This is a genomic window from Streptomyces montanus (assembly GCF_005786655.1).
In the GTDB taxonomy this organism is placed as follows: Bacteria; Actinomycetota; Actinomycetes; order Streptomycetales; family Streptomycetaceae; genus Streptomyces; species Streptomyces sporangiiformans.
Window position 1 is genome coordinate 57,672 of record NZ_VBZC01000036.1, and the last position, 42,092, is coordinate 99,763.

Consider the following 42,092-nt stretch of genomic DNA (forward strand, 5'->3'; position numbering starts at 1 on the left):
CCCGCGAGTCCGTACTGGCCGCGCTCGACGTACTGGGCTACGAGCGGCCCGTGCGGCTGCGACAGCGCAGCGCGGGCCTGGTGGGACTGATCACCCCGGAGCTGGAGAACCCGATCTTCCCGGCCCTGGCCCAGGTCATCGGACAGGCACTGACCCGGCAGGGCTACACCCCGGTCCTCGCGACCCAGACTCCGGGCGGCTCCACCGAGGACGAGCTGACGGAGATGCTCGTCGACCGGGGCGTCGCCGGAATCATCTTCGTCTCGGGCCTGCACGCCGACACCTCCGCGGACATGCAGCGCTACGAGCGGCTGCGCGGCCAGGGCGTCCCGTACGTTCTGGTCGACGGCTTCTCGCCGAAGGTCCAGGCCCCCTTCATCTCACCCGACGACCGCGCGGCCATGACCCTCGCCGTCACGCACCTCGTCTCGCTCGGCCACACCCGGATCGGACTCGCCCTGGGCCCGAAGCGGTTCGTGCCGGTACAGCGGAAGATCGAGGGGTTCGTGCGCGCGATGCAGGACCAGTTGGACCTGCGTACGGATGACGTCGAGCAGCGCCTCGTACAGCATTCGCTCTACACACTGGAGGGCGGTCAGGCCGCTGCCACCGCCCTGATCGATCGCGACTGCACGGCCGTCGTGTGCGCGAGCGACATGATGGCGCTCGGCGCGATACGCGCGGCGCGGCAGCGTGGCCTGGAGGTGCCGCGGGACGTTTCGGTGGTCGGTTTCGACGACTCCCCGCTCATCGCCTTCACGGACCCGCCGCTCACGACGATCCGCAAGCCGGTGCCCGCCATGGGCCAGGCGGCGGTGCGGACGCTGCTGGAGGAGATCGGCGGAACTCCGGCTCCGCACAGCGAGTTCGTGTTCATGCCGGAGCTGGTGGTGCGCGGTTCGACGGCTTCGGCCCCTAAGGACCGTAATCGTCCGTAGGGCGGAGGCCACGGCCTCCTTCAGGTGTAGAACGTGCGTCCAGGAACCGACCGAGGGATGATCGGTGGTGGACGGATTGTCTGGCAGACTCTGACCCTATGGGTGAGACGACCGCGACGCCTCTCGAAGGCCGTCAGCAGGCCGCTCCATCGCCCGTCGCGTCCGTCTCGGACGAGGTCGACGAGCGCGTGGAGCAGGGATTCCTGCGCCGGTTGCGTACGCCGCGTCGTCCCCGGCTCTGGTTCGAGATCCTGCTGGTCGCGGTCAGTTACTGGACGTACTCGCTCGTCCGCAACGCGGTTCCGGAGCAGAAGGCTCAGGCGCTGCGCAACGCCGACTGGATCTGGAAGGTCGAGCACAGCGTCGGACTCGCCGTCGAGGAATCCGTCAACCACGCCGTGAACTCGGTGACGTGGCTGATCGTCGGCATGAACTACTACTACGCGACCCTGCACTTCATCATCACGCTGGGTGTTCTGGTGTGGCTCTTCCGTAGCCACCCCGGCCGTTACGCGGCGACGCGCATGGTGCTGTTCGCGACCACCGGCGTGGCCCTCGTCGGTTACTACCTGTATCCGCTCGCCCCGCCGCGGCTGATGAACGGCGGCGACTTCATCGACACGGTCGTGGTCCACCAGACGTGGGGCTCCATGGCCTCCGGTGACCTGAAGAACATGTCGAACCAGTACGCCGCGATGCCGTCCATGCACATCGGCTGGTCCGTCTGGTGCGGCCTGACGATCTTCGCTCTCGCGTCGGTGCCCTGGGTCCGTGTCCTCGGCCTGCTGTATCCCGCGGCGACCCTGGTGGTCATCGTCGCCACCGCCAACCACTTCTGGCTGGACGCGGTGGGCGGTCTGGTGTGCCTGGCGTTCGGCTTCGCGGTGGCGTGGGTCTGGTACGGGGCACTGCCGTACGCCCTGCCGCGGCCGGTTCTGCCCGCGAGAGCCTGACGCTGCCGCTGGGCTGTGGGGGGGGGTTTTCGCCCCCGCCGCCCCTACCCGTCCCATCCTGTTCTTGGGGGCTCCGCCCCCAGACCCCCGTATCGGCCTGAACGGCCTCGTCCTCAAACGCCGGACGGGCTGATTGATGCCGGCCCGGGCTCGAAGAATCCAGCCCTACCCCCCGTAGAACAACTCGTCCACCAAACCCCGAGCCCGGCGCGTCGTGCGCCGGTACGCGTCGAGCATGTCGCCCACATGCCCCGGCCCATACCCCAGGTACCGCCCCACGGCCGCCAGCTCACGCCCGTCCGACGGGAACGTGTCGCCGGCCCGCCCCCGCACGAGCATCACCGCATTGCGCACCCGAGTCGCCAGCACCCACGCCTCGTCGAGCGTCGCGGCGTCCTCACCGGAGACCAGCCCGGCGGCACACGCGGCGGCCAGAGCCTCGCGCGTGCGCGTCGTGCGCAGCCCCGGCTCCGCCCAGCCATGCCGAAGCTGCAGCAGTTGCACCGTCCACTCCACGTCGGACAGCCCGCCACGCCCCAGCTTGGTGTGCAGTGTCGGGTCCGTCGCACGCGGCAACCGCTCCGCCTCCATCCGCGCCTTGAGCCGCCGGATCTCCCGTACGGCGTCGTCACCGAGCCCCTCGGCGGGATACCGCAACGGGTCGATCAGCTCGATGAACCGCCGCCCCAGGTCCTCGTCTCCCGCGACGGGCTCCGCCCGCAGCAAGGCGTGCGACTCCCAGACCAGCGACCACCGCCGGTAATACGCCCCGTACGAGTTCAGCGTCCGCACCAGCGGCCCGGACTTCCCCTCGGGCCGCAGATCGGCGTCGATCAGCAGCGGCGGGTCTGAGCTGGGGATCTGCAGCAGCCGCCGCATCTCCGCGACCACGGTGTTGGCGGCTCGGGCGGCCTCCTGATCGTCGACGCCCTCACGGGGTTCGTGCACGAACAGCACGTCCGCGTCCGAGCCGTAACCCAGCTCGTGTCCGCCGAAGCGCCCCATCCCGATGACCGCGAAACGGGTCGGCAGCATGTCGCCCCATCCGTCGCGGACCACGGCCCGCAACGTCCCGGCGATGGTCGCGGCCGTCAGGTCCGAGACCGCCCCGCCGACCATATCGACCAGCGCTCCCTGGTCGGCCGTGGCGGGCGACTCCTCCGTGCCGTAGGAGCCGACGATGTCGGCGGCGGCCGTGCGGAACAGCTCGCGCCGTCGTACGCCGCGCGCGGCGGTGACCGCGGCCTCGCCTCCGTCGGCTCGCCCCACCGCGGCGAGGATCTCCTGTTCCAGGTGCGCGCGGTCGCGGGGTTCGAGTCCGCCGCCGTCACCGTCGCCGAGCAGCGCCACCGCCTCCGGGGCCCGCATCAGCAGGTCGGGCGCGAGACGCCCGGCGGACAGCACACGGGCCAGGTTCTCGGCGGCGGCGCCCTCGTCCCTCAGCAGCCGCAGGTACCAAGGGGTCCTGCCCAGCGCGTCCGACACCTTGCGGAAGTTGAGCAAGCCGGCATCCGGGTCGGCGGAGTCCGCGAACCAGCCCAACAGCACCGGCAGCAGTGTCCGCTGAATCGCGGCCTTGCGCGTGACCCCGGAGGCGAGCGCCTCCAGGTGGCGCAGCGCGGCCGCCGGATCCGCGTAGCCGAGCGCGACGAGCCGCTCCCGGGCCGCGTCCGCGCTCAACCGGGCCTCGCCGGGGGCGAGTTGGGCGACGGCGTCGAGCAGCGGCCGGTAGAAGAGCTTCTCGTGCAGCCGCCGTACGACGGACGAGTGCCGTCGCCACTCACGGTTCAGCTCGGTGACCGGGTCGGTGCGCAGGCCCAGCGAGCGGCCGATGCGCCGCAGGTCGGCGTCGTCCTCGGGCACGAGGTGGGTGCGCCGCAGTCGGTAGAGCTGAATGCGGTGCTCCATGGAGCGCAGGAACCGGTACGCGTCGTCCAGCTGCGCGGCGTCGACGCGTCCCACGTAGCCACCCGCGGCCAGCGCCTTCAGGGCGTCCAGCGTGGTGGGGCTGCGCAGCGAGGTGTCGGCCCGCCCGTGCACCAGCTGCAGCAGCTGCACGGCGAACTCGACGTCCCGCAGTCCGCCGGGCCCGAGCTTCAGCTGGCGCTCGATCTCGGCGGCGGGGATGTTCTCGACGACGCGCCGCCGCATCTTCTGCACGTCGGGGACGAAGTTCTCGCGCTCGGCGGCCTGCCAGACGAGAGGGGCGAGCGAGTCGACGTACTCCTCGCCGAGCTCGATGTCGCCGGCGACCGGCCGCGCCTTGAGGAGGGCCTGGAACTCCCAGGTCTTGGCCCAGCGCTGGTAGTAGGCGACATGGCTGGACAGCGTCCGTACGAGCGGACCGTTCCGGCCCTCGGGCCGCAGGTTGGCGTCGACCGGCCAGATCGAGCCCTCGACGGTGGTCTCGGAGCAGATCCGCATCAGATGGGAGGCGAGCTGGGTCGCCGCCCGCAGGGCCTTCTGCTCGTCGGCCCCGTCGGAGGGCTCCGCGACGAAGATGACGTCTACGTCGGAGACGTAGTTCAGCTCGTGACCTCCGCACTTGCCCATCGCGATGACCGCGAGCCGGCACAGGGCGGCGTCCTCGGGGGCCGCGGCCCGTGCGATGGCGAGTGCGGCGCGCAGCGTGGCGGTCGCCAGGTCCGCGAGTTCGGCGGCGGTCTCGGCGAGGTCGGTGGTCCCGCACACGTCACGGGCGGCGATGGACAGCAGACAGCGCCGGTAGGCGACCCGCAACGACACCGGGTCGGAGGCCTCGGCGAGTCCGCGCTCGAACTCCGCCGTTCCCGGGTGCAGGTCCTGCGGCTCGTACATGACGAGTGCCTGCCAGTCGAGCGGATGCCGCACGAGATGGTCGGCGAGCGCGGCGGAGGCCCCGAGCACCCCGAGCAGCCGGTCGCGCAGCGGCTTGGCCGCGATCAGCGTGTCCAGCAGCTCGCGCCGCCCGGCGTGGTCCGTCTGCGCCTCGACGAGCCGTACGAGCCCGAGCAGCGCCAGATCCGGATCGGCGGTCGCCCCGAGCGCGTCGAGCAGCACCGGGTCGGTCCTCACCGGCGCGAGCTGCCCGCTCTGCAGGAGCCGCTCGGCGGCCGACGGATCGATGAAACCGTGCCGCAGCAGCCGTGTGAAGGTACTGCTCCTGCGCCCCGGCGCCGCCGTCATCCTCGGCCTCCTGTCGGACTGTCGAACTGTCGGATCAAGGTCGTTCGGCCTTGAGCCTAACCGGAGTGCCTGCGGGAAGCGCCAGAGCGGCCGCGTCCGACTGGCCGCGATGAGTTCCGGCGGGTCGCGGAGTCTGTTCAGGTGGGGAGCAGAAACGGAGAAACCGGGAACAGGAACGGTATGGACCCACAGGCTGAACTCGATCCCCGCTACAGCAGCGAAGGCGCCGCCGCACCTGGCTGGCCGGATGTCCAGGCGCTGCTCTCCGAAGCCGAGCTCTTCTGGATCTCGACGGTACGCCCCGACGGACGGCCGCATGTCACCCCGCTGCCCGCCGTGTGGGCCGACGACGCGCTGCACTTCTGCACGGGGCCCGAGGAGCGCAAGGCGCGGAATCTGGAGCGGAACGCGAACGTCGTGCTGACCACCGGCACCAACATCTGGGACAAGGGCTACGACCTGGTGGTGGAGGGTGAGGCGGTCCGGGTGAGTGACGACGACAGGCTGCGCGCTCTCGCCGACGCGTGGGAGCGCAAGTACGGCAGCTTCTGGCACTTCGAGGTGCGTGACGGCTGCTTCCACCACGGCCCGGGAAATGCTCTTGTCTTCGAGGTGGCGCCCCGGACGGTTTTCGGCTTCGGTAAGGGGGAGCCGTTCAGCCAGACGCGCTGGAGGTTCGGCTGACCCCCGTGGGGACGACCTGGAGGACCAGTGATGGAGTACACGCTCGAAGTGATCCCGCTGCCTGTCAGTGACATCGACCGGGCCCGGGACTTCTACCGGGACAAGGTCGGCTTCCATGTCGACATCGACCAGGAGGTCATGCCGGGCATGCGCATCGTCCAGCTGACTCCCCCCGGCTCCGGCTGCTCGATCGCCCTGGGCGACACCATCTGGGAGACGATGGACGGGCCGACGCCGGCGCCCGGCTCGTACCAGGGCCTCCAGCTGTGCGTCACCGACATCAAGGCGGCCCACAGCGAACTGGTCGATCGCGGCCTCCAGGTCTCCGAGCCGGTGCAGTACGCGGCCGACGACGGCGCCACGTTCATGTACTTCAAGGACCCGGACGGCAACGGCTGGGCCATCCAGGAATACCGCCAGCGCGCCACCAAGCCGCTGAACGAACTCCTGACCGAGCTGAAGCAGCGGGGGTAGTCCGCGCGGTCTTCAATGCCCCAGGCCGGCAGCGCAGGTCTCGCGATCATCGATCAGGCTCTTTTCAATTTCTGAGCAGTAAAGGACCGATGAGGCACATGGGATCAAAAAACGCCCATTGAAGCCTGTCTTCCGGGCTCCCCCATGCAGGATGCTGGGCACTCGACATCCCACGGGGGGAAATATGAACGATCAACTGGCAATGGTGGCATGGTGTGACCCGGATGGGCGCCGCTTCCGGTTGTCCTGGTCCGGAATAACCGTCGGCGCCCTCATCGTGACCAGGCAGCGGCTCACCTATGTGATGGGAGCGGAAGAGGTATTCACTCTGCCGCTCCCTGGCGCGAACCTGGACTGGCGCAAGTCAACCCGAATGTTCGCCTCGCGATTCGACATCCATCTGCCCGACGGAAAATTCCGCTTCTATCTCAGCCCGCCGGGGAATGATGCCCCGCGTCCCGATCCGGTAGTTCTCCAGACGATCTCCGACGCTCTGGAAGAGCGGAGCGGGATCGCACTGGCCCACGGTCCATCCGGGATGGTCAGCGACAACTTGGTCACCAATGTGCTGGATCTCAGGGACGCACTCGCTCAACTACGCGCCGGAAACCGCAATGAGGAGATACTGCGGGCATTCATCAGCGAGTGCTGACGGCCGGACGAGAATCTGGTTCAGCCGAAGCGCAGGTCCCGGATGGCTCGACCCGGATCACCGCCTCCTGCCCGCCCCACGCGCCGCATACCGGCACACGAGGAGAACCGCGACCGAAAGCGCGAAGCGGTCCGGCGGTGTCCGACTGCTCCCTGCAGTGCCGAACGTACACTTCAACGCCCTCACGTATCCCGGGGGCCGCCACTGAGCCGGCGAAGCGCGGCGGCACGGATACCAAAATGGGGAGTGACGCCGCTGTGCGGGTAACCCCGCGCACGGGCGAACTCCCCAGTGTGCGTGTCAGCCTATGGTCCCAGGCTGTTCTGGGCCGATCTCTGTCAGTTGTGCCCCGGCGGGAGCTTGCCCTGCGGGTTCACGCTCTCGTCGTCCAGCCCATTGCCGGTGCACGTGGGTTGCTGACCACCGGGCTGCTGGCCGCCGCCGTTGGTGCACTGCGGGGTGATCTTGGCGTCGGCGACACCTGCGCTGCCGATGCCCAAGGCGAACGCCGCGGCAACCGCGGCAACCGCGGCCCCGACCCGCTTCCTCGTGAGTGAGTTCGTCATATCCGCCAAGCCTCCAGACCTTCTCGGCTGTGCGGCAGAGCGTTCCGGACTGCCGTGTGTTCTCAACTCACGCTTCTCGCCTGGATCGCACATGTCAACAAAACCAGGGCAATTGGCAATAAAATCCGCATATCACTCGCCACATGCCTTGCGCGGCGCACAACGTCAGCCGCAGTGACCTGCATTGATGCGAGGCAGGATGTGCAGGCACGCGGATCTCAGATCATGACCCCGTGTCTCAGCATGCAGACGGCCCGGTCCGGCGGCTCACTGCCGCCGGACCGGGCCGTCGCGGGAACCCGGGAACCCGCTGCCCTGCCGCTCAGAGCACCGGTCAGAGCACCGGCAGGTTCTTCCGCAGCTCGAAGGCCGTGACCTCGGAGCGGTACTCCTCCCACTCCTGGCGCTTGTTGCGGAGGAAGAAGTCGAAGACGTGCTCGCCCAGGGTCTCGGCGACCAGGTCACTGCGCTCCATCAGGGTGAGGCTCTCGCCGAGGTTCTGCGGGAGGGGCTCGATGCCCATCGCGCGGCGCTCGGAGTCCGAGAGGGCCCAGACGTCGTCCTCGGCGCCCGGCGGGAGCTCGTAGCCCTCCTCGATGCCCTTGAGGCCGGCGGCCAGGAGGACCGCGTACGCCAGGTACGGGTTGGCTCCCGAGTCGAGCGAACGGATCTCCACCCGGGCCGAGCCCGTCTTGCCCGGCTTGTACATCGGGACGCGGACGAGGGCCGAGCGGTTGTTGTGGCCCCAGCAGATGTACGAGGGGGCCTCGCCGCCGGCGCCGGCCGTGCGCTCGGAGCCGCCCCAGATGCGCTTGTAGGAGTTGACCCACTGGTTGGTGACGGCCGAGATCTCGGCGGCGTGCTTGAGCAGGCCGGCGATGAAGGAGCGGCCGACCTTGGAGAGCTGGTACTCCGAGCCGGACTCGTAGAACGCGTTGCGGTCGCCCTCGAAGAGAGACAGATGCGTGTGCATACCGCTGCCCGGGTGCTCCGAGAACGGCTTCGGCATGAAGGTCGCCTGGACGCCCTGCTCCAGCGCCACCTGCTTCATGACCAGGCGGAACGTCATGATGTTGTCCGCCGTGGACAGCGCGTCCGCGTAGCGCAGGTCGATCTCCTGCTGGCCGGGCGCGCCCTCGTGGTGCGAGAACTCGACCGAGATGCCCATCGACTCCAGCATGGTGATCGCCTGGCGGCGGAAGTCCATGCCGACGTTCTGCGGGGTGTGGTCGAAGTAGCCGGAGTTGTCGGCCGGGGTCGGGCGGGTGCCGTCGACCGGCTTGTTCTTCAGGAGGAAGAACTCGATCTCCGGGTGGGTGTAGAAGGTGAAGCCCAGGTCGGAGGTCTTGGCGAGGGCACGCTTCAGTACGTAGCGCGGGTCCGCGAAGGACGGCGAGCCGTCCGGCATGAGGATGTCGCAGAACATGCGCGCCGTACCGGGGGCCTCCGCGCGCCACGGCAGGACCTGGAAGGTCGACGGGTCGGGCTTGGCGATCATGTCGGACTCGTACACCCGGGCGAAGCCCTCGATCGCGGAGCCGTCGAAGCCGATGCCCTCGTCGAAGGCCTGCTCCAGCTCGGCCGGGGCCACGGCCACGGACTTCAGGAAGCCCAGCACGTCCGTGAACCACAGCCGTACGAAACGGATGTCGCGCTCCTCCAGGGTCCGGAGCACAAACTCCTGCTGCTTGTCCATCTTCCGCTTCCACCCATCCTTGCTGGTCAGACCACTGCTCCCGCGCCACGGGAGGCGGTCGGGCACGTGAGCATCCCACCACAACACCATTTCGTACGCGTTGCGGACCTTGATCGGCGGGCCGACCTCGGTCTGAACGCCTCCCATACGTCAGGTGTACATACGGCAGGTGTACTGCTCTGCTGCCCATACTGCCTGCTCACCCGTGTCCCTGTAATGCCCGGCCCGCACACTTTCTCCCGGGCGCGCCTCCTCCGCGGCGGGACTGGCCCTGGACGGGAAATGTGCGGCTGAGGACAGGGGACCTATATACCCCGTCCCCGTCCCCACTACGATCAACTGACCCGACCGTCCCCCTCCACCCCCATAAGGACTCACCCATGGGTTCGAAGAACACCGGCTCCGCTTCGCGCAAGGCGCGCATAGAGGAGATGCGCCGCGCCGAGAAGTCCCGCGAGCGCCGCAACCGGATCCTCACGATCACCGCGAGCGTGGTGATCGTCGGCGGTCTCGTCGCCGGCGGCGCCGTCCTCATCCGCTCGCAGTCCGACGACAGCGACTCGGCGAGCAGCGACTCGAAGAGCAGCTCGGGGAAGTTCGTCGCGGGCAAGGACGGCGTGAAGACCTGGAGCACGAAGCTGACCCAGAAGCACGTCAACGGCGATGTGAAGTACCCGATGAACCCTCCGGTCGGCGGTGATCACAACCAGGTGTGGATGAACTGCAACGGCGACGTCTACACCAAGGCGATCAAGAACGTGAACGCCGTGCACTCCCTCGAGCACGGTGCGGTCTGGGTGACGTACAACAGCAAGGCGTCGGACGCCGACGTGAAGGCGCTCGCGGCGAAGGTCAAGAAGACCCCGTACTCGCTGATGAGCCCGGTCGAGGACCAGAAGGACCCGATCATGCTCTCGGCGTGGGGCAAGCAGCGTACGGTGACGAGCGCGAGCGACCCGAACGTCGACAAGTTCTTCTCGGAGTTCGTGCAGGGCAAGCAGACCCCGGAACCGGGCGCCGCCTGCACCAACGGCCTGTCGCAGTGAGGAAGCCTTGAGGAAGACGAAACACGTCGGCTGGATCGCCGGGGCGGCCACGGCCGTGCTCGTGGCGGCCGGCGGGATCACGTACGCGGTCGCCGACGGCGACGACTCCGGTATGAAGCCCCCGTCGGCGGAGTCCGCCGACGCGGGCTTCGCGCGCGACATGGCGGTGCACCACCAGCAGGCCGTCGAGATGTCGTACATCGTGCGCGACCGCACCAAGAACGAGGACGTACGCCGCCTCGCGTACGACATCGCGCAGACGCAGGCCAACCAGCGCGGCATGATGATCGGCTGGCTGGACCTGTGGGGGCTGCCGAAGGTGTCGGCGGACCCGCCCATGACCTGGATGGACATGGGCGGCATGGCGTCCGGCGAGGACGGCGCGCTGATGCCGGGGATGGCGACCGACGCCGAAATGAAGTCGCTGAACAAGGCGAGCGGCAAGGACGCCGAGATCCTCTATCTCCAGCTGATGTACTCCCACCACATGGGCGGCGTGCACATGGCCGAGGGCTGTGTGAAGAAGTGCGAGGTCGGGGTGGAGCGTCGGCTCGCGCGGGGCATGGTCGAGGCCCAGGAGTCGGAGATGCAGCTGATGACCGACCTGCTCAAGGAGCGCGGGGCGAAGCCGCCGAGCTGAGCGGTCCGAGCGGCCGGCCCATCACCACCGGCCCATCACGGCCCGTCGATCACCGCCCGTCCGTCACGGCCGGTCAATCACGCCAAATCCCCTGCGGTTACGGTCTCTTGGGCCCCCGATACGTTTGCTTGGGGGGTTCTTGGCCCACCCCATGCCTTGCCATTCCCCTGGCATGAACGGTTCATCGCGAGAGTGGCCACCGTCGAGTGATCACTCGCGACGAACCGCATCGCAGGGGGTTCCATGAGATCGAAACGCGCCACCGTGCGCGCCGGTGTGAGCATGGCAGCGACACTGCCTCTGCTCGCCGGTGCACTGGCGCTCGGCATACCCACGGCCCACGCGGACGACCCGGACGGCCGCGCCACCCTCAAGGGCACCAAGCCCCTGTGGGCCACCGCCCAGGCGGACAAGGGAGCCACGGCCGACGGCTCCCAGGTCTCCGCCCGGGTCTATCTCGCTGGCCGGGACGCGGCGGGCCTGGCCGCGTACGCCAAGGCCGTGTCCGACCCGGAGTCGGCCTCGTACGGGAAGTACCTGAGCGCCGGGCAGGCGCAGGCGCGCTTCGGCGCGACCAAGACCCAAGTGGCCGCGGTGACCGCCTGGTTGAAGTCGGCCGGGCTGAAGGTCACCGGCACCACCCGGCACTACGTCTCGGTGACCGGTGACGTGGCCGCCGCCGAGAAGGCGTTCGGCACCCAGCTGCACAACTACGCCAAGGGCTCGAAGACATACCGGGCGCCCACATCGGCGGCCTCGGCCCCGGCGGAACTGAACGGCGCCGTCCTCACCGTCACCGGCCTGGACAACGCCCCGCACAAGGCGAGCCACAGGGACCAACTGCCGCCGCCGGACGCGGTGTTCCGCAACTCCGGGCCGTTCTCCTCGTACTACGGCTCGAACACCGCGAGCAGCCTCCCGGACGCGTACGGCACGAAGATCCCGTACGCCGTCGAGGGCTACACGGGCAAGCAGCTGCGGGCCGCGTACGGCGCGGGCACCCGCACGGGCCGGGGGGTACGGGTCGCCATCACCGACGCGTACGCCTCGCCGACCATCGCCTACGACGCGGCCACCTACGCGAAGAAGCACGGCGACGCGGCCTACCGCAACGGCCAACTGCGTCAGGTGCTGCCCGGCAAGTACACGAAGACCAAGGAGTGCGGGGCGGCCGGCTGGTACGGCGAGGAGACCCTCGACGTCGAGGCCGTGCACGCGGTCGCGCCCGCCGCGGACATCACGTACGTGGGCGCCTCCTCCTGCTACGACGACGATCTGCTGGACTCGCTCGGCAAGATCGTCGACGGGCATCTCGCCGATATCGTCTCCAACTCGTGGGGCGACATCGAGGCCAACCAGACACCGGACCTCGCGGCGGCCTACGACCAGGTCTTCCAGCTGGGCGCGGTCGAGGGCATCGGCTTCTACTTCTCCTCCGGCGACAACGGCGACGAGGTCGCCACCACCGGCACGAAGCAGGTCGACACCCCAGCCAACTCGGCGTGGGTGACAGCCGTGGGCGGCACCTCACTGGCGGTGGGCAAGGACGACACGTATCTGTGGGAGACCGGCTGGGGCACCGAGAAGGCCACGCTGTCGGCCGACGGCAAGAGCTGGACGGACTTCCCCGGCGCGTTCACCTCGGGCGCGGGCGGCGGCACCAGCAAGACCGTGTCGCAGCCCTTCTACCAGAAGGGTGTCGTGCCGGACGGGCTCGCCAAGGCGGGCGGTGCCACGCCGATGCGGACCGTGCCGGACATCGCGGCGATCGCCGACCCCAACACCGGTTTCAAGGTCGGCCAGACGCAGACCTTCCCGGACGGGTCGCAGCAGTACAGCGAGTACCGCATCGGCGGCACCTCGCTGGCCGCGCCGGTGATCGCGGGCGTCCAGGCGCTGGCCCAGGAGGCACGCGGCGGCAAGCCGATCGGCTTCGCCAACCCGGCGATCTACGGGAAGTACGGCTCGAGGGTGTACCACGATGTGACGGACAACCCCACGGGGTCCGGGCTCGCCGTGGCACGCGTCGACTTCGTGAACAGCTTCGACGCGTCCGAGGGGCTGACCACCTCGGTCCGCAGCCTCGGCAAGGACAGCTCGCTGAAGGCCGTACGCGGCTACGACGACGTCACCGGGGTGGGCACGCCCGCCTCCGGCTACGTGCAGTCGTACCGCCGCTGATCCCGGCGCTGAAACGCTGCGGCTGCTCCCCGCGCCCCGCGCCCGTCCCTCGTCGAGGGGCGGGCGCGGGGCGCAGGCGTGGGGCGCGGGCGTGGGGCTCGCCACACCCCATCGCGTCGCTCTGACGATTACACTGGGGTCCGTGCCTCAACTACGCCTCGCCCTGAATCAGATCGACTCGACGGTCGGCGATCTCGCCGGGAACGCCGAGGCGATCCTCCGTTGGACCCGGCACTCGGCCGAGCAGGGAGCGCATCTGGTGGCGTTCCCGGAGATGGTGCTGACCGGGTATCCCGTCGAGGACCTGGCCCTGCGGTCGTCCTTCGTCGAGGCTTCCCGCGCGGCCCTGAAGGACCTGGCCGTGCGGCTCGCCGACGAGGGGTTCGGGGAGCTGCCGGTGGTCGTCGGCTACCTCGACCGGTCGGAGACGGCCCAGCCGAAGTACGGGCAGCCGGCCGGAGCACCGCGGAACGCCGCCGCCGTGCTGCACGGCGGCGAGGTGGTGCTCCGCTTCGCCAAGCATCACCTGCCGAACTACGGCGTCTTCGACGAGTTCCGCTACTTCGTGCCCGGCGACACCCTGCCGGTCGTGCGGGTGCACGGCATCGATGTGGCCCTCGCGATCTGCGAGGACCTCTGGCAGGACGGCGGCCGGGTGCCGGCGACACGAACGGCCGGGGCGGGGCTGCTGCTCTCCATCAACGCCTCCCCGTACGAGCGCGACAAGGACGACACCCGCCTGGAGCTCGTGCGCAAGCGGGCGCAGGAGGCCGGCTGCACCACCGCGTATCTCGCCATGATCGGCGGACAGGACGAGCTCGTCTTCGACGGTGACTCGATCGTCGTCGACCGGGACGGCGAAGTCGTCGCACGAGCCCCGCAGTTCGCGGAGGGGTGTGTCGTCCTCGACCTCGATCTGCCCGCCGCTGCCGCCGAGGCACCCTCAGGCGTCGTGGACGACGGGCTGCGGATCGAGCACCTCGTCCTCTCCGGGGAGCCGCTGCCCGCGTACGAGCCGGAGCTGTCCGGAGGGTACGCGGAGCGGCTCGACGACGACGAGGAGGTGTACTCGGCGCTCGTGGTGGGGCTGCGGGCGTATGTGGCGAAGAACGGTTTCCGCTCCGTGCTGGTCGGGCTCTCGGGCGGCATCGACTCCGCGCTCGTCGCCGCCATCGCGTGCGACGCGCTCGGCGCGCAGAACGTGTACGGGGTCTCGATGCCCTCCAAGTACTCCTCGGACCATTCCAAGGACGACGCGGCCGAGTTGGCGCGGCGTACCGGGCTCAACCTCCGGACCGTGGCGATCGAGCCGATGTTCGACGCGTACATGGCCTCGCTCGGGCTGTCGGGACTCGCCGAGGAGAACCTCCAGTCGCGGCTGCGCGGCACGATGCTGATGGCGATCTCCAACCAGGAGGGCCACATCGTGCTGGCGCCGGGCAACAAGTCCGAGCTGGCGGTGGGGTATTCGACGCTCTACGGCGACTCGGTGGGCGCGTACGGGCCCATCAAGGACGTGTACAAGTCGTCGGTCTTCCGGCTGGCCGAGTGGCGGAACCGGGCGGCGGCCGAGCGGGGGCAGACCCCGCCGATCCCGGAGAACTCCATCACCAAGCCGCCGAGCGCCGAGCTGCGCCCGGACCAGGTCGACACCGACTCGCTGCCGGACTATCCCGTCCTGGACGCGATCCTGGAGCTGTACGTCGACCGTGACGCGGGCGCCGACGCGATCGTCGCCGCCGGATTCGACCACGAGCTGGTCACCAAGACGCTGCGCATGGTCGACGCGGCGGAGTACAAGCGGCGCCAGTACCCGCCGGGCACGAAGATCTCGGCCAAGGGCTTCGGCAAGGACCGCCGGCTGCCGATCACGAACCGCTGGCGCGAGAACGTCTGAGGTCCGTACGGGTCAGGTCGGCAGAGGTCGGTACGGCGAAGGGGGGCGCCCGGTGCACACCGGGCGCCCCCCTTCGCCGTATTCAAGCGGGACCGTGGTGAAGCGGGGCGGCATTCCAGCGGGTCAGCGGCGAGCCGTCTCCGCGCGCTGCGGCACGTGCGCGGCCACCACACGACCGGTGTGCGTCGGCACCCGGCGCCGGTCCACCGCATACGCGACGGCCGCGACCCCGAGTCCCAGCACCGCGAGTCCCGCGCCGGCGGCCGCCGGGGACGTGACGCCGAAGCCCGCCGCCAGGGCGAGCCCGCCGATCCAGGCGCCGCCCGCGTTCGCGAGGTTGAAGGCGGCCTGGTTGGCGGAGGAGGCGAGGGAGGGGGCCGCGGAGGCCTTCTCCATGACCATCAGCTGGAGCGGGGAGCCCGTGGCGAACGCGGCGGTGCCCAGGAGGAACACCGCCAGGGCGGCGGTCCACTGCGTGCTCATCAGGACGGGGAAGAGGGCGAGGACCGTGGTCAGCGCCGTGAGCCCGCCGAAGAGGGTGCCCCTCAGGGAGCGGTCGGCCAGGCGGCCGCCGAGCAGGTTGCCCGCGGTGGCGCCCACGCCGAACAGGGCCAGCAGCAGCGTGACGTTGGAGTCGGCGTAGCCGGCGGAGTCCGTGAGCATCGGCGTGATGTAGCTGTAGGCGGAGAACAGCGCGCCGAAGCCCGCGACGGTGGTGCCGAGGGAGAGCCAGACGGGCAGGGGGCGCAGCGCGGCCAGTTCACCGCGCAGGCCGCCGGTCGTGGCGTGGGCGTGATCCTGGGGCACCAGCAGGGCCAGCGAGGCTATGGCCGCCAGGCCGATCGCACTGACGCCGAGGAACGTGGCGCGCCAGCCGAGGTGCTGGCCCATCAGGGTCGCCACGGGGACGCCCACGACGTTCGCGACGGTCAGCCCCAGGAACATCAGCGAGACCGAGCGCGCCTTGCGTTCGGGGGCGACCAGGCCGGTGGCGACGACGGCGCCGACGCCGAAGAACGCGCCGTGCGGCAGCCCGCTCAGGAAACGGGCGGCGAGCAGCCAGTGGTGGTCGGGCGCGAAGGCCGAGAGCGCGTTGCCCGCGACGAACAGCGCCATCAGGCCGATCAGCACCTTGCGGCGCGACAGCCTGGCCGTCACCGCGGCCAGCAGCGGGGCACCGATGACGACGCCCAGCGCGTACGCCGAGACCAGTTGCCCGGCGGCGGGGATCGAGACGTTCAGGTCCTCGGCGACATCGGGCAACAGGCCCATCATGACGAATTCGGTGGTGCCGAGGCCGAATGCGCCCACAGCTAGGGCGAGCAGGGCCAGGGGCATGGAGGATCGTTCACCTTTCAGGGGTGGAGCACTCCGGGCGGCGCGGGGCCGAACGGAGCGGAGAGCGTGCGGAGTTCCATGAAGGTGCCCGCGCACGAGGGTGCACGGGCCCATTAAGTTTACTTACGGAACAAAGCGTCGCAGGCCCAGTATTCCCAAGGGTTACGAGCGGGTTGCCTACATCTTCACTCGGGCGGCGATCGGGAGATGGTCGCTGCCCGTCGACGGCAGTGTCCACGAGGTGATGGGCTCGACGCCCTTCACCAGGATCTGGTCGATCCGCGCCATCGGGAACGACGCCGGCCAGCTGAAGCCGAAGCCGCTGCCCGCCGCGCCCTGCGTGGAACGCATCTGCGCGGTCACGCCGTTGAGCGCGCGGTCGTTCATCGTGCCGTTCAGGTCACCGAGCAGGACGACCCGCTTCATCTTCTCGTCGGCGATGGCCTCGCCGAGCGCGTCGGCACTCTTGTCGCGCTGCCGCGCGGTGAAGCCGGCCTCGATCTTCACCCGCACCGAGGGCAGATGGGCGACGTACGCCGCGACCTGCCCGTCGGGCGCGTTGACGGTCGCCCGCATCGCGCGCGTCCAGCCGAGCTTGATGTCGACCTCCTTGACGTCACTCAGCGGGTACTTGCTCCACAGACCGACGGTGCCCTGCACGGAGTGGTACTTGTACGTCGGCGACAACGCCTTCTCGTAGACCGGGACCGCCGACTCCGTCAGCTCTTCCAGGGCCACCACGTCGGCGCCGGACGCGGCCACGTCGCGCGCGGTGCCTGCCGCGTTCGCGTTGTCCGCGTTGACGTTGTGCGTGGCGATGGTGAGGTCGCCGCCACCGCCGGTCTTGTCGCCGAGCAGACCGCCGAAGAGGTTGAACCAGACGATCGTGGGCAGGAGCACGGCGATCAGGGCTGTCGCGGACCTGCGGACCAGCGCGAGGACGAGCAGCACCGGGATGAAGACGCCCAGCCAGGGCAGGAACGTCTCGGTGAGGCTGCCGAGGTTGCCGAGGGTGTTCGGGATCTGCGCGTGCAGCAGCATCACCAGAGCGAGGAGGACCGCGAAGACGGCGAGGACGATGCCACGCCGCCAGATACGGCGGTCACTGCGCACGGATTCGAGCAGGCGCCGAAGCCGGGGCCCTCTGCGGTTGGGCCCCTGGCCACCGCTGCCCGTCTCCGTCATATAAGCCTGCGCCATTCGTCGCCTCACAACATGCAGTACACATCATTCCCCTGTGTCTACGACCCTAGGGGATGAACGCGTTCGTTCCTGCCGTACCAGGACGGCCGTACTCGCACGAGGACGTACGAGACGGCGTGGTGAGTTCCGGCGACGGACGGGGAAAGCGCGCTCTGTGACATAACACGCACATCTCCTCAGGAGCCGACGGGGCCTCAGAAGCCGCTGGAATCAAGGGAGTTGCTGGCCCCAGGAGCCATCGAGCCGTCAGGGGCCGCCGGGCCGCCGAACCCGCGGAAACTGGCGCACCCTCAGGAACCGCTGGGGCGCAGCCCTTCCAGGACCGTGTCGACGATCACTTCGGCGAGGTCGTCGGGGAGGTCGGCGTCGCGGCGCATGACGGTGCGTACGAGCATGGGACCGCTGAAGAGGTCGGCGATCAGTTCGAGATCGAGGCCGGTACGGATCTCGCCGTTCTCCTGCCCGCGCCGCAGCACCTCGGTGGTGAGCCGGCGCTGTGGCTCGACCACGTTCACGTGGTACGCCTTCCACAGCTTGGGGCTGCTCTTCATCTGGGCGAGGACGTTGTGCACGATCGCCGACGAGCGGGTGGCCAGGCCTCGCCTGCGCTGCGACTCCAGGAGGGCGATCAGGTCATCGCGCGTAGAGGTGCCGGGCAGCTCGGGGCCCGGGGGCTCGGCGGCGCGCAGGACGTCGCAGAAGAGTTCCTCACGGCCGCTCCAGCGCCGGTAGATGGTGGCCTTGCCCACACCGGCGGTGCGGGCGACCCGCTCTATGGAGATCTCCGCGAGCGGGACGCCGTCCTCCAGGAGCTTCATGACGCCCTCGACGATGGAACGCTCCACGGTCTCGCTGCGCGGCCGCCCCCTGACGGGCGCGCGCCCGGTCTCCTGATCAGCGACGTCCACGCCAACTCCGTTCCCTCACGGCCCGATACGGACCCGATTCTCTCAGCGCTCGGACCCCACCAGCTCGGTCCCCTCCCCCTTCTGGTCCTGCGGGGTCGGGTTTCGGCCGGGCAGAAACAGCCCCACGAGCACCGCCCCGACGAGGGCGACACCGGCTCCGCACAGGGCCGTGACATGCATGGCGTGCAGGAAGGCGTCGTGCGCCGGTTCGACCAGGGCCCTGCCCTCGGGCCCGAGTTTCGCGGCGACGGCGAGCGTGGCCTCGATGGACTCGCCGGCGGTGTGCCGGAGACCGGCGGGCGCCGCGGCGAGCTTGTCCTCGATCCCCGAGCGGTACACCGAGGAGAGGACCGAGCCGAGTACGGCGATGCCCATCGCGCCGCCGACCTGGCGGAAGGTGTTGCTGAGCGCGGAGGCGGAACCGGCCTTCTCGCGGGGCAGGGTCTGCATGATCACCACGCTGGTGGGGGTCATGACGTGCGCCATTCCGGCGCCCATCAGGAAGAAGATGACCTCCAGTATCCAGATCGGCGTATCCGCCTCCAGCGTGGCGAACGCGACCAGCGTCGCGGCGAGGGTGAGCATGCCCGCGGTGGTCGTGGCCTTGTTGCCGAAGCGGTCGACGGCCAGCCGGGCCCGCGAGGAGAAGACGAGCTGCGACGCGGCCAGCGGCAGCATCAGCAGGCCGGTCTGCAGAGGTGTGTAGCCGCGCACCGTCTGCGTGTAGAAGACGGCGAAGAAGGTCACGCCCATCAGCCCGAAGAAGACGAGAGCGATGGCCCCCATCGCCGCCGAGAAGACCCGGTTCTTGAAGTACGTGACGTCTATGGACGGGTGGTCGCTGCGCTTCTCGTACCAGACGAAGCCCGCGAGTACGGCGAGTCCGGCCGCCATGGTCGTCACCACCGTGGCGTCGGTGAAGTCGGCGAGCTGGCCGCCCTTGATGATGCCGTACACGAGCAGCACGAGTCCGACGACGGACAGCACCACACCCACCGGGTCGATCTTGCCCGGCCTGGGATCGCGGGAGTCCGGAACGAGCACCACCATCAAGGCGATCGCGGTGATCACGATGGGCACGTTGACGAGGAACACCGACCCCCACCAGAAGTGGTCGAGAAGCGCCCCTCCCGTGATGGGTCCTATGGCGATGGCGATACCGACGCCGCCCGCCCAGAGGCCGATGGCCTTCGGCTGCTCGTCCCGCTCGAAGACGTTCATGAGGACCGCGAGGGTGGCGGGCATCACGAAGGCGGCGCCGAGACCCATCAGCGCGCGGAACGCGATGAGCTGCCCCGGTGAGCCGGAGAAGGCGGCGAGCGCCGAGCCGACGCCGAAGAGCGCGAGCCCGCCGAGCAGCACCTTCTTGCGTCCGAGCCGGTCACCGAGCAGACCGGAGGTGAACAGCAGTCCCGCGAAGACGAGCGTGTAGGCGTTGATGGCCCACTCCAGCTCGCTCTGCGTGGCCCCGAGGCCGGTCGGGGCGGGAGTCGAGATCGTCTTGATCGCGACGTTCAGGATCGAGTTGTCGAGCACGACTATCAGCAGGCTCAACATCAGTACGCCGAGGATCACCCAGCGACGCCGGTGTACGGCTTCCGGGACGCGGGAGTCAGGAACGGCGGGAGTAGTCATGGCGTCGACCCTAGACCACATAACGATACGAGACCGTCTCGTATTGAATTCTTTTACCGAGACCTTACGTGGGCGGGATCCTGAGCCGTGGCAGCCGTGGCAGCCGTGGCCGTGAGCCCCCCTAGCCGTTCGGTGGCACTTGGTGCCACCATGGAGGGGATCCGGGGACGCCGTAAGGGCGCCTCGAGATGACAGAAGGAGCCGTTGCCATGACGCAGCTCTCGGCTGCCCAGAGGACCCCCGACAGCGGTAAGGCGCTGTACGGCGGGAAGGGCACCCGTCGCATCACCGTCCGCGACATCACCGCCGCCAAGGATCGCGGCGAGAAGTGGCCCATGCTCACCGCGTACGACGCGATGACCGCGTCCGTCTTCGACGAGGCCGGGATCCCGGTCATGCTCGTGGGCGACTCGGCGGGCAACTGCCACCTGGGGTACGAGTCGACCGTACCCGTCACGCTCGACGAGATGACCATGCTGTCGGCCGCGGTCGTACGAGGTACGAACCGTGCGCTGATCGTCGGTGACCTGCCCTTCGGGTCGTACCAGGAGGGCCCGGTCCAGGCGCTGCGCTCGGCCACGCGCCTGGTGAAGGAGGCGGGGGTCGGTGCCGTCAAGCTGGAGGGCGGCGAACGCTCGCACCGCCAGATCGAGCTGCTGGTCGAGTCCGGTATCCCGGTCATGGCCCACATCGGGCTGACTCCCCAGTCGGTGAACGCCATGGGCTACCGCGTTCAGGGCCGGGGTGAGGAGGCCGCTCAGCAGCTTCTCCGTGACGCCAAGGCCGTCCAGGACGCCGGTGCGTTCGCGGTCGTCCTCGAGCTCGTGCCGGCGGAGCTGGCCGCCGAGGTCACGCGTGTCCTCCACATTCCGACGGTCGGTATCGGTGCCGGGGCCGAGACCGATGCGCAAGTTCTTGTCTGGACGGACATGCTCGGGCTTACGGGTGGGAAGATGCCGCGGTTCGTCAAGCAGTACGCGAACCTTCGGTCGGTCATGGGGGACGCCGCCAAGGCGTTTGCCGAGGACGTCGTCGGCGGAACGTTCCCTCAGGAAGAGCACTCCGTCCACTAGTCCAACAGTCCACTGCGGCACCAGGACAGCCCGCCGATCTTCCCCCGTCGGCGGGCTGTTCGTTTGCCGCGCGGGCTGGGCCCCTGGGTTTTCGCCCCCGCCGCCCCTACCCGTCCCATCCCTGGGGGCTGCGCCCCAGACCCCCAACCCAGGTCGTACCTCGGCTGCGGGTCGGTTGTGGCTGGTCGCGCAGTTCCCCGCGCCCCTTACGGGGCGCACCCGGCTGTCGGTGGCGTGTCGGTGGGCTGTAGGTGGTTTGTCGGTGGGGGCTGACACCTTGGTCGGCATGACGCGAATCGACAACAACCCCAGCGACCGCGCGGGACGCGCGGTCACCGTGCGGGGGCTGGTCAAGCACTACGGCGAGACCAAGGCACTGGACGGCGTGGACCTGGACGTACGCGAGGGCACCGTCCGAGGCGTGCTCGGTCCGAACGGCGCCGGCAAGACCACACTCGTACGCATCCTGTCCACGCTCCTCTCCCCCGACGCCGGCCAGGCGACCGTCGCCGGCTACGACGTCGTACGCCAGCCCCGCCAACTCCGAAGAGTCATAGGCCTCACGGGCCAGTACGCCTCCGTCGACGAGAAGCTGCCCGGCTGGGAGAACCTCTATCTCATCGGCCGTCTGCTGGACCTGTCCCGCAAGGACTCCCGCGCTCGCGCCGACGAACTCCTCGAGCGCTTCTCCCTCACGGAAGCCGCCAAACGGCCCGCGAGCACGTACTCCGGCGGTATGCGGCGGCGGCTCGACCTGGCCGCGTCGATGATCGGGCGGCCCGCGGTGCTCTTTCTCGACGAGCCCACCACCGGGCTCGACCCGCGCACCCGCAACGAGGTGTGGGACGAGGTCAAGCGCATGGTCGGGGACGGGGTGACGGTCCTGCTGACCACCCAGTACATGGAGGAGGCCGAGCAGCTCGCCTCCGAACTGACCGTGGTCGACCGCGGCAAGGTCATCGCCGAGGGCCGGGTCGACGAGCTGAAGGCCAAGGTGGGCGGCCGCACGCTGCGCGTCCGGCCGGCCGACCCGATGCAGCTGCGCCCGCTCGCCCACGTGCTCGACGAGCTGGGCATCACCGGTCTGGCCACCACGACCGTGGACACCGAAAGCGGGACGCTGCTCGTGCCGATCCTGAGCGACGAGCAGCTGACCGCGGTGGTCGGCGCGGTCAGCGCGCGCGGCATCACGATCGCCTCGATCAGCACCGAACTGCCCAGCCTGGACGAGGTGTTCCTGTCCCTCACCGGCCACCGCGCCAGTGCCCCGCAGGACGCCCGTCCCGCCGACACCCGCGAGGAGGTCGCCGTATGAGCGCGGCCACTGTCACCACCACCGATATCGGCAAGTCCGACGCGCGCATCCCCCTGCGCGCCCATCTGCGCCACACCGGCGCACTGATCCGCCGCAACCTGCTGTGGATCCGCCAGGACCCCGAGTCCATGTTCGACGCGCTGCTGATGCCGATCGTCTTCACCCTGCTGTTCGTGTTCGTCTTCGGCGGCTCGATCGGGCAGGCCCTCGGCGGCGGGCAGGACGGCTACGTGCAGTACGTCATCCCCGGCATGATCGCGATGATGAGCATGACGCTGTCCCAGGGCGTCGGCACCGGCTTCAGCCAGGACTTCAACAGCGGGGTCATGGACCGCTTCCGTTCCATGCCGATCGGGCGCGGCTCGGTGCTGTTCGCGAAGATCTCGGTGGAGCTGGCGCGGATGCTGTTCGCGACGACCGTGCTGATGATCGTCGCCGTCCTGGTCGGTTTCGACATCAACGACTGGCCCGGTCTGTTCGCGGCCGTTGGCCTGTCCGCGGTGTTCGCCTCGTCGATCATGTGGGTGTTCCTCACCCTGGGCGTGATCCTCAAGAACGCACAGTCCGTGCAGGCGATGGGCTTCCTGGTGCTGTTCCCGCTGCAGTTCGGTTCGTCGATCTTCGCGCCGACACAGTCGATGCCGGGGTGGCTTCAGGGCTTCACCGACTACAACCCGCTGTCCACGCTGGCGGACGCGGCCCGCGGGCTGATGGTGGGCGGTCCGGTCGCGCACGACCTCTGGGTGACCCTTGGCTGGTCATTTGCCATCACCGCGGTGATGGCGCCGGTCGCGATCCACAAGTTCCGCACCAAGAGCTGACGCCCCACCGACGGCCCGTCGGTGCGCGTCAGACGAGGGCGCGTCAGACGAGGGCGGTGGCCTCCTCCGGGGAGAGGCCGCCGCCCTCCGCGTACGCGGCCTCGTAGGCCTCGTCGCCGAGCGCGGCGCGCGTCATCTCCACGGTCCTGTCGCGGGTGACGCGCTCCCAGCGGTTGGGGACGTGGCCGGGCGGCAGCATGGCGTCGGCGGCGGCGATGCAGCGGGCGGCGTCGCGGGCGCGGCTCCCACCGTCCAGGCCGGCGAGCGCGGCCGCGCCCATGGTCAGGTAGGCGGAGCGCATGTGCGGCGCGATGACGCGGGAGAGCTGGTCGTCCGCCTTCTCCAGAGCCAGCCGGGCCTTCTCCAGCCCCGCCTCGTACTGTCCCTCGGTGATGTCCAGCCAGGCCTCCGCGCCGGTGATGAAGGCCTCGAAGAGAACGAACGAGGCGGCGGCGAACTCCTCGCGAAGGCTCCGAAGGATTTCGCGCGCCTCCTGGTTCCGGCCGGTGGTGCCGAGCCAGCCGGCGAGGAAGAGCCGGGCGGCGGGCACGGCCTCGTTTACCGTGCTTTCCTTCCGTTCGATCACCTCGCGCAGCAGCCGTTCGCCGCTCTCGGCCTCGCCCGCGTCCAGCAGCACGCTGCCGAGCCGGGCGGTGAGGATGGCCACCTGGGCGCGGGCGCCGAGCCGTTCGGCGTTCTCCATGGCCTTGGCGTAGTCGGCGGCGGCGAGGTCGTAGTCGCCCCGGCGTTCGTGGGCCTCGCCTCGCGCGGAGAGTGCCTCGGCGGCGCCCCAGGCATCCCCGATGCGCAGGAAGATCTCCAGCGACTCGTCGGCGTCGCAGGAGGCGTCGCCGGCCCAGTCGGAGCGGTTGGCGAGGATGTTGGCGCGCATCTGCAGGCAGGTGGCGAGCTCCCATTCGTAGCCGGGACTGCTGCGGCAGGTGTCGACGGTCGCGTTGACGATCTGGTGCAGCCGGTCCACATCGCCGCTGAGCATGACGGCGTAGAACCAGAGGAAGCCGGGGGGACGGCAGGTCTGTGGCTGGCCGGGCTCGTAGACCTGGGCGATGACGCGCAGCTTCTCCTGGGCCTCGGGTGTCTTCCAGGCCTCCATCTCCGTGTCCATGGCGGCGAGATGGACGAGATGGACCCCGCGCCGCGCCTCCTCGAGGAGTTCGCCGGCCATCGGGGGCGGGGCCTCCGTGCAGCGCTCCCAGAGCGGGGCGGCGCGGCGCAGCGGCAGGGTGAAGGGGTCGGGGCCGAGGGCCTTGACCTCGGTGGCCCAGTTGCGGCCCTCCAGGCGCAGGTCGCGCATCTGCCAGTACCAGCCGAGGGAGAGAACGAGGCACAGCGCCTCCTGCTCGTCGCGGTCGGCGACGGCGCGGCGCAGCGCCGTGCGCAGGTTCTCGTATTCGAGCTGGAACCGCTCGATGGCGGCACGCTGGCCCGCGCCGCGCAGCAACGGGTCGGTGGTGCGGGCGAGTTCGCGGTAGTACGTCAGGTGCGCGCGCTCGGCCTCCTTGCGCACGCCGGCCTCGTCGAGCCGCTCGCCCGCGTACTCGGCGACGGTCTCCAGGAGCCGGTAGCGCATCTCGCCGCGCTCCTGCGAAGGAGCGGTCACGACGAGGGACTTGTCGACGAGCGAGCCGAGCGCCTCGAAGGCGGCGGGTCCGCACACGGCCTCGGCGGCGGCGAGGTCGCAGCCGCCGGCGAAGACCGACAGCCGCCGCAGTACGTCCCGTTCGTCCTCGTCGAGCAGGTCCCAGGACCAGTCGACCACGGCACGGAGCGTCTGCTGGCGGGGCAGGACGGTGCGGCTGCCGGAGGTGAGCAGCCGGAAGCGGTCGTCGAGCCGGTCCGCTATCTGACGTGGCGTCAACATCCTCAGGCGGGCGGCCGCCAGCTCGATGGCGAGGGGCAGCCCGTCGAGGCGGCGGCAGATCTCGGCGCACGCCGCCGCGGTCTCCTCGTCGGCCTCGACACGGAATCCGGGCCGTGCGGCCGCGCCCCGGTCGGCGAGCAGCCGCAGCGCGTACGGCTCCGGCAGCGGTTCCACCGGCCGCAGCAACTCCCCCGGTACACCGAGGGGTTCGCGGCTGGTGGCGAGCACGGTCAGCTCCGGGCAGCGGGCGAGCAGTTCCTCCACCAGCCGGGCAGCCGCGTCGACGACGTGCTCGCAGTTGTCGAGGATCAGCAGCATGCGGCGTCGGCCGCAGTGCTCGGTGAGGCGTACGACGGGATCGTCATGGCGCTCGGTCACCGCCCGCATCTCCTCGGCGCCGGCTCCGCGCAGCACGGTCTCGCGGGCGCCGACGGCGGTGAGCACGGCCTCCGGCACGGCGTCCGGACCGTCCACGGGCGCGAGTTCGGCCAGCCACACGCCGTCCCGTGCCGCGTCCCGTACGGTCTCGGCCGCCTCCTGCGACAGCCGCGTCTTCCCGGCCCCACCGGGCCCGAGCAGCGTCACGAGCCGCGCCGCAGCGAGGTCCTCGCGGATGGTCTCGATGTCGCTGTCGCGGCCGACGAAGGAGGTGAGACGGGCACGGAGGTTGCCCGGGGGCGGGGTCGCGCCGGGCCCGGCGGGGCTTCCGGCTTCACGAAAGCCGGCCGACCGTTCACCCGGCCGGCCGCTGCCCGCGGACTCCCGCGCGCCGCCCGCGGACTCGCGCCCGGCGCCCGCGAACTGGCGCTCGTGGCGGGCGAGTTCCGGGGACTCGCGGCGGGCCGGTCCGGGAGAGCCGCCGGGACCGCTCAGGCGGGACCTTGGACCGCTCAGGCCTGGTCCGGGACCATCGGGGCCGTTCACGCCGGACCCGGGACCACCGGGCCCGCCCGCACTCCGGCCCTGGGCCTGATCCACCCAGCCCGCATCCGCGTGTCCCTCGCCCCCCTGTCGCAGCAACTCCGCGTGCAGCGCCCGCAGTTCCGGCCCCGGGTCCGCGCCGAGGCGGTCGGCCAGGAGCTGTCGTACGTCCTCGTACGCGGCCAGCGCCTCCGCCGTCCGGCCGGCCTCGCGCAGGGCGCGCAGGCGCAGGAGCTGGAGGGCCTCGTCCAGGGGGTGGGCGTCGCAGAGGGCGGTGAGGTCGGGCAGGACCTGTTGGGCGTGGCCGAGGGCGAGGGCCGCGCTGAAGCGGGCACGGCGTACGTCGAGGCGGCGGGTCTCCCAGCGGGCCGATTCGGCGGTGTGGTCCGGGAGGTCGGCGAGGGCGGGGCCGTGCCAGAGGGCGAGGGCGTCGTCGAGGATCACGGCGGCCTTGGCGGGGTCGCCGTCTCCCAGGGCGCGCGTGCCCTCCCCCGCGAGCCGTTCGAAGCGGTGCAGGTCGACGTCGTCGGCCGCCGCGCGCAGCCGGTAGCCGCCCTCCGTGGAGCCGATCGCGTCCGAGCCGAGCACCCTGCGCAGTCGGCCCACCAGTGCCTGCAGGGCCCCCGTGGCGTCGGCCGGCGGATCGGCGCCCCACACCTCGTCGACCAGGAGCGCCGCGGGCAGGGCACGGCCCGGCCGCAGGGCGAGCACGGTCAGCAGGGCACGCAGTCGCGCCCCGCCGACCGTGAGAGGGGTGCCGTCGCCGCGGAATGCCTGAGTGGTGCCGAGAATGCGATAGCGCACGGGGTCCATTGTCTCCGGTGTCGTCAGCGCCGGTCGCGGGGTTCCGGCGGTGTGGCGTCGGTTGTCTCACGACGCCGTGTCCCACCTTCTCCGGAACTCACAGCCGACCGCGAGACGTTTTCGGCATACGCCCAGGTACTGTCGGGCACGCCCTTCGCATGAACTCCGTCGCCCGTACCCCAGGGAGCCCGCCCCCATGACCACCGCCACCGCCCGCCGCAGTGACCGGCGGATCAGCCCCGTTTTTGTCGGGATCGTGGCCGTCATGGCGGTCACCGGCTGGGCCACCTGGACCGGCTTCGCCGAGCAACCCGGCCTGGCCGTCTTCCTGTTCGTGACGGCGGCGTGGATCGTCTCGCTCTGTCTGCACGAGTACGCGCACGCGCGCACGGCCCTGCACAGCGGCGACATCTCCATAGGCGCGAAGGGCTATCTGACCCTCAACCCGCTGAAGTACACGCACGCTCTGCTGAGCATCGTCCTGCCGGTCCTCTTCGTGATCATGGGCGGGATCGGTCTGCCGGGCGGCGCGGTGTTCATCGAGCACGGCCGGATCCAGGGCCGCTGGAAGCACAGCCTGATCTCGGCGGCCGGACCGCTGACCAACGTCCTGTTCGCCGTGGTGTGTACGGCCCCGTTCTGGCTGGACGTGCTGGACGGGGTGCCGGCGGAGTTCCAGTTCGCCCTCGCGTTCCTGGCCATGCTCCAGGTCACGGCGGCCATTTTGAACTTCCTGCCCGTCCCGGGCCTGGACGGCTACGGCGTGATCGAACCCTGGCTGTCGCACAAGATCCGCCGCCAGGTGGAGCCATTCGCGCCCTTCGGCCTGCTCGCCGTGTTCGGCCTCCTGTGGATCCCGGAGGTGAACGGCGTGTTCTTCGACGCGGTCGACGCGATGCTGCGCGGCCTGGGCATCGACGAGATCCGGACGTACTGCGGCCAGAACCTGTACCGCTTCTGGACGGAGACCGACCAGTTCTGCTCCGTCAGCCAGTGACCTCCGTCAGCCGGTGACCGAGCCCGCGTCCGGGGTGCGCCGCGCCTTGTTCCGGTTGTTCCGGCGCGCGTAGTACCAGGTCATGTTCGACGACAGCCCGGCCATCAGCACCCACACGATCCCCAGCCAGCTGCCCCGGGCGAAGGAGACGACGGCCGCGGCCACGGAGAGGACGCACACGACGAGGGCGTAGAGGGCGAGGCGGGGCATCAGGTCGGCTCCTGTCGGGGGGACACGTCTTTTGTCGGGGGGACACTGCTTTTCCAACAGTGTCCCCCACTCGCGGAGCGCCCCCGCACGTCCCCTATACGTCGGTCAGGCGCAGGCCCGCATGGGCCTTGTAGCGGCGGTTCACGGAGATCAGGTTCGCGACGAGCGACTCGACCTGGTGGGCGTTGCGCAGCCGCCCGGAGAAAATACCGCGCATCCCGGGGATGCGCCCGGCCAGCGCCTGCACGATCTCGACGTCCGCCCGGACCTCGCCGAGCACCATCACATCGGTGTCGATCTCCTCGATCTCAGGGTCCTGCAGCAGTACCGCCGACAGATGGTGGAAGGCCGCGGTCACCCGCGAGTCCGGCAGCAGGGCCGCGGCCTGCTCGGCGGCGCTGCCCTCCTCCGGCTTCAGCGCGTACGCGCCCTTCTTGTCGAAGCCCAGCGGATTGACGCAGTCGACGACGAGCTTCCCGCTCAGCTCCTCCCGCAACGACTCCAGCGTCTTGCCGTGCCCGTCCCACGGCACCGCCACGATCACGATGTCGCTGCGCCGCGCGCACTCGGCGTTGTCGGCGCCCTCGACGCCGTACCCGAGTTCGTCCGCGGCGGACTGTGCCCGCTCCGCGGCCCGCGACCCGATGATCACCTTCTGGCCGGCCCGGGCCAGCCGGTAGGCGAGGCCCTTGCCCTGCGGCCCGGTGCCGCCGAGCACGCCCACGACGAGACCGGACACGTCGGGCAGGTCCCAGGGGTCCTTGGCCGGGGCCTTGGCGGGGGCGGCGGACTGCTGTGCGTTGTCGGAAGAGGTCATGGGCCGACTTTACGTCCGGGCGGAGCCTCGGGGCTCAGGTGAGGTCCGTCACGGGCACCCTGCGGAAGGTGATGGTCTCGTACGCGCTGAAGTCGCCCGTTTCGTAGAGGAGCCCGACGGTCGACTCGTCGACGCGTACGAGATCGGAGTACGCGGCGGGCAGCCCGTCCACCGTGTGCGCGGGCCGCCAGGTGATGCCGTCGTCCGTGCTGGCGCGGATCGTCATCAGGGCCCGGAAGCCGGGGTCGGCAGGGCCCGAGAAGAGCAGGACGTCGGGATCGCGGAGCTGGAGCAGACTGCCCTCGACGACGGGGGCGGTCAGGCCTGCCTGCGGCCGGAAGGGCTTGAGCAGGCTGTGGCCGCCGTCCTCGGAGCAGGCGTCGGCGCGCGTGCCGGGGGCGGGAGAGTCGTTGCGCGTGTTGAAGTAGAGGCGGCCGTCGGGGAGTTCGGCGGCCGTCGTCTCGTTCACGTTGATGTAGCCGTCGGTGTTGTCGTCGGTGTACCCGATGCGCCAGGTCTCGCCCCGGTCGTCGCTCAGCAGGCAGTGCCCGCCGTTGTACTTCCCCTCGGTGCCGTTGTCGCTGCCCGTCTGCGGGAGGGAGTGGTTGGCGGGGACGACGACACGGCCGGTGGTGAGCTGGACGGCATGGCCGGGCGTGGTGGCGTACCACCGCCAACTCGCCTTCTTCGTCTGCCCGGTGATGTCACGCGGGTTCGACCAGGTCGCCCCGTCGTCGTCGCTGTGCTGGATCCAGACGCGGCGCCCGTCGGCGGCGCTCACCTTGCCGCGGCGGATGGCGTCCTCGGTGGCGAGGGCCGCGTTGCGTACGTGGACGAGGAGGATGCGGCCGGTGTCGAGGACGACGGGGGCGGGGTTGCCGGCGAGGTCGTCGCCGTTCTTGACGGCGACCTGGAGCGGGCCCCAGGTGCGGCCGCCGTCCGTGGACCGCTTCAGCACGATGTCGATGTTCCCGAAGTCGTCGTGGGAGCCGACCCGGCCCTCGCAGAAGGCGAGCAGGGTCCGGCCGTCAAGGGTGCTGACGACGGCCGGGATGCGGAAGCTCGCGTAACCCTCCTGCCCCGCCCGGAACGGCACGGACACCTCAATGCTCACCATGTAACCCTCCGTTGGCCGTCATTCCATCCCTTCCGCCTGTTCCGTCCATTTCGTCGATCAGGCCCCCTTGCCCACCTCGGGCGAACATGCGGTGAACTTCCCCTGACAAGTGGCCGGTCGCGGAAATTCGTTTGTCTCGCGGGGAGCGGCGCCGGAACATGTCCGGTCGTGACGACCCCCGAGGAAGCTCCCGCTCCCCCGCCCTCCGGGCGCTTACGCGCGCTGTTGCCGGACCCTGCCCCCTGGCGGACCTCGGCCGACTTCCGACGGCTCTGGGTGGCCGGAATCATCACCAACTTCGGCAGCTTCCTGACCTTCGTGGCGCTCCCGGTGCAGATGAAGGAGCTCACGGGGTCCGCGGTGGCCGTGGGGGCGATCGGCGCCGCGGAACTCGTACCGCTGATCGTCTTCGGTCTGTACGGCGGTGCTCTCGCCGACGCCCTGGACAAACGGAAGCTGATCCTGTGGACGGAGGCGGGCCAGGGGCTGCTCTGCGTCGGCCTGCTGCTCAACGCGTCGCTGCCGCATCCGGTGGTGTGGCCGCTGTATGCCGTGGCAGCGCTGTCCGCCGCGCTCGGCGCGGTCCAGCGGCCCGCGCTGGACGCGCTCGTGCCGCGCATCGTCGCGCATGAGCACCTGCCGGCGGCCGCCGCGCTCAACTCCCTGCGCTGGACGGTCGGCGGCGTCGCGGGCCCGGCCGTCGCGGGCCTGGTCGTGGCGTACGCGGGGCTCGGCTGGGCCTACGCCGTGGACCTGGTCACCTTCGCGATCTCGGTCGTCCTGGCCGTCGGCCTCGCCGCGTCACCGGCCGCGCACGAGGCGGCCCGGCCCTCTCTGCGGTCCATCGCGGAGGGCGCGCGCTACGCGTGGAGCCGCAAGGAGCTCCTGGGCACGTACACGATCGACCTCGCCGCCATGTTCTTCGCCTTCCCCCTCGCCGTCCTCCCCTTCCTCGCGGACGATCTGGACGCCGAGTGGTCACTCGGCCTCATGTACGCGTCCGTCCCGGCCGGTGCGCTCCTGGTGAGCCTCACCAGCGGCTGGACCTCCCGGATCCACCGCCACGGCCGGATGGTGGTTCTCGCGGCAGCCTGCTGGGGCCTGGCCATGGTGGCCGCGGGCGCGGCGCACAACGTCTGGCTGGTACTCGTCTTCCTCACCCTGGCCGGCGGCTTCGACATGGTCAGCGGAATCTTCCGCGCCGCGATGTGGAACCAGACGATCCCGGACGAGCTGCGCGGGCGGCTCGCGGGGATCGAGCTGCTGTCCTACTCGGTCGGCCCCCAGCTGGGCCAGGTCCGGGCCGGCACCATGGCCGCGTGGACGACCGTACGGACCTCCATCTGGTCCGGCGGCGTACTGTGCGTGGCCGCGGTGAGCGCCCTGGCCCTGTGCCTCCCAAAACTCATGACCTACGACGTACGCACCAACGAGCACGCCACAAGGCTGAGAGAAACCAGAGAGGCAGCCGCGACAACGGGTTGAGCGCCCCGCGCCCCATAGGGGCGCGGGGCGGTGACATCGTGCGGCTCCGCCGCGTGGGCGCGACCAGCCACAGACGTCCCGCACTGTCCGCACACACCGCGCCCCCTGCGGGCGCCCCCCCAGCGCGGAGGTCAGTCGTCGTCCGAGCCCCGCGCAGCGGAGTCGTGCCAGCGGGGGTCGTTCTCCCACTCCACGTTCCGCTCGCGAGCGATCTCCAGCGCGTGTTCCGCCTCATCCCGGGACGCGTACGGGCCGAAACGGTCCTTCGCTGGGCACTCGGGGCCTTCCTCGACCTTCTTGTGCTCCAGGCAGTAGTACCACTCGCCCGGCTTCCCGACCGTCCGCTTCTTGAACAGCGCCATGGCTCAGGCTCCTTTCGCCAGGGACATCGTCCCCCACACCCGCTGGTTAAACTCGCTGGCATGTCTGGCCAGTCGCTGCTCGTACCAGGGGAGCTCTCTCCCGCCCGTTCCGTGCCCGGAAGCATCAGGCGTCCCGAGTACGTGGGCAAGCCCGCTCCCACGCCCTACACCGGACCGGAGGTCCAGACCCCGGAGACGATCGAGGCCATGCGCGTCGCGGGGCGGATCGCCGCGCGGGCGATGGCCGAGGCCGCGAAGCTGATCGCGCCCGGCGTCACGACGGACGAACTGGACCGGGTCGCCCACGAGTACATGTGCGACCACGGGGCCTACCCCTCCACCCTCGGCTACCGAGGCTTCCCCAAGTCCCTGTGCACCTCCTTGAACGAGGTCATCTGCCACGGCATCCCGGACTCGACCGTCCTGCGGGACGGCGACATCATCAACCTCGACGTGACGGCGTACATCGGCGGGGTACACGGCGACAACAACGCGACGTATCTCGTCGGGGACGTCGACGAAGAGAGCAAGCTGCTCGTCGAGCGCACCCGGGAAGCCCTCAACCGCGCCATCAAAGCCGTCAAGCCCGGTCGGCAGATCAATGTCATCGGGCGGGTCATCGAGTCGTACGCGAAGAGGTTCGGGTACGGGGTGGTGCGGGACTTCACGGGACACGGGATCAACTCGTCGTTCCACTCCGGGCTGATCATTCCGCACTACGACAGCCCGCAGGCGACCACCGTCATCCAGCCCGGGATGACCTTCACCATCGAGCCGATGCTCACGCTCGGCACGCATGAGTACGACATGTGGGACGACGGCTGGACGGTCGTGACGAAGGACCGCAAGCGCACCGCGCAGTTCGAGCACACCCTGGTCGTCACGGACAGCGGGACCGAGGTCCTCACGCTGCCGTAGCCCCCACCACAGCAGCCGCTCGCCAGGTGCCGGCCCGGGACCCGCGCCTTTCAGCCGCCCTTTCTCGAACAGAGGGGGCGGCTGTTCCATGTGAGCTTGATCGCGATCCGGGGTACGGTTTTACCGACAGGACGTCGGGAACTCATTGACTTAGGTAAGCCTAACCAAAGAAGATGGCTCCCGTCTTCCCCGCAGCGCCGGAGGCCCATATGACCTCGTCGAACACCCCCTTCTCGACGCTCGTCCGCACCGCGTCACACGAGCAGCACATGGAGGCGGAGACGTCGACGTTCATGAGCGACCTGCTCGGCGGCAGGCTCGGCGTGGACGCGTACGCGCGCTACACCGAGCAGCTGTGGTTCGTCTACCGGGCGCTGGAGGAGTGCACGGAGCGCCTGTCGCACGACGCCGTGGCGGGCCCCTTCATCCAGCCCGAGCTCCTGCGACTCGCTTCACTCGAGCGGGACCTGGCGCATCTGCGCGGCGCCGACTGGCGAGCCGGACTCACCGCGCTGCCCGCGACGACGGCATACGCGGAGCGCGTGACGGAATGCGCGCTCACCTGGCCCGCCGGCTACGTCGCCCATCACTACACCCGCTACCTCGGCGACCTCTCCGGCGGACAGATCATCCGCGACAAGGCGGAGAAGACGTGGGGCTTCGCCCGCAAGGGCGACGGCGTGCGGTTCTACGTCTTCGGGGAGATCGCCAACCCGGCCGCTTTCAAGCGGCGTTACCGCGAACTGCTCGACGAAGTCCGGGCCGACGACCTGGAGAAGCAGCGGATCGTCGCGGAGTGCAAGCGGGCGTTCGCGCTGAACACCGCGGTCTTCCGGGCACTCGGGGAAGAGTTCCGGCTGAGCGCCTAGAAACCCCTAACGCTCCAGGAACACCCGTCCCCCCACCTCCACCCACCCCTCCGGCTGCGGTGCCGTGAGGATCTGGGAGCCCGCGCCCTGGGTGATGTTCAGGGCGCGGCCGAGCTGGTGGGTGAGCAGCAGGGCCGCCGCCCCGGTGGCCTCGTCCTCGTCGATGCCGTCGTCGCGGCCGGGAAAGGCACGCGCACGGACCCGGCCCGCGGCCTCGTCCTCCCAGGCCCAGGCGTACAACCATTCCCCGGGCAGCGGCACCGCCAGCGAGTTGACCTCGGCGGCCGTGCCGTACTGACGCAGCGTGCGCGGCGGAACCCATTCGGGCCGCGCCTCGATCCAGCTGAACTCCCCGTCGAGCCGGGCCCCCACCACCCCCGCGGGCGTGACGAGTTCGGGCACGTCCAGCAGCCAGGCCGTACCGACACAGGGATGCCCGGCGAAAGGCAGCCGCAGCGTGGGTGTGTAGATGTCGATGATCCCGCGCTCGGGGTCGTCCACGAACACGGTCTCGCTGAACCCGAGTTTGCCCGCGAACATCTGCCGCTCGTCCGCCTCCGGCATCACCGACCCGTCCCGCACGACCCCCAACTCGTTCCCGCATCCCCCACCGGGCCCGCAGAAGACACGCAGCACGTCGTAATCAGTCACCGGGGCATTCAAGCATCACGCGGCGCACCCGTACGGCCACGGCCACGGATTCGCACACAGCGTTCAAGGACTTCACACCCCCGCGCGGCGGTGACGCGTTGTGACGCCTGGCCGGGTTCTTGACCCGCCTTTGACCGTTTCGTGGGGTGCAGATTGAGCCATCGTGATCCGGCCGTGCTCATACACCGTCAATGAGAGCTGAATCACTGGACTACCGGGCGGCTCTCAGGTAAGCCTCAGTTAAGTTAGGTCCGCCTCACCTCGGGGTTTGTGTCTCCTCCTGTGCACCTGTGAACCTTCTTGGAGCCCGCATGCGAGCCGTCCGCCTCTCCGTCGTCACCGCAGCCGCCACCGCGGCGACGCTGGCCGCAGTCACAGGCTGCACCGAGAAAAGCGCCGCTGAGAGTGACGATCACGTCGTCGCGGTGACGGCCACCGACAGCAAGTGCGAGGTGTCCAAAAAGGAGTTCCCGGCCGGGCACGTCGAGCTCGCCGTGGAGAACAAGGGCTCGAAGGTCACCGAGGTCTATCTGCTCTTCCCGGACGACCGGATCGTCACCGAGCGCGAGAACATCGGTCCGGGCACCAGCCAGAAGGTCACCGCCGAGGTGAAGGCGGGCGACTACCGCATCGCCTGCAAGCCCGGCATGAAAGGCAAGGGCATACGTCAGGACGTCACGGCCACCGGGAGCGGCAAGGTCGCCAAGCGCGACCCGCGCCTGGACAAGGCCGTCGCCGACTACCGCGCTTACGCGCAGCAGCAGGCCAACGAGACGCTGCCCAAGGCGAAGGTCTTCGCGGCAGCGGTCAAGGACGGCGACATCGAGGCCGCGAAGAAGGCATACGCCGACTCGCGCATCGGCTGGGAGCGCACCGAGCCGGTCGCCGAGTCCTTCGGTGACATCGACCCGAAGGTCGACCTGCGCGAGGACGGCCTCGAGGACGGCCAGGACCCGGAGAAGGACTGGACCGGCTGGCACCGCCTGGAGCGGTCCCTGTGGCAGGACAAGAAGCTCACCGACCGCGACTCCGAACTCGCCGACCAGCTGATCACGGACCTCACCGACTGGCAGAAGCGCGTCGGCAAGGCCGAGATCACCCCGACCTCAATGGCCAACGGCGCCAAGGAACTTCTCGACGAGGTCGCCACCGGCAAGGTCACCGGCGAGGAGGAGCGCTACTCGCACACCGACCTGGTCGACTTCAAGGCGAACGTCGAGGGCGCCGAGAAGTCGTACGAACTGCTGAAGCCGGTCGCCTCGGAGAACGACGCGGCGCTCACCAAGGAGCTCGACAAGCAGTTCGCCGCTCTCAACACGCTGCTCGACAAGTACCGCCCGAACAAGGACTCCTACGAGTTCACCTCGTACGACAAGGTCGGCAAGGCCGACCGCAAGGAACTCTCGGACGCGGTGAACGCGCTCGCCGAACCGCTGTCCAAGCTCGCCGCCGCCGTCGTCGTGAAGTAAGGGGTACCGCCATGACGGACACCACGGACTCCACAGACACCACGGAGTCCACGGACTCCACGGACACCACCGAGGCCGCAGACTCCACGAACACCACTGATGCCGCCGCGGGCACCTCCCGTGCTCCGTCGAGGCGTTCGCTGATCGGCTGGGGCGGTGCCGGGCTCGCGCTCGGCGCAGCCGCGGCCGGCGGCGCCGCGGCGATGACCCGTACGGGCGACGACGTCGAGCCGACGGCTGCCGAGTCGGGCGCCGCGGTCGCCTTTCACGGAGTGCACCAGGCGGGCATCTCGACGCCGGTACAGGACCGGCTGCACTTCGCCGCGTTCGACGTGAAGACCGAGGACCGGGCCGAGTTCGTCCAGCTGCTGAAGGACTGGACGGCCGCCGCGCGGCGGATGACCGCCGGGCACACGGTGGGTGAGGGCGCGTACGGCGGGCTGGCCGAGGCGCCGCCGGACGACACCGGGGAGGCGCTGGGCCTCAAGCCCTCACGGCTGACCCTGACGGTCGGCTTCGGGCCCTCCCTGTTCGAGAGGTTCGGGTTGGCCGACCGGCGCCCGGAAGCCCTCGTGGATCTGCCGCAGTTCGCGGGCGACAACCTCGACAAGAACCGCAGCGGCGGCGACTTGTGCGTACAGGCATGCGCGGACGACCCGCAGATCGCGGTGCACGCGATCCGCAACCTCGCCCGGATCGGCTTCGGCAAGGTCGTCATCCGCTGGTCCCAGCTGGGCTTCGGCAAGACGTCGTCGACGACTCCGGAGGCGCAGACCCCTCGTAACCTCATGGGGTTCAAGGACGGCACCCGCAATATCGCGGGAACGGAGAGCGGTCGCCTCAAGAAGTTCGTGTGGGTGGACGAGAAGGACGGCCCCGGCTGGATGGCCGGCGGTTCGTATCTCGTGGCGCGCCGGATCCGGATGAACATCGAGACCTGGGACCGGACTTCGCTGCAGGAGCAGGAGGACATCTTCGGCCGCGACAAGGGCGAGGGCGCTCCGGTCGGCAAGGCGAAGGAACGGGACAAGCCGTTCCTGAAGGCGATGAAGCCGGACGCGCACGTCCGGCTCGCCCACCCCGACTCCAACCACGGGGCGACGCTCCTGCGCCGCGGCTACTCCTTCACCGACGGCACGGACGGGCTCGGCCGCCTGGACGCGGGCCTGTTCTTCCTCGCGTACCAGCGCGACGTACGCGAGGGCTTCATCCCGGTGCAGCGCAGTCTGGCCACCGACGCGCTCAACGAGTACATCCAGCACGTGGGTTCGGCGATCTTCGCGATCCCGCCCGGCGTCCGGGACAAGGACGACTGGTGGGGCCGGGCGCTGTTCTCCAAGGATTCCAAGGAGGCGTAGGCCGTGTTCGGCAACTATCTGATCGGCCTGCGCGAGGGACTCGAAGCGAGCCTGGTCGTCTGCATCCTCATCGCCTATCTGGTGAAGACGGAACGCCGGGACGCGCTGAAGCCCATCTGGATCGGCATCGGTGTCGCGGTCGCGCTGGCCCTCGGCTTCGGCTGCGCGCTCGAATTCGGCTCCCAGGAGCTGACGTTCGAGGCACAGGAGGCCCTCGGCGGTTCGCTCTCCATCGTCGCGGTCGGCCTGGTGACGTGGATGGTCTTCTGGATGCGGCGTACGGCCCGTCACCTGAAGGCCGAACTGCACGGCAAGCTGGACGCGGCGCTGCAGATGGGCACGGGCGCCCTGGTCGCCACCGCGTTCCTGGCGGTGGGCCGGGAGGGCCTGGAGACCGCGCTGTTCGTGTGGGCGTCGGTGCGCGCGTCCAGCGACGGCACCCAGGGGCCGCTGATCGGCGTCCTGTTGGGCATCGCGACGGCGGTCGTGCTCGGCTATCTCTTCTACCGGGGCGCGGTCCGCATCAACCTCGCCAAGTTCTTCACCTGGACCGGCGGCATGCTGGTGATCGTGGCCGCGGGCGTTCTCGCGTACGGCTTCCACGACCTTCAGGAGGCCAGGTTCCTGCCCGGCCTGGCGGACAAGGCCTTCGACATCAGCACCACCATCCCCCCGGACACCTGGTACGGCACGGTGCTGAAGGGTGTCTTCAACTTCCAGCCGGACCCGACCGTGCTCCAAGTCGTCGTGTGGACCCTGTACTTGGTGCCGACGCTGGCCTTCTTCCTGGCACCGTCACGGCCCGGCGGCAGCGGCAAGGTGAAGGCTGCCCCGCCGGTCCGCGAGGAGGTCTGATGGGCTGGGGGGTCTGAGGATCTGAGGATCTGAGGATCTGAGGATCTGAGGATCTGGAGGTCTGGGGTCTGAAGGTCTGAAGGTCTGAGTGTCCGCCCTCCGACCCGCCCGCGTGACCTGGCCGCCTCACGGAAAGATCACGGTGCGGGCGCGGTACGTGATCCCGGCGACGGCGCGTTTCCCGGTCCCGGTAGGGTTCGCCTCCGGGAAGGGGAAGGTGAAGACGATCCGATGAAGACGCCGCAGACACTTCGCAGGCTGAGCAGGCTGACCACGTCGGCGGCAGCGGTCACCGTGCTGTCGGTGACGGCGAGCGGGTGCATGGTGGTGCACGGCGAGCGGGAAGTACTCCCCGGGTCCACGAAGTCCGAGGCCGCGCGCGCCCTCAAGGACTTCACGACCGCGTACAACAAGGCCAACAAGGCCTACGACCAGTCCCTGGACGCGGACCGGGTCGCCGGTCCCCTCGCCGACATCGACGGCGCGAAGCTCAGGGCGGGCAAGAAGACCCAGCCGGGCGGCGATCCCGACTACGTGCCGCTGAAGCTGACCGACACCGAGTTCACCATCCCCAAGAAGGCGGGCTGGCCACGCTGGTTCGTCGCCGACTCCCGGGCCAACAAGGGCTCCACCAAGGCTCATTGGCTGCTGGTGTTCACCCGGGGCGGCCCGGACGAGGTGTGGGAGGTCTCGTACCTGACGATCCTCGGCGCCGACGACGTACCGGAGTTCAAGAAGGACAAGGACGGCTGGGCGGAGCCGGTCACCGCGGACGCCGCGGACCTGGCCGTCCGGCCGCAGGACCTCGCCGAGTCGTACACGACGTATCTGCGCGACGGCGGCGACACCTTCGCGCCCGGAACGAACACCTCCGCGTGGCGGGAGAGCCGCAAGAAGAACGCGAAGCGGCCGGGGCTGGCCCGGCAGTACATCGACGAGCCGCTGACCTCCGGCGACTACGCCGCGGTCGGGCTGCGCACCACGGACGGCGGCGCGCTGGTGTTCTTCTCCACCCGCCACTACGAGAAGCAGACGGCGGCCCCGGGCTCCCCGCTCAACGTCCCCGACCCCAATGTGAAGGCCCTGATGACGGGCGAGGCAAAGCAGTCCGTCACCTTGGAGTCGGTCTCCAACCAGGCGGTGCTGGACCCGGCGAAGAGTGCCGCGGACCAGAAGGTCACGTTCCTCAGCCGGATTCAGGGGCTGACGGGGGCCAAGGGCGAGTAGGCACGGCAGGGCGGCGAGGCCGGGCCGTGACGCCCTGCGAGGGTCAGCCCCCCGTGGGGGTCAGCGCCGGTGGGGCCAGGCCGCCACGTGGTCCCGCTCCTCACCCGCGTACCGCGCGCACTCGTCCGTGAGGATCTCGAGCAGCGACAGCGGGTCCGGGAGCGGGTGTTCGGGTCCGCGCACCCACTCGACCGTCAGATCGCCGGGCAGTTGGGCGGGCGGGACGAGGACGTAGGAGCCACGGCAGTGCCAGCGCAGGCCGGGGTGCTCATCCATCGTCTCGGGGTGGCAGTCCAACTCGCAGGGCCACCACTCGTCCTCGTCCTCGGGCGTACCGCGGGTGGCCGTGAAGAAGAGCATCCGGTCACCGCCGGACTCGGCGACGGGGCCGACCTCGATACCCGAGGCGAGCAGCCGCTCCAGTGCCTCACGGCCGGCGTCCAGCGGTACGTCGAGGACGTCGTGGACCATGCCCGTCGCGGTGATGAAGTTGGCCTGCGGCTGATGCCGGGCCCAGCGCTCGATCTGCGCGTGGTCGGTGGTGGACTGGGTCTGCCAGGCGAAGGACACGGGGTGCCGGGCAGGAGTGGGACAACCGACGCGGTCGCACGAACACCGGTAGCCAGAGGGATGGGCGGCGGGCGCGAGCGGCAACCCCGCGCCGGCGGCGGCGAGCAGCAGATCCTCACGTCCCGCGCCCTCGACGGGCTCCGTTCGGGGACGGCGGCCACGCAGCCACTGGGACATCCTGCCCTGCCTGCCCGAGCGGCGGCCGAACTCTGCGCTCATCGATCCCCTCGCCTCGCTGTTGTGCGGACAGCATGCCCCATGGTCCCACCCTCCCGCGTTCCGTTGGACAGGGGGCCCCATCCGGGGTAGGTGGGGCGATGCGTGCGCGAGTAGAGATCGAGTGTCATTACGTACTTTGACATGATGTGCCTGGCTACGGTGTCGCCATGGTCACGATGATCACAAAGACCGTGTTGACGGGTGTCGCAGGTCTCATCTCGCTCGTCCTGGCGGTCCAGAGCGGGGCTCTCGCGGAAGCGGGCGGGGCCCTGGCGGGGCCGGACGCGGCCGTCGCGGGATCGGCCGGAGCCCTGGTGAGACACGGCGAGGCCCTTGCCGGACCGGCCGGAATCCTCGCGCACCGGAACGGGGCCTTCGGCCAACAGGCCCAGGCCCTCGTGCAACAGGCCGAGGCGCTCGTACGGCAGATCGGAGCGCTCGCGGGACCGGGCAGGGCACCGACCCCACTCGAATGGGGCGCGGGCCCGGTGACGTTGGCCTCACTCCCCCGCATCGTGCGCACCGCGCACCGCGGCGGCGCCCTCGAGGTTCCCGAGAACAGCATGTCGGGGCTGATGGCCGCCTATGAGAGCGGTACGGCCCACGTACTCGACTTCGACACCCGGATACTGCGCGACGGCACCATGGTCGTCATGCACGACCCGACGCTGGACCGCACCACCTTTACGGGCGGCCCGGTGCGCGGACTCGGCCTTCGGGACTGGCAGGGCGTACGGCTGCGGCCCGAGGCCTCGTTGCCGGGGAACTGGCGTACGGAGCGGCCGCCCACGGTCGCCGAGGTGCTGGATCGTTTCGGCGGGCGGATCGTGCTGATGCTGGAGGCGAAGGACCCGAAGAGCCTGCGGGCGCTCGCCGCGATGATCAAGGAGCGCGGGCTGGCTCGCTCGGTGCTGGTCAACTCCAACCGTCCGGCGGTGGCCCTGCACGCCCACCACATGGGCCTCATCGCCCAGTTGTGGCGCTCGGCACGGCAGATGCGCACCGACCGGCCCGAGCGGTGGGCACGGTTCGTGGATGTCCTGGACGTGGACTACAAGGCCCGCGACACCGATCTCGTACGGGCCGTCAGATCCGGCATCCCGCGGGTGTGGGCGCACACGGTGGTGACCCCGGCGCAGCGCGACCGGGCGCTCGCGCTCGGCTGCGACGGGATCATCACGGACGCGCCGGCCCTGATGGCTCGCCACCCGGTGGAGCCACAGGTGGAGGCTCAGCTCCGCACGGCTCACCTCCGGTGACGGCTCGGCATCGGTGACGGCTCGGCTTCGGTGACGGCTCTGTTGGGCGGGAGGCTCAGCGCGGGGCGAGGCCGTGGAGGGCGTACTCGACGACGGTGTCGGCATAGGCGTGGTCGAGCGGGCCGGTGCCCTGGAGCCAGCGCTGCGCGAGCGGCGAGACGAACAGGTCGCGGGCGATGTACGGGTCGATGTCGGCGCGTAGTTGGCCGGCGTCCTGGGCGGCGCGCAGGCGGCGTACGTACATCTCCAGGGCCGGCATGAGGAGTTCGCCGACGAACTGCTCGCCGAACGCGGGGTCGGCCACGCCCTCCGCGGCGAGCGCGCGGGCCGGGGCGCCGTAGCGCGGGTCGTTGAGCTCGTCGACGGTGGCGCGCAGCACCGCCTTCAGGTCCGCTTCGAGGTCGCCGGTGTCGGGGATGCCGTCGGCCTGCTCCCACTCCGCCTGACCGGCGGCCTCCGCCGTACGGGCGCCGAGATCGACGAAGGCCTCCATCAGCACCTCGGCCTTCGAGGACCACCAGCGGTAGATCGTCTGCTTGCCGACGCCGGCGCGGGCGGCGATGCCTTCGATCGTGGTCTTGGGGTAGCCGATCTCGCCGACGAGGGCGAGGGCGGCGTCGTAGATCGCACGGCGGGACTTCTCGCTGCGGCGGGTGGAGTCGGGGGCGGGCTTGTCGGGTGCGGACTTCTTGGCCATGCGTCGAACCTAGCAGGGCGACAAGACGCGACGTCTCGCCGAGGGTGCCTCGGGTGCCGGGGGCCTTTTTCGCCCCCGCCGCCCCTACCCGTCCCATCCTGTACCTGGGGGCTCTGCCCCCAGACCCCCGCTATCGGCCTTGCGGCCTCGTCCTCAAACGCCGGACGGGCTGAAAATCAGCCCCTCCGGCGTTTGAGGAGCGGGGGTCCAGGGGGCAGAG

General features: G+C 70.0%; 36 protein-coding genes (1 of these 36 only partly in view). 21 read left to right on the top strand and 15 right to left on the bottom strand.

Features of this window, described 5'->3' with window-relative positions; all coding sequences use genetic code 11:
* Positions 1 to 938, top strand: the 3' portion of a protein-coding gene (locus FE633_RS28835; protein ID WP_281291278.1) for a LacI family DNA-binding transcriptional regulator. 97 nt of this gene lie to the left of the window's left edge; only the last 938 of its 1,035 coding nucleotides appear in the window; its start codon lies off the left edge, out of view; the stop codon is at positions 936 to 938.
* A gap of 98 nt (positions 939 to 1,036) precedes the next feature.
* Positions 1,037 to 1,891 carry a phosphatase PAP2 family protein gene (locus FE633_RS28840; RefSeq protein WP_138048106.1) on the top strand — a complete coding sequence of 285 codons (855 nt, stop codon included), beginning with the start codon at positions 1,037 to 1,039 and terminating at the stop codon, positions 1,889 to 1,891.
* 165 nt (positions 1,892 to 2,056) lie between these two features.
* On the opposite strand, the gene FE633_RS28845 is transcribed toward FE633_RS28840, so the two are convergent.
* Positions 2,057 to 5,056 (bottom strand): bifunctional [glutamine synthetase] adenylyltransferase/[glutamine synthetase]-adenylyl-L-tyrosine phosphorylase, encoded by a 3,000-nt coding sequence (locus tag FE633_RS28845; RefSeq protein WP_138048107.1) that lies wholly within the window; start codon positions 5,054 to 5,056, stop codon positions 2,057 to 2,059.
* A gap of 180 nt (positions 5,057 to 5,236) precedes the next feature.
* On the opposite strand from FE633_RS28845, the gene FE633_RS28850 reads away from it, so the two are divergent.
* The 3 genes from FE633_RS28850 to FE633_RS28860 all read left to right on the top strand — a co-directional run bounded on the left by FE633_RS28850 (position 5,237) and on the right by FE633_RS28860 (position 6,866).
* The gene (locus tag FE633_RS28850; RefSeq protein ID WP_138048108.1) at positions 5,237 to 5,740 is read left to right on the top strand and encodes a pyridoxamine 5'-phosphate oxidase family protein; all 504 of its coding nucleotides are present in this window, start codon (positions 5,237 to 5,239) and stop codon (positions 5,738 to 5,740) included.
* Positions 5,741 to 5,770: 30 nt separating this feature from the next.
* Positions 5,771 to 6,214, top strand: a complete 444-nt coding sequence (locus FE633_RS28855; protein WP_138048109.1) for a VOC family protein — start codon at positions 5,771 to 5,773, stop codon at positions 6,212 to 6,214.
* A 184-nt stretch (positions 6,215 to 6,398) separates the two neighbouring features.
* Positions 6,399 to 6,866 carry a hypothetical protein gene (locus FE633_RS28860; protein ID WP_138048110.1) on the top strand — a complete coding sequence of 156 codons (468 nt, stop codon included), beginning with the start codon at positions 6,399 to 6,401 and terminating at the stop codon, positions 6,864 to 6,866.
* A 338-nt stretch (positions 6,867 to 7,204) separates the two neighbouring features.
* Here FE633_RS28860 and FE633_RS28870 read toward each other — a convergent pair whose 3' ends face one another.
* Both FE633_RS28870 and FE633_RS28875 read right to left on the bottom strand, forming a co-directional pair.
* Positions 7,205 to 7,432 (bottom strand): hypothetical protein, encoded by a 228-nt coding sequence (locus FE633_RS28870; RefSeq protein ID WP_138048111.1) that lies wholly within the window; start codon positions 7,430 to 7,432, stop codon positions 7,205 to 7,207.
* 334 nt (positions 7,433 to 7,766) lie between these two features.
* The gene (locus tag FE633_RS28875; protein WP_119100500.1) at positions 7,767 to 9,128 is read right to left on the bottom strand and encodes a glutamine synthetase family protein; all 1,362 of its coding nucleotides are present in this window, start codon (positions 9,126 to 9,128) and stop codon (positions 7,767 to 7,769) included.
* A 380-nt stretch (positions 9,129 to 9,508) separates the two neighbouring features.
* On the opposite strand from FE633_RS28875, the gene FE633_RS28880 reads away from it, so the two are divergent.
* From FE633_RS28880 to FE633_RS28895, 4 genes are all read left to right on the top strand, one after another.
* Complete coding sequence (locus FE633_RS28880) at positions 9,509 to 10,174, top strand: thioredoxin-like domain-containing protein (RefSeq protein WP_138048112.1); 666 nt, start codon at positions 9,509 to 9,511, stop codon at positions 10,172 to 10,174.
* Positions 10,175 to 10,181: 7 nt separating this feature from the next.
* On the top strand, positions 10,182 to 10,814 hold the full coding sequence (locus tag FE633_RS28885; RefSeq protein ID WP_138048113.1) for a DUF305 domain-containing protein: 633 nt from the start codon (positions 10,182 to 10,184) through the stop codon (positions 10,812 to 10,814).
* A gap of 243 nt (positions 10,815 to 11,057) precedes the next feature.
* On the top strand, positions 11,058 to 12,995 hold the full coding sequence (locus tag FE633_RS28890; protein WP_138048114.1) for a S53 family peptidase: 1,938 nt from the start codon (positions 11,058 to 11,060) through the stop codon (positions 12,993 to 12,995).
* 142 nt (positions 12,996 to 13,137) lie between these two features.
* On the top strand, positions 13,138 to 14,892 hold the full coding sequence (locus tag FE633_RS28895; RefSeq protein ID WP_138048115.1) for an NAD+ synthase: 1,755 nt from the start codon (positions 13,138 to 13,140) through the stop codon (positions 14,890 to 14,892).
* 123 nt (positions 14,893 to 15,015) lie between these two features.
* On the opposite strand, the gene FE633_RS28900 is transcribed toward FE633_RS28895, so the two are convergent.
* The 4 genes from FE633_RS28900 to FE633_RS28915 all read right to left on the bottom strand — a co-directional run bounded on the left by FE633_RS28900 (position 15,016) and on the right by FE633_RS28915 (position 19,976).
* On the bottom strand, positions 15,016 to 16,230 hold the full coding sequence (locus FE633_RS28900; protein ID WP_138048116.1) for an MFS transporter: 1,215 nt from the start codon (positions 16,228 to 16,230) through the stop codon (positions 15,016 to 15,018).
* 177 nt (positions 16,231 to 16,407) lie between these two features.
* The gene (locus FE633_RS28905) at positions 16,408 to 17,430 is read right to left on the bottom strand and encodes an endonuclease/exonuclease/phosphatase family protein (RefSeq protein WP_138048117.1); all 1,023 of its coding nucleotides are present in this window, start codon (positions 17,428 to 17,430) and stop codon (positions 16,408 to 16,410) included.
* Between the two features lie 293 nt (positions 17,431 to 17,723).
* Positions 17,724 to 18,341 (bottom strand): TetR/AcrR family transcriptional regulator, encoded by a 618-nt coding sequence (locus FE633_RS28910; RefSeq protein ID WP_246113871.1) that lies wholly within the window; start codon positions 18,339 to 18,341, stop codon positions 17,724 to 17,726.
* Between the two features lie 42 nt (positions 18,342 to 18,383).
* Positions 18,384 to 19,976, bottom strand: coding sequence for an MFS transporter (locus FE633_RS28915; protein WP_138048118.1), 1,593 nt, complete (start codon positions 19,974 to 19,976; stop codon positions 18,384 to 18,386).
* A gap of 209 nt (positions 19,977 to 20,185) precedes the next feature.
* Between FE633_RS28915 and panB the strand changes: the two genes are divergently transcribed.
* The 3 genes from panB (at position 20,186) to FE633_RS28930 (ending at position 23,185) form a co-directional block, all read left to right on the top strand.
* Entirely contained in the window at positions 20,186 to 21,049 is an 864-nt protein-coding gene (gene panB / locus FE633_RS28920) for a 3-methyl-2-oxobutanoate hydroxymethyltransferase (protein WP_138048119.1), read from the top strand.
* A 286-nt stretch (positions 21,050 to 21,335) separates the two neighbouring features.
* Entirely contained in the window at positions 21,336 to 22,364 is a 1,029-nt protein-coding gene (locus tag FE633_RS28925) for an ATP-binding cassette domain-containing protein (RefSeq protein WP_171060161.1), read from the top strand.
* Positions 22,361 to 23,185, top strand: coding sequence for an ABC transporter permease (locus FE633_RS28930; RefSeq protein ID WP_138048121.1), 825 nt, complete (start codon positions 22,361 to 22,363; stop codon positions 23,183 to 23,185). Before FE633_RS28925 ends, FE633_RS28930 begins: the two co-directional genes overlap by 4 nt.
* Before the next feature lie 43 nt (positions 23,186 to 23,228).
* Here FE633_RS28930 and FE633_RS28935 read toward each other — a convergent pair whose 3' ends face one another.
* The gene (locus tag FE633_RS28935) at positions 23,229 to 26,801 is read right to left on the bottom strand and encodes an AfsR/SARP family transcriptional regulator (RefSeq protein WP_138048122.1); all 3,573 of its coding nucleotides are present in this window, start codon (positions 26,799 to 26,801) and stop codon (positions 23,229 to 23,231) included.
* Positions 26,802 to 26,988: 187 nt separating this feature from the next.
* Between FE633_RS28935 and FE633_RS28940 the strand changes: the two genes are divergently transcribed.
* Positions 26,989 to 27,789: a site-2 protease family protein gene (locus FE633_RS28940; RefSeq protein ID WP_138048123.1), complete on the top strand. Its 801-nt coding sequence runs from the start codon at positions 26,989 to 26,991 to the stop codon at positions 27,787 to 27,789.
* A 6-nt stretch (positions 27,790 to 27,795) separates the two neighbouring features.
* Here FE633_RS28940 and FE633_RS28945 read toward each other — a convergent pair whose 3' ends face one another.
* From FE633_RS28945 to FE633_RS28955, 3 genes are all read right to left on the bottom strand, one after another.
* A complete protein-coding gene (locus FE633_RS28945) occupies positions 27,796 to 27,999 on the bottom strand; it encodes a hypothetical protein (RefSeq protein ID WP_138048124.1) in 204 nt (67 codons plus the stop codon).
* A 94-nt stretch (positions 28,000 to 28,093) separates the two neighbouring features.
* Entirely contained in the window at positions 28,094 to 28,816 is a 723-nt protein-coding gene (npdG, locus tag FE633_RS28950; RefSeq protein WP_138048125.1) for an NADPH-dependent F420 reductase, read from the bottom strand.
* Positions 28,817 to 28,850: 34 nt separating this feature from the next.
* The gene (locus FE633_RS28955) at positions 28,851 to 29,933 is read right to left on the bottom strand and encodes a sialidase family protein (protein WP_138048126.1); all 1,083 of its coding nucleotides are present in this window, start codon (positions 29,931 to 29,933) and stop codon (positions 28,851 to 28,853) included.
* 168 nt (positions 29,934 to 30,101) lie between these two features.
* Here FE633_RS28955 and FE633_RS28960 point away from each other — a divergent pair, with 168 nt between their 5' ends.
* Positions 30,102 to 31,418 carry an MFS transporter gene (locus tag FE633_RS28960; RefSeq protein WP_138048127.1) on the top strand — a complete coding sequence of 439 codons (1,317 nt, stop codon included), beginning with the start codon at positions 30,102 to 30,104 and terminating at the stop codon, positions 31,416 to 31,418.
* Between the two features lie 131 nt (positions 31,419 to 31,549).
* On the opposite strand, the gene FE633_RS28965 is transcribed toward FE633_RS28960, so the two are convergent.
* Positions 31,550 to 31,780, bottom strand: coding sequence for a hypothetical protein (locus FE633_RS28965; RefSeq protein WP_138048128.1), 231 nt, complete (start codon positions 31,778 to 31,780; stop codon positions 31,550 to 31,552).
* A 60-nt stretch (positions 31,781 to 31,840) separates the two neighbouring features.
* Between FE633_RS28965 and map the strand changes: the two genes are divergently transcribed.
* Together map and FE633_RS28975 are read left to right on the top strand one after the other, a co-directional pair.
* Complete coding sequence (map, locus tag FE633_RS28970) at positions 31,841 to 32,698, top strand: type I methionyl aminopeptidase (protein ID WP_138048129.1); 858 nt, start codon at positions 31,841 to 31,843, stop codon at positions 32,696 to 32,698.
* A 209-nt stretch (positions 32,699 to 32,907) separates the two neighbouring features.
* On the top strand, positions 32,908 to 33,567 hold the full coding sequence (locus FE633_RS28975; RefSeq protein ID WP_138048146.1) for a biliverdin-producing heme oxygenase: 660 nt from the start codon (positions 32,908 to 32,910) through the stop codon (positions 33,565 to 33,567).
* 6 nt (positions 33,568 to 33,573) lie between these two features.
* On the opposite strand, the gene FE633_RS28980 is transcribed toward FE633_RS28975, so the two are convergent.
* Positions 33,574 to 34,218, bottom strand: a complete 645-nt coding sequence (locus tag FE633_RS28980; RefSeq protein ID WP_138048130.1) for a PhzF family phenazine biosynthesis protein — start codon at positions 34,216 to 34,218, stop codon at positions 33,574 to 33,576.
* Positions 34,219 to 34,529: 311 nt separating this feature from the next.
* Here FE633_RS28980 and efeO point away from each other — a divergent pair, with 311 nt between their 5' ends.
* The 4 genes from efeO (at position 34,530) to FE633_RS29000 (ending at position 39,127) form a co-directional block, all read left to right on the top strand.
* On the top strand, positions 34,530 to 35,687 hold the full coding sequence (gene efeO, locus FE633_RS28985) for an iron uptake system protein EfeO (RefSeq protein ID WP_138048131.1): 1,158 nt from the start codon (positions 34,530 to 34,532) through the stop codon (positions 35,685 to 35,687).
* An 11-nt stretch (positions 35,688 to 35,698) separates the two neighbouring features.
* On the top strand, positions 35,699 to 37,045 hold the full coding sequence (gene efeB / locus FE633_RS28990) for an iron uptake transporter deferrochelatase/peroxidase subunit (protein ID WP_138048132.1): 1,347 nt from the start codon (positions 35,699 to 35,701) through the stop codon (positions 37,043 to 37,045).
* Between the two features lie 3 nt (positions 37,046 to 37,048).
* The gene (gene efeU / locus FE633_RS28995; RefSeq protein ID WP_138048133.1) at positions 37,049 to 37,900 is read left to right on the top strand and encodes an iron uptake transporter permease EfeU; all 852 of its coding nucleotides are present in this window, start codon (positions 37,049 to 37,051) and stop codon (positions 37,898 to 37,900) included.
* A gap of 231 nt (positions 37,901 to 38,131) precedes the next feature.
* A complete protein-coding gene (locus tag FE633_RS29000; RefSeq protein ID WP_138048134.1) occupies positions 38,132 to 39,127 on the top strand; it encodes an SCO2278 family lipoprotein in 996 nt (331 codons plus the stop codon).
* A gap of 60 nt (positions 39,128 to 39,187) precedes the next feature.
* Here the strand turns inward: FE633_RS29000 and FE633_RS29005 are convergent, their stop codons facing one another.
* Positions 39,188 to 39,916: a bifunctional DNA primase/polymerase gene (locus FE633_RS29005; protein WP_138048135.1), complete on the bottom strand. Its 729-nt coding sequence runs from the start codon at positions 39,914 to 39,916 to the stop codon at positions 39,188 to 39,190.
* Between the two features lie 167 nt (positions 39,917 to 40,083).
* On the opposite strand from FE633_RS29005, the gene FE633_RS29010 reads away from it, so the two are divergent.
* The gene (locus FE633_RS29010) at positions 40,084 to 41,175 is read left to right on the top strand and encodes a glycerophosphodiester phosphodiesterase (RefSeq protein WP_342791220.1); all 1,092 of its coding nucleotides are present in this window, start codon (positions 40,084 to 40,086) and stop codon (positions 41,173 to 41,175) included.
* 55 nt (positions 41,176 to 41,230) lie between these two features.
* Here the strand turns inward: FE633_RS29010 and FE633_RS29015 are convergent, their stop codons facing one another.
* Complete coding sequence (locus FE633_RS29015) at positions 41,231 to 41,872, bottom strand: TetR/AcrR family transcriptional regulator (RefSeq protein WP_138048136.1); 642 nt, start codon at positions 41,870 to 41,872, stop codon at positions 41,231 to 41,233.
* Positions 41,873 to 42,092: the final 220 nt, after the last annotated feature.

Coding starts and splice junctions, on each gene's coding strand:
- FE633_RS28955 (WP_138048126.1), bottom strand. CDS start 29,933: ATGGTGAGCATTGAGGTGTCCGTGCCGTTCCGGGCGGGGCAGGAGGGT.
- FE633_RS28930 (WP_138048121.1), top strand. CDS start 22,361: ATGAGCGCGGCCACTGTCACCACCACCGATATCGGCAAGTCCGACGCG.
- FE633_RS28850 (WP_138048108.1), top strand. CDS start 5,237: ATGGACCCACAGGCTGAACTCGATCCCCGCTACAGCAGCGAAGGCGCC.
- FE633_RS28945 (WP_138048124.1), bottom strand. CDS start 27,999: ATGCCCCGCCTCGCCCTCTACGCCCTCGTCGTGTGCGTCCTCTCCGTG.
- FE633_RS28880 (WP_138048112.1), top strand. CDS start 9,509: ATGGGTTCGAAGAACACCGGCTCCGCTTCGCGCAAGGCGCGCATAGAG.
- efeO (WP_138048131.1), top strand. CDS start 34,530: ATGCGAGCCGTCCGCCTCTCCGTCGTCACCGCAGCCGCCACCGCGGCG.
- FE633_RS29005 (WP_138048135.1), bottom strand. CDS start 39,916: ATGAGCGCAGAGTTCGGCCGCCGCTCGGGCAGGCAGGGCAGGATGTCC.
- FE633_RS28940 (WP_138048123.1), top strand. CDS start 26,989: ATGACCACCGCCACCGCCCGCCGCAGTGACCGGCGGATCAGCCCCGTT.
- FE633_RS28860 (WP_138048110.1), top strand. CDS start 6,399: ATGAACGATCAACTGGCAATGGTGGCATGGTGTGACCCGGATGGGCGC.
- FE633_RS28975 (WP_138048146.1), top strand. CDS start 32,908: ATGACCTCGTCGAACACCCCCTTCTCGACGCTCGTCCGCACCGCGTCA.
- FE633_RS29010 (WP_342791220.1), top strand. CDS start 40,084: ATGGTCACGATGATCACAAAGACCGTGTTGACGGGTGTCGCAGGTCTC.
- FE633_RS28900 (WP_138048116.1), bottom strand. CDS start 16,230: ATGCCCCTGGCCCTGCTCGCCCTAGCTGTGGGCGCATTCGGCCTCGGC.
- map (WP_138048129.1), top strand. CDS start 31,841: ATGTCTGGCCAGTCGCTGCTCGTACCAGGGGAGCTCTCTCCCGCCCGT.
- npdG (WP_138048125.1), bottom strand. CDS start 28,816: ATGACCTCTTCCGACAACGCACAGCAGTCCGCCGCCCCCGCCAAGGCC.
- FE633_RS28925 (WP_171060161.1), top strand. CDS start 21,336: ATGACGCGAATCGACAACAACCCCAGCGACCGCGCGGGACGCGCGGTC.
- FE633_RS28870 (WP_138048111.1), bottom strand. CDS start 7,432: ATGACGAACTCACTCACGAGGAAGCGGGTCGGGGCCGCGGTTGCCGCG.
- FE633_RS28845 (WP_138048107.1), bottom strand. CDS start 5,056: ATGACGGCGGCGCCGGGGCGCAGGAGCAGTACCTTCACACGGCTGCTG.
- FE633_RS29015 (WP_138048136.1), bottom strand. CDS start 41,872: ATGGCCAAGAAGTCCGCACCCGACAAGCCCGCCCCCGACTCCACCCGC.
- FE633_RS28840 (WP_138048106.1), top strand. CDS start 1,037: ATGGGTGAGACGACCGCGACGCCTCTCGAAGGCCGTCAGCAGGCCGCT.
- FE633_RS28855 (WP_138048109.1), top strand. CDS start 5,771: ATGGAGTACACGCTCGAAGTGATCCCGCTGCCTGTCAGTGACATCGAC.
- FE633_RS28915 (WP_138048118.1), bottom strand. CDS start 19,976: ATGACTACTCCCGCCGTTCCTGACTCCCGCGTCCCGGAAGCCGTACAC.
- FE633_RS28875 (WP_119100500.1), bottom strand. CDS start 9,128: ATGGACAAGCAGCAGGAGTTTGTGCTCCGGACCCTGGAGGAGCGCGAC.
- FE633_RS29000 (WP_138048134.1), top strand. CDS start 38,132: ATGAAGACGCCGCAGACACTTCGCAGGCTGAGCAGGCTGACCACGTCG.
- FE633_RS28890 (WP_138048114.1), top strand. CDS start 11,058: ATGAGATCGAAACGCGCCACCGTGCGCGCCGGTGTGAGCATGGCAGCG.
- FE633_RS28905 (WP_138048117.1), bottom strand. CDS start 17,430: ATGGCGCAGGCTTATATGACGGAGACGGGCAGCGGTGGCCAGGGGCCC.
- FE633_RS28935 (WP_138048122.1), bottom strand. CDS start 26,801: ATGGACCCCGTGCGCTATCGCATTCTCGGCACCACTCAGGCATTCCGC.
- efeB (WP_138048132.1), top strand. CDS start 35,699: ATGACGGACACCACGGACTCCACAGACACCACGGAGTCCACGGACTCC.
- panB (WP_138048119.1), top strand. CDS start 20,186: ATGACGCAGCTCTCGGCTGCCCAGAGGACCCCCGACAGCGGTAAGGCG.
- FE633_RS28965 (WP_138048128.1), bottom strand. CDS start 31,780: ATGGCGCTGTTCAAGAAGCGGACGGTCGGGAAGCCGGGCGAGTGGTAC.